The organism is Aromatoleum petrolei, assembly GCF_017894385.1.
GTDB classification, from domain to species: Bacteria; Pseudomonadota; Gammaproteobacteria; order Burkholderiales; family Rhodocyclaceae; genus Aromatoleum; species Aromatoleum petrolei.
The window spans coordinates 2,103,463-2,161,133 of sequence record NZ_CP059560.1 but is presented as its reverse complement, the minus strand read 5'-3'; the positions used below and the strand labels follow the sequence as shown (position 1 = coordinate 2,161,133).

Below are 57,671 nucleotides of genomic sequence, written 5' to 3'. Positions count from 1 at the left end.
CCAAGCTGCTCTACGCCTACGCCGAATGCACGGTGCCGAAGGTCACGATCATTACGCGCAAGGCCTACGGCGGTGCGTATGACGTCATGAGCTCGAAGCACCTGCGCGGCGACGTGAACTTCGCGTGGCCGTCGGCCGAGATCGCGGTGATGGGCCCGAAGGGCGCGGTGGAGATCATCTTCCGCAGCGAGAAGGACGACCCGGCGAAGCTCGCCCAGCGCGAAGCCGAGTACAAGGCCCGCTTCGCCAACCCGTTCGTGGCCGGCGCGCGCGGCTTCATCGACGACGTGATCATGCCGCACGAGACGCGCAAGCGCGTGTGCCGCTCGCTGTCGATGCTGAAGAACAAGGAACTCGAGAATCCGTGGCGCAAGCACGGCAACATCCCTCTGTAATCGCCGCGAGAGGTTCATAAAGACATGTTCAAGAAGATCCTGATTGCAAACCGCGGTGACCAGCCGCGAAGCGGCGCAGCGACGAAGTCACATTGCCTTGCACGCGAAGCGTGCGCAGGCGGTTTCACCGCGGAGACCATGAATGTTTAAAAAAATACTGATCGCAAACCGCGGTGAAATCGCCTGCCGCGTGATCAAGACCGCCCGCAAGATGGGCATCGCCACCGTTGCCGTGCATTCGGAAGCCGACAAGGACGCGCTCTTCGTCGAGCTCGCCGACGAGGCCGTGTGCATTGGGCCGGCGCCGTCGAAAGAGTCCTACCTGGTCATGGACAAGATCATCGCCGCCTGCAAGCAGACCGGCGCCGAGGCGGTCCATCCGGGCTACGGCTTCCTGTCGGAGAACGCCGAGTTCTCGCGCCGCCTGGAAGAGGAAGGCATCAAGTTCATCGGGCCGAAGCACTACTCGGTCGCGAAGATGGGCGACAAGATCGAGTCGAAGAAGCTCGCGATCGAAGCCGGTGTGAATACCATCCCCGGCTACAACGACGCGATCGCCGGCCCGGCCGAGGCGGTCGAGATCGCCAAGAAGATCGGTTACCCGGTGATGATCAAGGCCTCCGCCGGTGGCGGCGGCAAGGGCCTGCGCGTTGCGTTCAACGACCAGGAAGCCTTCGAAGGCTTCTCGTCCTGCGTGAATGAAGCCAAGGCCTCGTTCGGCGACGACCGCGTGTTCATCGAGAAGTACGTGCTCGAGCCGCGCCACATCGAGATCCAGGTGCTGGGCGACTCGCACGGCAACTACGTGTATCTGAACGAGCGCGACTGCTCGATCCAGCGCCGTCACCAGAAGGTCATCGAGGAGGCGCCGAGCCCCTTCGTCGACGCCGACATGCGCAAGGCGATGGGCGAGCAGGCCGTGGCGCTGGCGCGCGCGGTGAATTACGAATCGGCCGGCACGGTCGAGTTCGTCGTCAGCGGTGCGACCAAGGAGTTCTACTTCCTGGAGATGAACACCCGCCTGCAGGTCGAGCACCCGGTCACCGAACTGATCACCGGCCTCGATTTGGTCGAGCAGATGATCCGCGTCGCCAACGGCGAGAAGCTGCCGATCACGCAGGCCGACGTGAAGATCAACGGCTGGTCGATGGAATGCCGCATCAACGCGGAAGACCCGTTCCGCGGCTTCCTGCCTTCCACCGGCCGCCTCGTGAAGTTCCAGGCGCCGAAGGAGGTCGAGGGCCAGGTGCGCGTCGACACCGGCGTGTATGAAGGCGGCGAGATCTCGATGTTCTACGACTCGATGATCGCGAAGCTGATCGTCCATGGCGCGAACCGCGAGCAGGCGATCGAGCGCATGCGCGACGCGCTCAACGCCTTCGTGATCCGCGGCATCAGCTCGAACATCCCGTTCCAGGCGGCGCTCCTGCAGCATCCGCGCTTCTGCTCGGGCAACTTCAACACCGGCTTCATCGCCGAGGAGTACCCGCAGGGCTTCGACGCGTCGATGGTGCCGCACGACGATCCCGCGCTGCTCGCGGCGGTCGCGACTTTTGCCCGCTTGCGCTACATCGGTCGTGCCGTGCAGATCGATGGCCAGCTCGCCGGTCACGGTCGCAAGGTGGGCCAGGACTGGGTCGTCGTGATGGGCGGCAAGCAGTACCACATGGCGGTCGAGGCGTCCGCCGAAGGCTTCGACATCACGCATGCCGACAAGACCTATCGCATCGCGTCGGACTGGACTTTCGGTGATCTGCTGTTCCAGGGCACGGTGAACGGTTCCCCGATCTGCCTGCAGATCGAGCGTCGCGGCCTGCGCTACCGCATCTCGCACTTCGGCCTGCAGGTCGAGCCGATCGTGATGACGGAACGCGCTGCCGAGCTGCTGGCGATGATGCCGGAGAAGCTGCCGCCGGACATGTCGAAGTTCCTGCTGTCGCCGATGCCGGGCCTGCTGCGCGACATCTGCGTCGCCGAAGGCCAGGAAGTGAAGGCGGGCGAGAAGCTCGCGATCATCGAGGCGATGAAGATGGAGAACGTGCTCAAGGCCGAGCAGGACGGCAAGGTGAAGAAGCTCGTCGCGAAGCCGGGTGCGAGCCTGTCCGTCGACGAAGTCATCATCGAGTTCGAGTGATCGGGACGGCCGCCGCCGCATCTGCGGCGGCGCCTGTCGCAATACCGGAAGGGCCTGCGCGAGCAGGCCTTTCCCTTTTATGCGGGCGTCGGTGCGCGATCGACCGAAGGCGGTCGGGCTGCGGGAATGCCGGGACGAGCCCGCGATCGCGGCGATAGCCCCTGCCGGCATTCCTTGTGTATGCTTTCGGAATGAATTGGCGCATGGATTGCCCGTCCGGATGATGAAGCTCGGAGCCCACGGCCGGAGGTGTGCGCTCGCGCTGATGCTGGTACTGGCAGGCGGATGTGCGATGCAGCCGCCGGCGGGCCATCCGTCCGCAGAGAACCCGCACCCGCGGAGCAAGGGGCCGCGACACAACGGCCACGCGGCGGCGTGGCCGCTGGCGGAGCTCGGCGCCGCCGAGGGGCGGCGGGTCGGCGTGCAGGTGCAGGGCGCCGTGCGCTGGTTCGACGGGGAGGCCCTGCGCGCAGCCTGGACGGCGGCGCGACGCATGGGGGCGACCACGCCGGGTGCACGTCCGCAGTTCCTGCTGGTCGACGACCCCAGCGCCAACGCCTTCGCAATGCGCTCGGGCAAGGACGGCGTGATCGGTATCCACTCCGGCATGGTCGAGCTGCTCGGCGCGGACGAGGCCGCATGGGCGGCGCTGATCGGACACGAGTTGGCGCACCTGAACCTGCGCCATTCCGAGCAACGCCTGTCGCGCCGCAACGAAACCGGCGGCCTGGTGGCGATCGCGAGCGTGCTCCTCACGGTGGTGGCCTTCCCTCTGACGCCGATCTTCGCGGAACTCGCCACCAGCTTGGCCGAGAACGGTTACAGCCGCGACGATGAGCGCGCCGCGGACGAGGCGGGCATCGCCTACATGCTGCGCGCGGGCTACGACCCCGCGGGGGCGGTGCGCTTCTTCGAGAAGCTCTCCATCAGCGGACAGCCGGAGCGATTCGCCTTCCTCGCTACTCATCCGGACAGCGCCGAACGCATCTCGGCGGCACGCGCCCTTGCGGAGCGCGAGCCCGATTGAAATCATCCGCACGCCTGCAGCCCCGGGGCATGCCCGCTGGCGCGCTATGATTGCGCCTTATTCCTTGAACTGCGGAGGTTGCATGAAGCGGTTTCTTGCCCTGATTGCGCTGGCGTCGCTCCTCGGCGCGTGTGCCGTCTACACGCCGGCCGGTTCGGTTGTGGTCGACCCGGGCGGCCCCGGCGGCTCGGGCGGCGGTTTCTGTCCGCCGGGACAGGCGAAGAAGGGGAACTGCTGATCCTGGTCGGACACCCTTCAAGCGGAGGATTCCGGCTCTGATCCGGCGTCCTCCGACCTGCTCGTTTACACACGGCGCCTTGCCATCGCCGCTCGTACCGTAAAGGACATGCGCGGGCAGCGCACTCCGTCCGGCAATCGCCGGTCGCCCCTTGAGGATTTCTTGATGCACCCGCAATCACCGAAAGTCGCTGCTAACGCAAATCCGCATTACGAGAAGCTCGGCGGCGAGCCCGCCGTACGCCGGCTGGTTGAGCGCTTCTACGAACTCATGGACGAACTACCGGAGGCGGTGGCGATTCGGGCGATGCACCCTCAGGATCTCGGCCATTCGAAGGAAAAGCTCTTCATGTTCCTGTCGGGCTGGCTGGGCGGCCCTCCCCTGTATGCAGAACGCCACGGCCCGCCGCGACTGGGCCGCGCCCATGCCCGCTTCGGCGTTGATAGCGCCGCGCGCGACGCGTGGATGCTCTGCATGACGCGAGCGCTGGAGGAGCAGGTCGCCGACGTGGAACTGCGTGCTCAACTCGTCGCAGCGTTCGCAAAGGTGGCCGAGTCGATCGTCCGCCACTGAAGGGCACGGACAGCGGCGCCCTGGCCCGTTTCCGCTGTTTTCCAATTTCGACGTGATCATGAGACCCGATTCCCGATTTCCCGACTCCGCGCCCGTGCGCGACCGCTTCCTGCGGCGCCTGCTCCTGGTGACCCTCGCTGCGGCGGCGCTGATGGTGTTTTGGTGGCTGCAGCCGGTCATCGAGGACTGGTTCAGCCCCAAGCAGGCGGCCGAGCGCACGGTGACGCCGCGTGGCGACCTGGCCGCAGACGAGAAGTCCACCATCGAATTGTTCGAGCATGCGCGCGATTCGGTGGTCTTCATCAGCACGGCCCAACTGGTGCGCGATGCGTGGACGCGCAATGTCATGCAGGTGCCGCGTGGCACCGGCTCGGGCTTCATCTGGGATGACGCCGGTCACGTCGTGACGAATTTCCACGTGATCCGGGGCGCCTCGCAGGCGACCGTGAAGCTCGCCGACGGGCGCGATTACCAGGCCGCACTGATCGGGGCGAGTCCCGCGCACGACATCGCGGTGCTGCGGATCGGGGTGGGTTTCAAGCGCCCGCCGCCGGTGCCGATCGGCACGAGCGGCGACCTCAAGGTGGGGCAGAAGGTGTTCGCGATCGGCAATCCCTTCGGGCTGGACTGGACGCTCACCACCGGCATCGTCTCGGCGCTCGATCGCTCCCTGCCCGGCGAGGACGGCGAGACGACGATCGAGCACCTGATCCAGACCGACGCGGCAATCAATCCCGGCAATTCGGGCGGCCCCTTGCTCGACTCCAACGGGCGGCTGATCGGCATCAACACGGCGATCTACAGCCCCTCGGGCGCCTCGGCCGGGATCGGCTTCGCGGTTCCGGTCGATACCGTGATGCGCGTCGTGCCGCAACTCATCAAGCACGGCCTGTATGTCCGCCCGGTGCTGGGCATTCAGATCGACGAGGACGTGAACGCGCGCCTGCTGGAAGAACTCGAGGTCGAGGGCATCGTGGTGCTGCGTGTGATGCCCGGCTCGGCTGCGGACAAGGCCGGCCTGCGAGGGATCCGGCAGGAGCGCGACGGCCGTTTCTATCCGGGCGACATCATCGTGTCGCTGGACGGGCAGGAGGTCGACTCGGTCGCGAAGCTCACGGCCCGCCTCGACGACCACCGCGTGGGCGACACCGTTAAGCTCGGCGTGTTGCGCGAGGGCAAGGAGCTGAACCTGTCGGTGACGCTGCAGCCGGGCAACTGAGGCGCGGGCGCCCGGCCGCTCACCCCTCGTTACGCGCCGCAAGCGGAGGGCGGGGCACGCTGGTCCATAATATGATTTTTACGGGTCATTGAAGGACGGGGAAGGCGCATGCTGTTTCGCAACGGCCGCGAGAGCGACAACATCGAGGATCGACGCGACGATGGGGGCGGCGGGGGCTTCGGCGGTGGCCGCAGCATCGGCGTCGGCACGATCGTGATCGCGCTGGTGGCGATGTACTTCGGCATCGACCCGCGTGTGGTGCTGGACACCGCAAGTGTCACGCAGCCGCGGCCGGCCGAGGCAGTGCGCCGTTCGGCGCCGCGCTCGCCGGCGGAGGACGAGCTGGCGCGCTTCGCATCGATGGTGCTGGCGGATACCGAGGACACCTGGGGGACGATCTTCAAGGCGGCCGGCGGGCGCTATAACGAGCCGCGCATGGTGCTCTACACCGGCGCGACGCGCAGCGCCTGCGGCGTCGGGCAGGCGGCGATGGGCCCCTTCTACTGTCCCGCGGACCAGAAGGTCTATCGCGATCTGTCCTTTTTCAACGAGCTGAAGAACCGTTTCCGCGCGCCCGGCGACTTTGCCCAGGCCTATGTGATCGCGCATGAGATCGGCCACCATGTGCAGAACCTGCTCGGGATCTCGGACAAGGTGCAACAGGCACGCCAGCGTGTGTCGGAGCGCCAGGGCAACCAGTTGTCGGTGCGCCTGGAACTGCAGGCCGACTGCCTGGCGGGCGTGTGGGCCCACCACGCCGACCGCAGCCGTCAGGTGCTGGAAGCCGGCGACGTCGAGGAGGCGCTCGGCGCCGCGACCGCGATCGGCGACGACCGCCTGCAGCAGTCGCAGGGGCGCGTGATGCCCGACAGCTTCACGCACGGCAGTTCCGCACAGCGCGTGCGCTGGTTCCGCATCGGGCTGGAGAGGGGCTCGCTGAAGTCCTGCGATACCTTCAATACTGCGAAGCTTTAGTCAGGATTTCGCCGGGGCATGCCATGTGGGAGCGGCTTCAGCCCGCGAGCTTCGCAAAGGCCTCGACGACTTCAGCCGGGGCCTGGACCAGTTCGACCAGCACGCCTTCGCCGCCGATCGGGAACTCGTCGTTGCCCTTCGGGTGCAGGAAAGTGATGTCGTAGCCCGCGGCGCCTCGGCGGATGCCGCCCGGGGCGAAGCGCACGCCGTTCGCGGAGAGCCATTCCACCGCCGTCGGCAGATCGTCCACCCACAGGCCGACGTGGTTGAGCGGCGTCGCATGCACGGCCGGCTTCTTTTCCGGGTCCAGCGGTTGCATCAGGTCCACTTCGACCTTGAACGGGCCATTGCCCATCGCGCAGATGTCCTCGTCGACGTTCTCGCGCTCGCTCACGAAGTTGCCGGTCACTTCCAGTCCGAGCATGTCGACCCACAGGGTCTTGAGCTTGTCCTTGCTCGGGCCGCCGATGGCGATCTGCTGGATACCGAGGATCTTGAACGGGCGCTGCGTCATGGAAGTATCTCCGTGGGGCGTTTGGATTAAGAATTCATAATTATGGCTATTTCACGCCTGAGCGTCGAGAGGGTTGTGGTGTCCCCGGCGATGCGAATGGCCGGTACAATCGGGCCGGCGACGCACCCGCGTCCATTCCCTTGCACGTCTCTGGCAACACGATCAGGCTGAGATAGATCGGTGTTCTCCACCGAACACACCCCTCGTTCCCGAACCGCCGCGCCGCGCCATCTGGCGTGGCTGCTTTGGCTCGCGCTGCTGCTGCCCGTCGGGCAGCTGGCAGCGATGTGCCATGCGGTAACGCATGTGTCGGAGGAAACGAGTCGTCAGGCCGGGCGCGAGAAGGGCCTGCCCGACAAGGCCTGCGATCTGTGCCTGATTGCGGCCGCCCTCGGCGGGGGCGGCCTGCGTGGAGCGCCTCCGCCTCCGCCGGACCTGACGGCGCGCCACGAAGTGCCGCAGGCCGCGCTCGACGGCACATGGCTGCCGTTGTACGCGCGGGCCTACCTCAGCCGCGCGCCTCCCTTCCTCGTTCCGCACTGATTGTTGCCTCTTGCGCCTGCCCGCCGTCGATTGCGGGCGGGTGCGTCTCGACGTCCTTGCCGGAGCAGGAAACTCATGCACAAGCTATTGCCGGCGAGCCTCGCGCTCGCCTTGGCCACGCCTCATTGCGCGCTGGCCGAATCCCCGTCCGATCTCGCCACGCTGCGTCAGGAGATCGCCACCATGCGTGCCGCCTACGAGGCACGCCTTGAGGCGCTGGAAACGCGCCTGAAGGCCGCGGAAGCCGCCGCGGCAAACTCCGCCACCGTTCCGGGGGCCACTGCGGCATCGGCCGCTGCCGTGGTCGCGAGCGCGCCACCGCCGCCGGCCCCGGTGGCGTCGGGTGGCGGCGCCAACGCCTTCAATCCGGCCATATCGTTGATTCTCTCGGGTCTGTATACGAGTACGTCGCGAGACCCCGAGCACTTCGCGATCTCCGGCTTCCAGCTGCCAACCGACGCGGAAGTGGGGCCGGGAACGCGCGGTCTGAGCCTGGCCGAAACCGAACTCGGGATCTCGGCCAACATCGACCCCTGGTGGCGCGGCAGTACTGCAATCGCCCTTCATCCGGACAACGAAGTCTCGGTCGAGGAGGCCTATGTCCAGACGACCTCGCTCGGCCACGGAGCGTCGCTGAAGGCAGGCCGCTTCTTTTCCGGCATCGGTTATCTCAATCCGCAGCATGCGCACACCTGGGATTTCGTCGACAACCCGCTCGCCTACCAGGCCCTGCTCGGCACGCAATACGGCGACGACGGCGTGCAGCTGACCTGGTTGGCGCCGATCGACCAGTACCTCGAACTGGGGGCCGAACTCGGACGCGGGCGCAGCTTCCCCGGTACGGATACCTCGCGCAACGGCGCGGGCATGGTCGCGCTTACGGCGCATACCGGCGGCGACATCGGCGCGAGTCACAGCTGGCGCGCCGGACTGTCCGTGCTGCGTGCGAAGGCCAAGGACCAGGAGCTCGACGCGATGAATACCGCCGGAAACAGCGTGACCAACGCGTTCAGCGGCAGGACGCGCGTGTGGGTGGCCGACGCCGTGTGGAAATGGGCGCCGAACGGAAATGCGACGCGCACCAGCTTCAAGTTGCAAGGGGAATACCTGCGCAGCACGCGCGACGGCGACCTCGTCTACGACGTCGATAACGTTGCCAGTGCGGCCGACTACCGCGCGGTGCAGTCGGGCTGGTACCTGCAGGGGATTTACCAGTTCATGCCGGGCTGGCGGGTCGGCCTGCGCACCGAGCAGCTCGATCCCGGTTCGTCCCGCTTCGGTGCGAACGCGGCGGCGCTGGACCTTGGCAACTACCGGCCGCGCAAGAACACGCTGATGTTCGACTACAACCCGAGCGAGTTCTCGCGCGTGCGCCTGCAGTTCGCGCGTGACCGCTCGCGCGAGGGCGTCACCGACAACCAGTTCTTCATCCAGTACCAGATGAGCCTGGGCGCGCACGGCGCGCATGGCTACTGACATGTCCTTCGATGACGGGGAATACACCATGATGATCCGAAATGCCCTCATCGCCCTGCTTGCGGCGCCGCTCGCGCTGCTGGCGGGCCCCGCCGACGCGGCGCTGCGCGTCTTCGCCTGCGAGCCCGAGTGGGGCGCGCTCGTGCAGGAGCTCGGCGGCAACCTGGTCGAGGTGTCGGTTGCCACCGGCGCACTGCAGGACCCGCACCAGATCCAGGCCAAACCGAGCCTGATCGCGCGTGCCCGCAATGCCGACCTCGTCGTGTGCACGGGCGCCGAGCTCGAGATCGGCTGGCTGCCGATACTGCTGCAGCAGTCCGGAAACGCGAAGGTGCAGCCCGGCCAGCCGGGCAACTTCGCCGCGGCCGACTACGTGCGCAAGCTCGACGTGCCGGGCCAACTCGACCGTTCGCAGGGCGACGTGCATGCCGCCGGCAATCCGCACGTCCAGACCGATCCGCGCAACATCGCCCAGGTCGCGACCGCGCTCGGCACGCGCCTGCAGCAGGTCGATCCGGCGCATGCGGCCGAGTACGCCCGGCGGCAGGCCGACTTCGCACAACGCTGGCAGCAGGCGATCGCGCGCTGGAGCGCGCAGGCCGCGCCGCTGAAGGGCGCGCCGGTGGTGTCGCAGCACAAGGCCTTCACCTATCTCTACGACTGGCTCGGCCTGAAGGAAGTCGCCGTGCTCGAGCCCAAGCCCGGCGTGGAGCCCACCGCATCGCATCTGCAGGGGGTGTTGTCCGCGCTGAAGGGCACGCCGGTACGCATGGTGATCCATGCGGCATACCAGGATCCGCGCGCGTCGGAGTGGCTCAACACCAATGCGGGGGTCCCCGCGGTGAAGCTGCCCTTCACCGTCGGCGGCAGCGAGGGTGCCAAGGATCTTTTCGGTCTGTTCGACGATACCGTGGCCCGTCTGCTCGCCGCCGGGGGCAAGCGATGAACTGGAGCGCGCTCGACTGGGGCATCCTCGGGCCCGCGCTCGTCGCAGGACTGCTGGTGCTCGCGACGCACGTGCCGCTGGGCACGCAGGTGCTCGACCGCGGCATCGTGTTCATCGATCTCGCGATTGCGCAGATCGCCGGACTCGGCGTGATTGCGGCCGACGCGCTGGGCATGCCCGAGGGGGGCGTCGCGGTGCAGCTCGCGGCCGTCGGTGCGGCGCTCCTCGGCGCGCTGTTGCTCACCTGGACCGAACGGCGGGCGCCACGTCAGCAGGAGGCGCTGATCGGCGTGATGTTCATCCTCGCCGCCTGCGCCGGCATCCTGCTGCTCGCGGGCAACCCGCACGGCGGCGAACACCTGAAGGATCTCCTGGTCGGGCAGATCCTGTGGGTCAGCACGACGCAGCTGCTGTGGCTGGCGGCCGTGTCGGCGCTGCTGCTCGCGGCGATGTGGTTGGGGCTGGTCCGCCGGCTCGGCCGTTTCGGTTTCTACGCCGCGTTCGCGCTCGCGGTGACGGCGTCCGTGCAGCTTGTCGGCGTGTATCTCGTGTTTTCGAGCCTCATCATCCCGGCGCTCGGCACGCGCGCGCACTATGGGGCCCGGCGCTATGGCGTCGCCTATGCGCTCGGCGCGACCGGCTATGCAGTCGGGCTGGCGCTGTCGGCAGTGTTCGATCTGCCATCGGGCGCGGTGATCGTGTGGACGCTGGCGGCCTGCGCGCTGGTGGGGGCGGCTGCGGCACGGCCGGCCGCGCTGCCGGCCGAGGTCCGCTGAACGGCGCCGGAGGAGGGCTGCCCGTGCGCGATGGCGGGCGCCCTTCACGTCACCCCGGTGCGCCTACTCCCAGCCGACCTGGGCCGCGAACAGGTAGCCCGCGCCATACACGGTCTTGATCATCCTGGGATTGTGCGGGTCGTCGCCGAGCTTGCGGCGCAGGCGCGAGATGCGCACGTCGATGCTGCGGTCGAAGGGGTCGACGTCGCGCTCGCCCAGCAGCTGCTCGCGGCTAAGGATCTTGTTCGGGCGGCGCACCAGCGTCAGGAGCAGCGCGGCCTCGGCCGAGGACAGGGCCGTCTCGCAACCGTCCGCGTGCACCAGGGAATGGCATCCGGTGTCGAAGCGCCAGTCGCCGAAGCGCGCGACGGTGCGTTCGGCGGGCGCCTCGCCGCCGGCCTCGGGGGCGGCCGAGCGCGTGTAGCGGCGCAGGATGGAGCGCACGCGGGCGACCAGTTCGCGCGGTTCGAAAGGCTTGACGATGTAGTCGTCGGCGCCGAGTTCGAGGCCCAGCACGCGGTCGGTGAGGTCGTTGCGGCCGGTGAGGATCAGCACGGCGCAGGGGCTGCCGTCCTGCAGTTCGCGCACGACCTGCATGCCGTCCATGTCGGGCAGGCCGAGGTCGACGATCACCAGGTCGGGGGAGGTTTGCTGCGCGCGGGCCAGCAGCTCGCGTCCGCTGCGCAGGTGTTCGCTGCGGAAGCCGTAGCCGGCCAGCGCGTTGCAGATGATGCGCGCGATGTCGGGTTCGTCCTCCAGCACGAGGATCAGTGGCGACGAGGTTTCTTGTCCGGTCATCGGTCGGCGGCTTCCTCTCTCTGGATGGCAGTTGTCCCGCTGTGTTCGAGCAGTTCGTCGAGTGCGGCAGCGAGCGCGGCCTGGTCGAAGGGTTTGCGCAGCACGGGCACGTCGAGTTCGGCGGTGCCGGCGAGCGCGTTGTCGCTCGCGTAACCGGTAATCATGAGGATGGGCATGTCGGGACGCAAGGTGCGCGTGCGAGCGACGAGTTCGCGCCCGCCGATGCCGCCCGGCATGATGGTGTCGGTGACGAGGACGGCGATGTCGGACACCGCCTCGAGGAGCAGCCACGCTTCGACGCCGTCGCCCGCTTCGATCACCGTGTGGCCCAGCGCGGTGAGCTGCAAGCGGATGATGCGCCGCACTTCAGGTTCGTCCTCGACCAGCAGGACAGGGCCCGACACGCTGAGGGCCGCCCTCACGGTCGGGGCCGAGGCGCTCGCGTCGGCGCTGGCGGGGGCTTCCGCGCGCGGCAGCACGAAGGTCACCGTCGTGCCCTTGGCGGGAGTGCTGCGGATGCGGATGTTGCCGCCGGACTGGCGCACGAAGCCGTACACCATCGCCAGGCCCAGCCCGCTGCCGCGCCCGAAGGGTTTGGTGGTGAAGAAGGGTTCGAAGAGGCGAGGCAGCAGTTCCGGGTCGATGCCGCTGCCGGTGTCGGCGATGTCGATCTGCACGTAGTCGCCTGCCGGCAGCTCCGCGAGTGCCGCCAGCTCTTCGTCGAGGTGGCGTTCGCTGATCGCGATCGTCAGGTCGCCGCCGTCGGGCATCGCGTCGCGCGCGTTGAGCGCGAGGTTCAGCAGCGCGTTCTCGAGTTGGTGGGCGTCGACGAAGGCGAACAGCGGCGCGCCCGGCAGGCTCGTGTGCAGTCGTACGTTCTCGGTCAGCGAACGAGCGAGCAGCTGCGCCATGTCCTGCACCAGGGCGCCAACCTCGACGGCGCGAGGCTCCAGCGCCTGGCCGCGCGAGAAGGTCAGCAGGCGCTTGATGAGCTCCGCGCCCCGTCGCGCGGCGTGCAGCGCGGGGTCGAGGTGCTCGCTCAGGCGGGCGCCGGGCGCCTGCGCCTGCAGCGCCGACAGATTTCCGATGATGATGGTCAGCAGGTTGTTGAAGTCGTGCGCGAGGCCGCCGGTGAGTTGTCCCACGGCCTCCATCTTCTGCGCCTGGATGAGCGCGGCCTGGCTCGCCTTCTGCTCGGTGATGTCGGTCGACAGCACGAAATAGCCCTGCACCTCGCCCTGTGCGGACATCTCCGGCACGATCACGCTGCGCGCATGCACCGTGCGGCCATTGGCGAGCCTGCGCGCGTATTCGTAGCTCACGCGCTCGCCGCGGTCCACGACTGCGAGACGTTGCCGGACGATGGGATAGAGCTCGGGTCCGAATAAGCTCTCGATCGAGCGCCCGACGATCTCTTCCTTGCCCAGACCGAACCACTCCGCATAGCCGCGGTTCGCGAACCGGTACACTTCGTCGCGGCCGACGTAGGCGATCAGTGCGGGGATCGAGTCGATGATGGTCTTGAGTTTCTCCTCGCTGTGGCGTAGAGCGCCGGCGATCTCGTCGATCTCGGCGTTGGCGCGCGCGAGGCAGGCGTTGGCGTCTTCCAGTTCCTGCGTGCGCGCCTTGACGCGGGCCTCGAGCTCGAGATTCTGCTGGTGGATGACCTCCTCGGCGCGGCGCTGCTCAGTGATGTCGGTCCACAGCGAGACGAAGCCCAGGTTCGGGATCGGCACGCCGCGGATCGCGAGGATCTTGCCGTTGGGGCGCTTGCGTTCGGCGTAGTGTGGGAGGAAGGCGCGGGCCGCTGCCATGCGTTCCGACACCAGTTTTTCCAGTTCGCCGTCGCCGTACTCGCCACGTTCGGCGTTGAAGCGCACGAATTCCTCGAAGGGCGTGCCGACGCGCACCATGCTCTCGGGGAAGTCGAGCAGGCGCAGCATCGCCTTGTTCCAGGTGACGAGCTTCGGGGTTGCGTCGAACACCGCAATGGCCTGATCGAGCAGGTCGAGGCCGGCGAGCAGCAGGTCGTAGCGCCGCAGTTCGTGCCCGGACATGCGCGGCGGCAGTTTGGGCGGCTCGGATGGGGGGGCGTTGCGTAGCATCGGGTGGTCGGCTCCGGCAGAGTCTGCACCATTCTAGAGCAGCTTGTTCTCGCGGGACCGGGGCGCAGGGCGGAAAGCGCGGTGCTCATCCGTCCTGCGAGGTCCGGCGGCCGCCCGGCTGATGGTGCAGTTGCCGGCGGAAGCGTTCCGGCGACACCCCCGTCCACGCGACGCAGGCCCGGTAGAAGGCGGAAGTGTCGGCATACCCCAGTTCGGCTGCGATCGTCGCGACCGGTTGCTGCGTCTTCGTCAGCCGCGACAGCGCGATGTCCCGCCGCAGCGCGTCCTTGATCGAGCGGAAGGTCGCCCCTTCGTCCTCCAGCCTGCGGTGCAGCGTGCGCGGCGAAATATGCATGCGCGCGGCGATGTCTTCCAGCGCGAGGCTCGCCGGCAGCGCGTCGCGCAGCAGGTCGCGCACGCGCAGCACCATGTCGCGGTCGCGCCGGTACAGCATCGTGATCTTGCCCGGTGCGCCGTCGAGGAAGGCCTTGAGCGCCGCCTCGTCGCGCCGCACGGGCAGGTCCAGCAGGTTGTCGCGCAGGCGCGCGACCAGCGTGCCGGCGTCGAAGAAGGAGTGCTCCGTGTACACCAGCGCGTAGTCGTCGGCGTGCGCGGGGCGCGGATAGGGGAAATGCACCGAGTCGAGCGCGAGCCCGCGGCCGACGAGCCAGCAGGCCACCGCGTGGATCAGGCGCAGCAGCCATTCGAAGGCGAACACGCGTGCAGGATCGCCACGCCAGTCGGCGAGGCGGCGCGTCTCGGAGATGCGCAGCTCGGCGCGCTCGTCGTCCGGGTCCTCAGCGCGGCGCACACTCACGGCCAGATCGGGCAGCACGATGCGCAGGAAGCGCGCCGCGCGGTCCAGCGCCTCGCCCAGCGTCGCGGCGCCGAGCATGCCGCGGCACAGGAATTCGAAGCTGCCGCTGCGCATCGGCTGTGCGAACAGGGCGAAGCCCTCGTCGTCGAGCGCGCGCGTGATGTCGTTGTAGAGCCGGGCGTAACGGTCGATCGGCACCCGTGTGGCGGGGTCTGCAAGCTCGATGCCGGCCGCGACCAGAAAGGGCGTCGGGTCGCGGCCGCGGCCCTGCATGCCCGCGAGCATCCCGCTCACGAAACCCATGGCGACCGTCGCGCGCTTCGGGCGCAGCGGCACGGCATCGGCAGCGGAGGGCGGCAGGCCTGCGGGCATGCGGGGGTGTCCTGATGGGTGGCGAGAGATTGGCGGATTTTGCACGATTGTCGTCGGTACGCACAATGGCAAATGCCTCGTCCGCCTTCTACCATTAAGCGCACAAACATGACCCAGCGCCGCCCGGGCGCCAACCAGAGGGAAGAAGGCATGACCAATCTCAGCGAAGCGAAGAAGCTCGTCGCCTACAAGCCGCAGCACAAGGTGCGTTTCGTCACCGCCGCCGCGCTGTTCGACGGCCACGACGCGTCGATCAACATCATGCGGCGGATTCTGCAATCGACCGGCTCCGAGGTCATCCACCTGGGCCACAACCGCTCGGTCGGCGAGATCGTCAACGCGGCGCTGCAGGAAGACGTGCAGGGCATCGCGATCACCAGCTACCAGGGCGGCCACGTCGAGTTCTTCAAATACATGATCGACCTGCTGAAGGCCAATAGCGGCGAGAACATCAAGGTGTTCGGCGGCGGCGGCGGCGTGATCGTGCCGTCCGAGATCAAGGAACTCCACGACTACGGCGTCACGCGCATCTACTCGCCCGAGGACGGCGCGATCATGGGCCTGCAGGGCATGATCAACGACCTCGTCGCGAATTCCGACTTCGACCTCACCGCAGCCGCCCCCGGCGCCGCTGACGCGGTCGTCAAGGCCCTTACGAACGGCGACCGCAAGGCGGCGCTGCGCAGCCTGTCGCGCATCATCACGGCGCTGGAAAATGGCGCCTATGGCGACGACGTCAAGAAGGCGCTCGTCGAAGCCGCCGCCAAGGTCAAGACCCCTACGCTGGGCATCACCGGTACCGGCGGTGCCGGCAAGAGCTCGCTCACCGACGAGCTGGTGCGTCGCTTCCGCCTCGACCAGAACGACAAGCTGCGCGTCGGCATCGTGTCGATCGACCCGTCGCGCAAGCGCACCGGCGGCGCGCTGCTCGGCGACCGCATCCGCATGAACGCGATCGAGCACGAGAACATCTACATGCGCTCGCTGGCGACGCGCGACACCGGCTCCGAGATCTCCGCGGCACTCCCTGAAGTGATCGCCGCCGCGAAGCTTGCCGGCTTCGACCTGATCATCGTCGAGACCTCCGGCATCGGCCAGGGCAACGCCGCGATCGTGCCCTTCGTCGATCTGTCGCTGTACGTGATGACGCCCGAATTCGGCGCCGCGAGCCAGCTCGAGAAGATCGACATGCTCGACTTCGCAGACTTCGTCGCGATCAACAAGTTCGACCGCAAGGGCGCCGAGGACGCGCTGCGCGACGTGCGCAAGCAGTACCAGCGCAACCGCGAGCTCTTCAGCACCCCGACCGACGACATGCCGGTGTTCGGCACGATGGCCGCCCGCTTCAACGACGACGGCATCACCGCGCTGTACCAGGCGATCTTCCCGCGCCTCGTGGAGAAGGGCCTCAAGGCCAAGCCGGGCGCGCTGCCCAAGGTCACGACCAAGGCGTCGAGCCGCGGCCGTGCGATCGTGCCGGCCGAGCGTGTGCGCTACCTCGCCGAGATCGCCGACACGGTTCGCGATTACCACCAGCACGTGCAGCAGCAGGCCCGCGTCGCGCGCGAGCGCCAATCGCTGAAGATCGCCAAGGCGCTGTTCGAGCAATGCGGCAAGGATGCCGGTTCGTTCGCCGAGATGATCGACTGGAAGGACGGCGAACTCACGCCGGCCGCCAAGAAGCTGCTCGACATGTGGCCGCGCACGAAGGAGCTGTACGCCGCAGACGAATACGTCGTGAAGATCCGCGACAAGGAAATCCGCACCAAGCTGACCTCGGATTCGCTGTCGGGCACCAAGATCCGCAAGGTCGCCCTGCCGAATTTCGATGACGACGGCGAGTCGCTGAAATTCCTGATGAAGGAAAACGTCCCCGGCTCCTTCCCCTACACGGCCGGCGTGTTCGCATTCAAGCGCGAAGGCGAGGACCCGACGCGGATGTTCGCAGGTGAAGGTGACGCCTTCCGCACCAACCGCCGCTTCAAGAAGGTCTCCGAGGGCATGCCCGCGCACCGCCTGTCGACCGCCTTCGACTCGGTAACCCTGTACGGCTGCGACCCCGACCTGCGTCCGGACATCTACGGCAAGATCGGCAACTCCGGCGTGTCGATCGCGACGCTCGACGACATGAAGGTGCTGTACGACGGCTTCGACCTGTGCGCGCCGACGACTTCGGTGTCGATGACCATCAACGGACCGGCGCCGATCATCCTCGCGTGCTTCTTCAACACCGCGATCGACCAGCAGGTCGCCAAGTTCAAGGCCGACAACGGCCGCGAGCCGACCGAGACCGAGTACCAGAAGATCAAGGAATGGACGCTGTCCTCGGTGCGCGGCACCGTGCAGGCCGACATCCTGAAGGAAGACCAGGGCCAGAACACCTGCATCTTCTCGACCGAGTTCGCGCTGAAGATGATGGGCGACATCCAGGAATACTTTGTCCATCACAAGGTGCAGAACTTCTACTCGGTGTCGATCTCCGGCTACCACATCGCCGAAGCCGGTGCGAACCCGATCTCGCAGCTCGCCTTCACGCTGTCGAACGGCTTCACCTACGTCGAGTCCTATCTGGCGCGCGGCATGCACATCGACGACTTCGCGCCCAACCTGTCCTTCTTCTTCTCCAACGGCATGGACCCGGAGTACTCGGTGATCGGCCGCGTCGCCCGCCGCATCTGGGCGGTGGCGATGAAGAACAAGTACGGGGCGAACGAGCGCAGCCAGAAGCTGAAGTACCACGTGCAGACCTCGGGCCGCTCGCTGCACGCGCAGGAGATGGACTTCAACGACATCCGCACCACGCTGCAGGCGCTGATCGCGATCTACGACAACTGCAACTCGCTGCACACCAACGCCTACGACGAGGCGATCACCACGCCGACCGAGGAATCGGTGCGCCGCGCGATGGCGATCCAGCTCATCATCAACCGCGAATGGGGTCTGGCGAAGAACGAGAACCCGAACCAGGGCGCTTTCATCATCGACGAACTGACCGATCTCGTCGAAGAGGCGGTGCTGAAGGAATTCGAGGCGATCGCCTCGCGCGGCGGCGTGCTCGGCGCGATGGAAACCGGCTACCAGCGCGGCAAGATCCAGGAGGAGTCGCTCTACTACGAGCACAAGAAGCACGACGGCTCTTACCCGATTATCGGCGTGAACACCTTCCTCAACCCGAAGGGCCAGGCGCAGCAGGAGATCGAACTTGCGCGCTCGACCGAGGAGGAGAAGCAGAGCCAGTTGAAGCGCCTGGCCGACTTCCATGCCCGCAACAAGGCCGACGCGTCGAAGTGGCAGGCCAAGCTGCGCCAGACCGTGATCGAAAACGGCAACGTGTTCGAGGTGCTGGTGGATGCGGTGCGCTACTGCTCGCTCGGCCAGATCACCGGCGCGCTGTACGAGGTCGGCGGCCAGTATCGTCGCAGCATGTAAGTCGCAGAAAACCTGCGCAATCGATCGGAAAACGGCGCTTCGGCGCCGTTTTTCTTGCGTGTAACGCCCTACGCGCAGCGATTTGCGCACCAGAATGGGGCGAAAATTAAGAAAAGTTAACAAAGCTGCAGAAAATCGTTGATTTGGCGCCTCAAAGTGGTGCATAAAGGCGGGCGATCCACTATCGGCGTAATAAACGCACCATTTCGGGGAATTCGATGAAATACCAATCGCTCGAGCAGTTTCTTGAACACGTCGCTGTGCGCAATCTCGGCCAGCCCGAATTCCTGCAGGCCGTGACCGAGGTCATCGAAAGCCTTTGGCCGTTCATCTCCAGCCACCCCAAATACGCCGAGCAGGGCCTGCTCGATCGCCTGGTCGAGCCCGAGCGCGTGATCATGTTCCGCGTCTCGTGGGTGGACGACCACGGCGACGTGCAGGTCAACCGCGGCTACCGCATCCAGCACAGTTCGGCGATCGGCCCTTACAAGGGCGGTCTGCGCTTCCACCCCTCGGTGAATCTCTCCATCCTCAAGTTCCTCGCCTTCGAACAGACCTTCAAGAACGCGCTGACGACGCTGCCGATGGGTGGCGGCAAGGGCGGTTCGGACTTCGATCCCAAGGGCAAGAGCCCTGCCGAGGTGATGCGTTTCTGCCAGGCTTTCGTCACTGAGCTGTTCCGCCACGTGGGCTCGGACACCGACGTGCCGGCAGGCGACATCGGCGTGGGTGGGCGCGAAGTGGGCTTCATGGCCGGCATGATGAAGAAGCTGTCGAACCGCGCCGACTGCGTGTTCACGGGCAAGGGCCTCGCCTTCGGCGGCTCGCTGATCCGCCCCGAGGCGACCGGCTACGGGACCGTGTATTTCGCCGAAGATATGCTCAAGCGCAAGGGCATGTCCTTCGACGGCCTGCGCGTCAGCGTGTCCGGCTCGGGCAATGTCGCGCAGTACGCGGTCGAGAAGGCAATGGCGCTCGGCGCGAAGGTCGTGACGGTGTCCGATTCGAGCGGCACGGTGGTCGACGAGGACGGTTTCACGACCGAGAAGCTCGCCGAGCTGATGGAAGTGAAGAATCACCTCTACGGTCGCGTCAGCGATTACGCCCAGCGCGTGAAGGCCAACTTCCAGCCCGACGTCTCGCCGTGGCACGTGCCCGTTGATGTCGCATTGCCGTGTGCGACGCAAAACGAGCTCGACGGCGAGGACGCGCGCAAGCTGGTGAAGAGTGGCGTCAAGTGCGTCGCCGAAGGCGCCAACATGCCGTCGACGGCCGAAGCGGTGCGCGTGTTCGAGGATGCCGGGGTGCTGTATGCGCCGGGCAAGGCGAGCAACGCCGGCGGCGTCGCGACTTCGGGCCTGGAGATGAGCCAGAACGCGATGCGTCTGTCCTGGCCGCGCGAAGAGGTCGACGCCCGCCTGTTGGGCATCATGCGCAGCATCCACGAAGCATGCGTGCAGCACGGCACTCGACCGGATGGCTCGGTCAGCTATGTGGACGGTGCGAACATCGCCGGCTTCGTGAAGGTCGCCGACGCGATGCTGGCGCAGGGCGTGATCTGACACCCATGCAAGGGCAACCGCGTCGCGCTCAGTGCAGCGCCACGTGGTTGCCCGGCGCCGGATGGCTCCAAGGCGACTGCGCCTCCCATTCGTCGAACTGCGCAGTCGGAATCGGCCGGCCGACGAAATGGCCTTGCGCCGTGTCGCAGCCCAGCTCCTGCAACCGGTTCCACAGCCCCTCGCTCTCGACCCCCTCGGCGACGACACCCAGCCCGAGGTTGTGACCCAGCTCGACCGTCGAATGCACGATCACGGCCGAGCCCTGGTTCTCCAGCATGCTGGTCACGAAGGAGTGGTCGATCTTCAGTGAATCGACCGGCAGCTTCTGCAGATAACTCAGGCTCGAGTAGCCGATGCCGAAGTCGTCGATGAAGAGGTCGACGCCGAGATCCTTGAGGTGATCCAGTGTCTCCAGGGCGCCGGCCGGGTCTTCCATGAGCGCGCTCTCCGTAAGTTCGAACTGCACCAGTTCGGGCGGCAGCGCCCAGGTCGCGAACAGTCCGCTGATTCGGTCGATCAGACGCGGGTCGCGCAGGTCCTGGGCCGACAGATTCACCGACAGCGGCCGTGCGATCCCCCTCTCGTGCCATGCGTAGGACTGGCGGAAGGCCGCCTCGAGCACCCAGCGCGTGAGCGGCATGATCAGGCCGGCGTGTTCGGCCAGTGCGATGAATTCGCCGGTGGCGATCATGCCGTGCTGCGGGTGCTGCCAGCGCACCAGCGCCTCGGCGCCGCAGACTTCACCGCTGCGGATCGATACCTTGGGCTGGCAGTACAGCAGCAGTTCGTTATGGTCGATCGCACTGCGCAACTCGCTCATCAGCTCCAGCCGACGAGTGCTCTCGCGGTCTTCGGTGCCCTTGTACAAGGTGTACTTGCATGCCGTCCGGCGCGCCTGAACCGCGGCAATCTTCGCCCGTCGCAGCAGCGCCTCGGGGGTGTTGCCGTGACCGGGGAAGAGCGAAATGCCGATGTAGGCATGCGGGTCCATCGCCAGTCCGGCGAAGTCCACCGGATCGCACGCCTCGCGCATCGTGTGGTGGGCCACGCGCATCGCCGCTTCGGCGCTCGAGCGCGGCATGATGATCGCGAATTCGTCCTCGCCGACGCGCGCAACCGACTTGTCGGGTCCCGCTAGGTGGCGCAGCCGCGCGGCCATTTCGACGATCAGGTGGTCGCCTTCCTGATAGCCGAGCGTGTCGCTGATCTCCTGGAAACGTCCGACCTTCAGCAGCAGCACAGCCATCGACTGGTTTTCCAGCTGCGCCTGCGTGATCTCCGCGGCCAGCGTCTCGCCCACCGAACTGCGGTTGGGCAGGTCGGTGAGCGCATCGAAAAACGCCATGTGGCGGATCGTTTCCTCGGCCTCGCGGTGGCGCTCGCGCATGCGCAGGTTCGCGATGCCGAAGGCGAGGTCGTCGGCCATCTCGGCGAGGAGCCGGGTCTCGCATTCGTCGAAGGCGTCCGCTTCGGCGGCGAAGATCGTCAGGTTGCCGATCGTCCTGTCCTGGATGATCAGCGGGAAAGCGGCGATCGATGCGTAGCCGCGCCTGAGCGTTTCTTCGAGGGGGACGGGGAGCTGGGTGCTGGCCAGCGTGGTGGTGTCCTGCACTACCACCGGTTTCCCGCTGCGGATCGCCTGGGATGTCGGGCCGCGCGAGCTCTCGGATTCACCTTCCGCCCAGGTGAAGCGGCCGAGCTCGAGGAAACCCTCCTCGAAACCCATGTGCGCCATCGGACGTATGGTTTTCGCCTCGTCGTGTTCGGCGTAGCCGACCCACGCCATGCGATAGCCGCCGAGTTCGACGATCACCCGGCACATGTCGTGCAGCAGCGTTGCCTCGTCCTGCGCCCGCAACAGCGTGCGGTTGCCCGCGCTCAGTGTGCGCAGCGCGCGTTCGGCGTAGCTCATGACGCTCTCCTTTGCGCGTGCACCGCCACGGCGTCTGTCGGCCCGAGCGCCGTGCCGACGGCGCGCGCTCGCACCGGCGACAATTCATCCTAGTGCCGGGCGCGCGGCGACGCAACGCTGCGCCGCCACTTCCGTCACGCTCAGGACGCGGTCGAGCGTGCCTTCAATGCGCCGATCACCACGGGCAGCAGCGACAGCACGATGATGCCGACGATCACCAGCGTGAGGTTCTGCTTGATCCACGGCATGTTGCCGAACCAGTAGCCGGCGAGCGTGAGCGACACGACCCAGGCCAGCGCGCCGACGAGGTTGAACAGCGTGAAGCGCGCGTAGCTCATGCTGCCGATGCCGGCGACGAAGGGCGCGAAGGTGCGGAACAGCGGCAGGAAGCGCGAGATCACTAGCGTCTTGCCGCCGTGCTTCTCGTAGAACAGATGCGTCTTCATCAGCGCCGCCTTGTTGAACAGGCGCGAGTTCTCCCAATGGAAGACCCTCGGGCCGAAGTAGCGGCCGATCGAGTAATTCACGGTGTTGCCGAGAATCGCGGCGGCCGTCAGCGTGAGGATCAGCAGCGAGATGTCCATGTTGCCCAGCGCGGCCAGCGCGCCGGCGATGAACAGCAGCGAATCGCCCGGCAGGAAGGGGGTGACGACGAAGCCGGTCTCGCTGAAGATCACCGCGAACAGGATCGCGTAGATCCAGACGCCGTAGGCGCTGACGAGCGCTTCGAGGTGCTTGTCGAGGTGCAGGACGATGTCGAGCAGCGGAGCGAAAAATTCCATGGACGGATGCGCAGGTGGGAAAGGCCGGAATTCTACCCGACGCCCGGGCCGGCGACCGGAACAGCGGCCGGCGATGTGGCAGGCGGACAGCGGAACTGCCCATTCTGGCAGGCGATTGTTGCGGAAATCGTCACGATGAATTGTTTGTTTCAAACTTGCCGAGCACGTCACCGCCTTCTATAGTCCGCCCGCACCGGTGGGCCGGGACCGACGATCGCGTCGGAATGGCGCCGGCCTTAGCTCGGGAATTCCGCATGTCCGGCCTGTTGCGCAAATTCTGGATCGAGCCGCCCGTGCGCGCGGTGATGTTGCTGACCGCGCTGATGCTGGCGGTCCTCGCCGGCGGCACCGCCTTCCTGCTCTACGACATGCGCCAGCGCGAGATCGAGTATGCGCGCAGCGAGATCTCGACCCTGAGCCGCATCCTCGCGGAGCAGACGGCGCGCACGCTCGACGGCGTCGCGATGGCGCTGCGCGGCGCCCAGGACAGGCTGTCCGACAGTATCGGGCTGCAGCTCGAACTCGACAGCTTCCCCGTCCAGGCGCTCCTCAAGGCCCGCGCCGAGGGCTTGCCTCAGTTTTCGTCGATGTTCGTCGTCAATGCCAGCGGCGTCGTCATGAACTCGACCCTGCTCGGCACCCGTCCGGGCTTCAACGAAGCGGACCGCGACTACTTCGCGACTCTCGTGCGCAGGGACGAAGGGCTCTTCGTCAGCCAGATGTACCGCCGCCGCTTCGACGGTGAGTGGACCTTCTACCTCAGCGCACGCCTCGTCGATGCCGGCGGGAATTTCCGCGGCGTTGTCGCTTCGGCGGTCGTCGCGAATTATTTCGAATCCTTCTACCGCCGGCTCGACCTGCGCTTCGGCAAGCAGATCCAGCTGATCAACGCGCGTGGCAACCTGGTCGCCAGCTTCCCCAGCGACATGGACAAGGTCGACCAGCCGGTCCAGGGGCTGCCGCGGCTCACCGCAAAGGCCGCCGATCCGACCGGCACGATCCACGTCACCGAGACCCTGGCCGGCGAGAACCGCTTCGTCGCCTACCATCCCGTGCCGCGCTATCCCTTCCTGATCGGCGTCGCCGTCGATCAGGACTCGGCGCTGGTGTCCTGGCCGATGACGGCGCGGCCCATCGTCGCGGGCGCCGGCATCGTCGCCCTGCTGTTGCTGGCCGCCTCCTGCGGTGTCGTATGGAGCATGCGCCGGCGGGCGCTGATGGCGAGTGCGCTGCAGGACAGCGAGGAGCGCCTGCGCGAGATGGTCGAATCGGTGATGGATGCGATCGTCACCATCGACGAGGACCTGTCCGTGGTGCTGTACAACCGCGCGGCCGAGCACATGTTTGGGGTTCCCGCCGACGAGGCGCTCGGCAAGCCCTTCGACCGCCTGCTCGCCGCGGAGTCCCGCGGCGCCTACCACGCCATCGTCGGACGGCGGCGCAATTCGGGCGAAACGCGCAACGCACGTCGCGGCCGTGCCGAACTCACTGCGCGCCATGCCGACGGGCGCGAGTTCCCCGCAGACACCACCTTCTCCTCGACCGAGATCCAGGGGCGACGATTCCTCACCGTGGTTCTGCGCGACCTGACCGAGCGCAAACGGATCGAAACGCACCTGCGCGAAACCAATCGCCAGTTGCAGGAGCTCTCCACCGCGCTGCAGCGCGTGCGCGAGGACGAGCGTGCCGGCATCGCACGCGAGATGCACGACGAGCTCGGGCAGCGGCTCACCGCGATCAAGCTCGAGCTGTCCTGGCTCGGCGGCCGCCTGCCCGGCGAGCGCGCCGACCTGCAGGACAAGGTGGGCGTCATCAAGGAGCAGCTCAACCAGACGATCGCCTCGGTGCGGCGCATCACCTACGAGCTGCGCCCCCTGATCCTCGACGACCTCGGCCTGCGCGCGGCGATCTCCTGGCTCACGGGCGATTTCTCCAAACGCACCGGCATCGAGCTGGTGCTGGACCTGGACGACGACGAGCCCGAGCGGGGCAGCGCCGAGGCGACGACGCTGTTCCGCGTGCTGCAAGAATCGCTCACCAATGTCACGAAGTACGCGCAGGCGAGTACCGTATGGGTGGCGTTCCACCGCGACGGCGATGACTGGCGCCTGACCGTGCGCGACGACGGCGTTGGTTTCGTGCTCGATGCGGCGAGCCAGGCGGGGTTCGGCCTGCTCGGCATGCGCGAGCGCATCCGCCTGGTGCAGGGAACCTTTGCGATCCATTCCACGCCCGGCGACGGCACGACGATCGACGTCACCGTGCCGACCGGGCAATGAGGGAAGCAAGATGGAAAAACTGAGGGTATTGCTCGCCGACGACCACGCGATCATCCGCGACGGCCTGAAGCAGATCCTCGCCGACACCGAAGACCTGGCGGTGTGCGGCGAGGCCGCCAACGGCAATGAGGCCTTGCTGCTCGTGCGCGAACAGGACTGGGACGTGGTCGTGCTCGACATCTCCATGCCGGGGCGCAGCGGCCTCGACCTCATCCGCCTGATCCACGACGAGAAGCCCAAGCTCCCCATCCTGATCCTGAGCATGCACCACGAGGAGCAGTACGCGGTGCGCGCGCTGCATGCCGGCGCGTCCGGCTACCTGACCAAGGAAAGCGACGCCGACCTGCTCGTGCACGCAATCCGCCGCGTCGCGCGCGGCGGCGTGTATGTGAGCGACACCGTCGCCGAGCTGATGGCGCGCGGCCTCATGCCCGCAGCGAACGAACTGCCGCACACCGCCCTGTCGGATCGCGAATACCAGATCTTCCATCGCCTGGTGCTCGGGCAGGGCCTCACCGACATCGCCAACGAGCTGTCGCTCAGCGTGAAGACGATCAGCACGCACAAGACGCGCATCCTGCAGAAGATGGCGATGACGAACACCTCCGAGCTGATCCGCTACGCCGTCGCGCACCACCTGGTGAAGTCCACCGACGTGTAAGCCCGCGCCGCCGCTGCGCGGCGTCTCGGGCTCATCCCGCCTTCCGCCCCATCCCACATCCCGTCCCGTCCGCCGCGCCGTGAAGGCCGCGGCGCACCCGCGCGCGTCCTGCGCGGGCCGGCCTGTCACGCGTTCGCGTACTGCCCGTGCGTTAGGAATTTTCCTACACGCAATTTAAACCCTGTCCGATATGTGGGATTGCGCGAATTCGTGAAAATTCCCTCACGTCGGGCCGCGCCCATGTTGCGGTCCATAGGACGAAATTCCAGCTTCGACAGGAGAGCCCAAATGCAATTCCGTCTCAACCGCGTGTCGCTGCTCATTGCCGCCACCGCCGCGATCTTCGCTTCTTCCTCCGCATTTGCCGTCGACGCCGACGCCGCCAAGTCGCTCGCGAAAGACAACGACTGCTTCAAGTGCCACGCCGTCAACAAGACCAAGAAGGGTCCCTCGTACCAGAAGATTGCCGCCAAGTACAAGGGCAAGGAAGTCGAGGGCTTCGAAAAGATGAAGAAGAACATCACCACCGGCCCGAAGGTGAAGCTCGAGGACGGCACCGAGGAAGAGCACAAGATCATCAACACCAAGAACGAGGCCGAGATCAAGAACCTCATGGAATGGATTCTTTCGCAGTAAGCCGCATGGCCTGAATCGCACCGTCCGGGCGGGCGGTGCGGCAATGACGTTCGGAACCAAGGGGATAACATGAAAAAAATGCGAAGCGTGCTTGCAGCGCTGGCCGTCATCGGCAGCGTCTGCTCCGGGGCGGTATTCGCCGCGGATGCGCCGAAAGAGGCGCCCAAGGACATCGTTCTGAAGGGAGATGCCAAATGCACGTCCTGTCACGACGAGGCGGACGCCCCGGGCGTGCTGCACATCGGCAAGACGAAGCACGGCACGCGCGCCGACGACCGCACCCCGACCTGTAGCGACTGCCACGGCGAAAGCGAAAAGCACGTGAATTACAAGGGTAGCGACAAGCCGCCCAAGCCCGATCGCACCTTCGACAAGACGTCCGCGACGCCCGTGGCCGAGCGCAACGCCGCCTGCCTGTCCTGTCACCAGACCGATCCCAAGCGCCACCTGTGGACCGGCAGCACGCACGAGCGCCGCGACGTCGCCTGCAGTTCCTGTCACGACACGCACGCCGCCGACGACAAGGTCCGCGACAAGCGCACCCAGGCCGACGTGTGCTTCGCCTGCCACAAGGAGCAGCGCGCACAGGTCAACCGTCCGTCGCACCACCCGATCCCCGAAGGCAAGATGTCCTGCTCGGACTGCCACAACCCGCACGGCACCACCGGGCCGAAGCTGCTCGTGAAGGACAGCACCAACGCGACCTGCTACACCTGCCACGCCGAAAAACGCGGCCCCTTCGTGCATAACCATGCACCGGTCACCGAGGACTGCGCCAACTGCCACAACCCGCATGGCACCGTCGCCGACGCGATGCTCAAGACCCGTCCGCCCTTCCTGTGCCAGCAGTGCCATGACCCCGCCAACCACCTCGGCACGATTCCGGGTGTTGCGGCGAATACCGATCTCAGCCGCAACGTGAATGGCACCGCGATCGTTTCGCCGGCAAGCCAGAACAACGGTCTCAATTCGGTCGGTGTGACCCAGGGGCGTGCCTGCCTGAATTGCCACACCGAAATCCATGGCAGCAACAGTCCGTCGGCCAGCTCGAAGGCTGCCCGCTTCTGGCGTTAAGAGTCAGGGAGAACGAAATGGACAACAATCGCATCTTCAAGCGGACCGTGCTGGCGCTGGCCGTGTCGATGGCCTTCCCCGTGTCGTCCGCCCTCGCGCAGGAAGACGAGGTCGCGGAACTGATCAGCCCGAACGTCGCCGAAGCAAGCATCAAGCTGCAACACCTCGACGAGGTCAATCCGCTGTACCGCCAGTACTACGGCATTAATGACGAGGGTGTGCATGGCGGCGCCGACCTCAAGGTCATCCGCCGCTCCGACGAGGGACGCTGGCTGCGCATCGAGGGCCGCGACCTGGGCCTGCGCACGCAGGAGTTCGGCGCGTCGATAGAGCAGCAGGGCGACTGGAAGCTGGGCATCGACTACAACCAGATCCCGCGCTACGCACCGTTCGAGGTGTCCACCCGCGTGACCGGAATCGGCCACGACTCGCTCAACCTCGGCACCCGCTTCGACGACAAGGACCTCAAGACCGAGCGCACCGCCACGTCCCTGACCGCCACCAAGTTCATCAGCAAGAACCTGCAGGCGAACGTCACGTTCAAGAACGAGGCCAAGAAGGGCGAGCGCCTGTTCGGCTCCAACGGCAACGTCGGCGGCTACCTCGGGCAGTTGTTCGCGCCCGAGCCGATCGACTCGAACCACAAGCAGATCGAGGCCTCGCTGGACTACGCGACCGAGAAGTTCTACGTCTCAGGCAGCTACTACGCCAGCTTCTACGAAAACAAGGCCGGCAAGGGGCTGTTCGTCAATTACGGCACCACCGGCGGTGCGGGCAACCCGGTCGCTGTGCAGGGCACGCCGACCCAGATGAGCCCGCTGTCGCTCGCACCCGACAACCAGATGCACCAGATCGCGCTCGCTGGCGGCTACAACTTCAGCCGCGACACGCGCGCGAACCTGAAGGTGAGCAAGAGCTTCGCGACCCAGGACGACAGCTTCCTGCCGTCCTCGGTCGTGCCCTACCTGCCGGGCATGACCCGCAGCGACCTCGGCGGCAAGGTCGACACGACCAACGTGTTCGGCTCGCTCACCTCGCGCATCACGGACAAGCTCAACCTGCTTGCGTCGTGGGCGTACGAGGACCGGGATGACCGGACTCCGCAACTCGATTATGCGAATTACAACGGGAGGATCCTGCAGAACAACCCGGAGTCGCAGTCGACGCATCGCGGCAAGCTCGAGGCGAGCTACCGTCTGCCGAGGGGCTACAACCTGACCGCCGGTTACGACTATGACTTCAGGAAGTACGAGGGCATGGACGAGTTGTACCGCGACGAGATGACGGAGCACACCTATCGTATCGACCTGCGCAAGTCGCTCAGCGACACCCTGAACGGCAGCGTGACCCTCGCCCGCAGCGAGCGCGACGGTTCGAGCTGGGGCACCACGCCGGTCCTCGTCAAGACCGCCACGACGGCCGTGGGCGAGCACTGGACGGCGCCGGCGCAGTTCTCCGACCGCGAGCGCGACAAGCTCAAGCTCATGCTCGACTGGATGCCGGTCGAGCCGCTGTCGGTGCAGTTCGCCTACGAGTACGCGATGGACGACTACAAGACGCGCATCTTCGATATCGGTCTGAACGAGGGCCGTTCGGAGCTGTTCTCGCTCGATGCGTCATACCGCTTCAGTGATCGCTGGAAGGCGAACATGTGGTATTCGCACTCCACCAACGAAATCGAGCAGAAATCGCTGAACAGCACCTACGGGTCGAAGTGCGACGGCACCACGCTCGCCTACACCTGCGTGCCGTGGGGTGCCGACCTCAAGCTGAGCTCGAATGCCGTCGGCGCCGGATTCGACGGGCAGATCAGTTCGAAATTCTCGGTGGGCGGGCAATATCTATACAGCCGCGACGTGAGCAAGTACGACATCTCCTACGCGGCTGCCGGTGCGCTGTCGTCGATCCGCCAGGGTGCGGGGATCCTCCCGGATACCGAGTACACGCTGAACACCCTGCGGCTATTCGCCCGGTATGCCCTCACCAAGGCAACGGGTATTCGTTTAGACTATGTCTGGGATCGTCGCGAGATGGATGACTATACATGGTCGAGCTGGAGCTACTCGGATGGCACAAAGGTCTTCGTGGATCCGAACCAGATCACGCGCGTGATCGCGGTGACCGTCTCGCATGCGTTCTGATTGACGGCAGCAACAGCCGGGCCGGAAGCGGCCCGGCTTTCGTCCGGGAATGGCAAGTTTTCCGGCAGGGGCCCACGAGCACATATGACGCTTGCGCGTCTGGCGATTGGCGTGCGACGTGTCGGCCCCTTCTTTGTTTGTGGCGCGCAGCTTGCGCCGGAAAAAGGGGAGCATCAAAGTGAAAATACGCAACATTCGGGGCCTGCTGGCGGCGGTCGCGTCTGCCGCGTTGCTGTGGCCCTTGTCGGGCCATGCGGCCGGCGGCAATGCGCCGGCCGCGCTTGATAACGCGACTTGCCTGAACTGCCACGCCGCGGGCAAGCCGGAGATCAAGGTCGAGGATGCGGAGGGCGAGGATGCGGAGGGCGAGGAGGTCGCCCTTCCCGCGATCGATCCGGCCAAGGTCGCGAAGGGGGTGCACGCCAAGATCGACTGTGTGGCCTGCCACACCGATATCGTCGACGCGAAGGAGAAGCACGAGAAGGCGCCCAACGCGGTCAAGCCCGACTGTGCCGCCTGTCACGAGAAGCTGTGGGACGAGGCGAAGAAGAACAACCAGGCCGCGGGCAAGGAGCGCCTGGGCATCGTGGTCGAGAACATCGCCGCGTACAAGGAGTCCTTCCACGCCCGTCCTGATGCGGACAATCCTGATCGTCCCAAGGCCTACTGCAACCAGTGCCACGCGACGCACGATTTCGCCGTGCCCGTTGCCGGCACGCCCGAGCGCGAAAAGTGGCGCATGACTATCCCCGAGACCTGCGGCGCCGCCTGTCACGAGGACCAGCTCGACGACTTCACCTCGTCGGTGCATGGCAAGCTCATCGAGAAGGGCGACACGAAGGGCGCAGTGTGCATCGACTGCCACACGACGCACGAGATCCGCAACTCGTCGTCGGAGGCGTTCAAGCTCAAGAACGTGCTCGCCTGCGGCGACTGCCACACGGAAGAGCTGCACAGCTACCGTGACACCTACCACGGGCAGGTGAACCGTCTCGGCTTCGTCTACACCGCCAAGTGCGCGGACTGCCACGGCAGTCACGGCATCAAGGCGGGCGACGATCCGAAGTCGCGCGTGCATCCGGACAACCGCCTGAAGACCTGCCAGAAGTGTCACGACGACAAGAAGCCGGGCATGGTGAAGGCGACGGCGGGCTTCGTGACCTTCGGGCCGCACGCCAACACGCACGACTTCGAGAAGTATCCGAAGATGTGGATCGCCGGCAAGTTCATGACGGCCCTGCTGATCGGCGTGTTCGCCTTCTTCTGGCTGCACAGCGGCCTGTGGTACTACCGTGAATGGCAGGAGCGCAAGGAGCGCAAGACCGTGCCGCACGTGCGCACCGGCGAGCTGGGTGTGAACGAGGGCAAGCACTTCGTGCGCTTCGCCTGGGGCTGGCGTGTTGCGCACCTGTGCTTTGCGCTGGTGACGATGACCCTGGTGCTGACCGGCACGACGGTGATGTTTGCCGACAGCTCGTGGGCGCCGAAGATTGCTGCGCTGCTCGGCGGGCCGAAGGTGATGGGCATCATCCACCGCGTCGCCGCCTCGCTCTTCGTCGGCATCTTCATGATCCACTTCGTGTACGTGATGTCGCGCCTGCTCCGGAACCGCAAGTTCCGCTGGTTCGGCCCGGATTCGCTGATCCCGAACTGGAAGGACCTCGCCGACTGCTGGGGCATGTTCAAGTGGTTCTTCGGCAAGGGGCCCAAGCCGAATTTCGACCGCTGGACCTACTTCGAGAAGTTCGACTACTGGGCGGTGTTCTGGGGTGTGAACATCATCGGCTGGAGCGGCCTGATGCTGGCCTTCCCGCACGTGACGGCGAGCCTCCTGCCGGGCTGGGTGTTCAACGTCGGCACGCTGGTGCATGGCGAGGAAGCCTTCCTTGCGGCGGTGTTCCTCTTCACGGTGCACTTCTTCAACAACCACTTCCGCCCCGACAAGCTGCCGCCGCCGGATGTGGTGATGTTCACCGGCACGCAGTCGCTGGAAGAGTTCAGCCGAGAGCACCCGGCGCACTACCAGCGTCTGGTGGAGTCCGGTGAGCTGGAGAAGTACCTGGTCGACGCGCCGTCGCGCCAGATGCACGTCGGTTCGGTGATCCTCGGCCTGACCTTGATCACCGTCGGCCTGGTGCTGCTGGTGCTGGTGGTGACCGGCTTCTTCAGCTGATCGCTGCCTGAAGGCGTAACGAAGAAGGGGAGGGCGACCTCCCCTTTTTTTCGTCCACGGGCGGCCGCGCAGCAGGTGCGGGTTGCCGTGGCTCGCACCTGGCGGACCCGTCACCGCCCGTTGTTACGATTCACTACATTTCACAAACAGTTGCGCAAACATGGCTTGCGAGACTGCACGCACACAAAAGCGCGAGCGGCCGCCACCGAGCGGCTGCCGACGCTGCGGCGCACACGATCGCGCCGGACCCCGGACCCGATAACGACAAACACGGCCGGGTGGAGACGCAGGATAAAAACCAAAGGAGGAGATGGTATGTCCGACAGGAACGGGCACGCCGCGCAACCGGCCGCCCTGGACACCTTTCCGCGGCTGCTGATGCAGCATGCGGCCGTGCGACCCAACCGGCCTGCGATGCGCGAGAAGGAGTTCGGCATCTGGCAGACCTACAGCTGGGCCGAAGTCGCGCGCAACGTGCGCGCGATCGCCTGCGGGCTCGCGGAATTGGGCTTCAAGCGCGGCGACCGCCTCGCCGTCATCGGTGACAACCGCCCGCGCCTGTACTGGTCGGTAACCGCCTGCCAGTGCCTCGGTGGCATTCCCGTGATGCTCTATCAGGACGCCGTGGCGCCGGAAATGTCCTACGTGTTGCAGGACGCCGAGATCCGCTTCGCCGTGGTCGAGGACCAGGAGCAGGTGGACAAGATGCTCGAGATCCACCCCGAGGTGCCGTTTCTCGAGCACGTGATCTACGACGATCCGCGCGGCCTTCGCCATTACAGCCAGCCGATGCTGCTGGGCCTCGACGAGCTGCAGGAGATGGGCGCCATCCACGACCGCAACCACACCGATTTCCTCGACGGGGAGATCGACAAGGGGGCGGCGGACGACATCTCGGTGATGCTGTATACCTCCGGCACGACCGGCAAGCCCAAGGGCGTGTGCCAGACGCATTCCGCCTTCATCGCCGCGGCGACCGGCGCGATGAGCTTCGACAAGCTCACCGAGCAGGAAGACATCCTGTCCTACCTGCCGATGGCCTGGGTCGGCGACCACCTGTTCTCCTTCGCGCAGGCGATGGTCGCGGGCTTCACGATCAACTGCCCGGAATCCGGCGACACGGTGATGACGGACCTGCGCGAGATCGGGCCGACCTACTACTTCGCGCCGCCGCGCGTGTTCGAAAATCTGCTCACGCAGGTGATGATCCGCATGGAGGACGCCAGCGCGCTCAAACGCAAGCTCTTTGCGTACTTCATGGATGTCGCGCGTCGCTGCGGTGCCGACATCCTCGACGGCAAGCCGGTGTCCGCGGGTGACCGCCTGCAGTACTGGCTCGGCGACCTGCTGATCTACGGCCCGCTGAAGAACGTGCTCGGCATGAGCCGCATCCGCGTCGCCTACACGGCGGGTGCGGCGATCGGCCCGGACCTCTTCCGCTTCTACCGTTCGATCGGCGTGAACCTCAAGCAGCTCTATGGCCAGACCGAGACCTGCGCCTACGTGTGTCTGCAACCGGATGGCCAGATCAAGCTGGACTCGGTCGGAAAGCCCGCGCCCTTCGTCGATGTGAAGCTCGCCGACAACGGCGAGATCCTCGTCAAGGGACCGATGCTGCTGAAGGCCTACTACAAGCGCCCGGATGCGACGGCCGAGTCGATCAACGCCGAGGGCTACTTCCTGACGGGCGACGCCGGCTATTTCGACGAGGATGGCCACCTGAAGATCATCGATCGTGCCAAGGACGTCGGCAAGCTCAAGGACGGCTCGATGTTCGCGCCCAACTACATCGAGAACAAGCTCAAGTTCTTCCAGCACGTGAAGGAGGCGGTCACCTTCGGCAACGGCCGCAACTGCGTCACCGCCTTCATCAACATCGACCTCGAGGCCGTCGGCAACTGGGCCGAGCGGCGCGGTCTGCCGTATTCCGGCTACACCGATCTCGCGTCGCAGCCGGCGGTGTATGAGCTGATCCGCGACTGCGTCGAGAAGGTGAATGCCGACCTCGCCGTCGATCCGCAGATGAGCGGCTCGCAGGTCAAGCGCTTCCTGATCCTGCACAAGGAACTGGACGCCGACGACGGCGAGCTCACCCGCACGCGCAAGGTGCGGCGCAACTTCATCGCCGAACGCTATGAGGTGCTGATCGACGCGCTGTTCGAGGGCAAGACGACGCAGCACATCGAGACCGTCGTGAAGTACGAGGACGGGCGCGAGGGGCGCATCAGCGCGGACCTGCGCATCGAGGAAGTGAAGACCTTCGCGCCCCAGGCGGCGAAGCAGGCGGCGTGAGGGGAGGAAGATGATGATGAACGACATGCCGCAGGCGGTGCAGGCGCAGGAACCGGCACAGGGCAACGGGCGCCGCATCGGCGAAGTGGTCCTCGACCTGCAGAACATCTCGCTGTCCTTTGGCGGGGTGAAGGCGCTGACCGACATCAGCTTCAACGTGCGCGAGCACGAGATCCGCTCGATCATCGGCCCGAACGGCGCCGGCAAGAGCTCGATGCTCAACGTGATCAACGGCGTCTATCACCCGCAGGAAGGCCGCATCCTGTTCCGCGGCGAAGAGCGGCGCAGGATGGAGCCGCACATGGCGGCCGCCCAGGGCATCGCGCGCACCTTCCAGAACATCGCGCTGTTCAAGGGCATGAGCGTGCTCGACAACATCATGACGGGGCGCAACCTGAAGATGAAGTCGGGCCTGCTCGCGAACGCGCTGTACTGGGGCCGCGCGCGGAAGGAGGAGATCGAGCATCGCGTGAAGGTCGAGGAGATCATCGACTTCCTCGAGATCCAGGACATCCGCAAGACCCCGGTCGGCGCGCTGCCCTACGGCCTGCAGAAGCGTGTCGAGCTCGGCCGCGCACTCGCCGCCGAGCCCAGTCTGCTGCTCCTCGACGAGCCGATGGCGGGCATGAACGTCGAGGAAAAGCAGGACATGTGCCGCTTCATCCTCGACGTGAATGACCAGTTCGGCACGACCATCGTGCTGATCGAGCACGACATGGGCGTGGTCATGGACATCTCCGACCGTGTCGTGGTGCTCGACTACGGGAAGAAGATCGGCGACGGCGTGCCCGACGAGGTGCGCGCCAACGAGGACGTCATCCGTGCCTACCTCGGCACGTCGCACTGAGCGGGAGCTTCGCAATGGGATTCTTTCTTGAAACCTTGTTCGGCGGTTTGATGGCCGGCATGTTGTATTCGCTGATCGCGCTCGGCTTCGTGCTGATCTACAAGGCCTCGGGCGTGTTCAACTTCGCGCAGGGCGCGATGGTGCTGTTCGCGGCATTGGCGATGGCGCGCTTCGCCGAGTGGATTCCGAAGTGGCTCGGGTTCGACAACCTGATCGTCGCGAACCTGCTCGCGTTTTGCGTCGCGATGGCGCTGATGGTGGTGCTGGCGTGGGTGATCGAGCGCCTGTGCCTGTCCAGGCTGGTGAACCAGGAAGGCATCACGCTGCTGATGGCCACTCTGGGCATCAGCTACTTCCTCGACGGCCTCGGCCAGACGCTGTTCGGCAACGACATCTACAGCATCAACGTCGGCATGCCCAAGGAGCCGGCGATGATCCTCGAAGGCATGTTCGAGGGGGGCCTGCTGATCAGCAAGGAGGACCTCGTCGCCGCGCTGATCGCCGCCGGCCTGGTGCTCGCGCTGGCGCTGTTCTTCCAGAAGACGACGACCGGCCGCGCGCTGCGTGCGGTGGCGGACGACCACCAGGCGGCCCAGTCGATCGGCATCCCGCTGAACCGCATCTGGGTCATCGTGTGGTCGGTGGCGGGCTTCGCGGCGCTGGTCGCCGGCATCATCTGGGGCTCCAAGCTCGGGGTGCAGTTCTCGCTCTCCCTGGTCGCGCTGAAGGCGCTGCCGGTAGTGATCCTGGGCGGCCTGACCTCGGTGCCGGGCGCGATCCTGGGCGGCCTGATCATCGGCGTCGGCGAGAAGCTGTCGGAGATCTACCTCGGCTCCTTCTTCGGCGGCGGCATCGAGATCTGGTTCGCGTACGTCCTGGCGCTGGGCTTCCTGCTGGTGCGTCCGCAGGGCCTGTTCGGCGAAAAAATCATCGACCGCGTCTGACGCGGCACCCACACCGGGAGAGTTTCCTCATGCTGTACAGAGAAAACGGCCAGTTCAAGACGAGCTACGCGGCCGACCAGCAGATCTTCCCGATCGCTCAGGACCGCATCGCGATCGGCCTGCTGCTCCTCGTCGCCTTCGTCGTGATGCCGATGGCGGGCTCGGAATACCTGTTCCGCGCCGTGCTGATCCCCTTCCTGATCCTCGCCCTCGCGGCGCTGGGCCTCAACATCCTGGTCGGCTACTGCGGCCAGATTTCGCTCGGCACCGGCGCGTTCATGGCGGTTGGGGCCTACGCGGCCTACAACTTCATGGTGCGCATCGACGGCATGCCGCTGATCGCGGCGATGCTGCTCGGCGGCCTCACGGCGACCGTCGTCGGCGTGCTGTTCGGTGTTCCCTCGCTGCGCATCAAGGGCTTGTACCTGGCGGTGGCGACGCTCGCGGCACAGTTCTTCACCGACTGGGCCTTCCTGCGCATCAGCTGGTTCACCAACAACTCGACCTCGGGTTCGGTGAGCGTCGCCGGGCTGAATGTGTTCGGCGTGCCGATCGAGTCGCCGGTGGCGAAATACCTGTTCTGCCTCACCGTCGTGTGCGTGTTCGCACTGGCGGCGAAGAACCTCACGCGCACGGCCACCGGCCGTCAGTGGATGGCGATCCGCGACATGGACGTCGCCGCCGCGGTGATCGGCATCCGCCCCGTGTATGCGAAGCTGACCGCCTTTGCGGTGAGCTCCTTCATCGTCGGTGTCGCCGGCGTGTTGTGGGCCTTCGTGCATCTGGGGGCGTGGGAGCCGGCTGCGTTCAGCATCGACCGCTCCTTCCAGCTGCTCTTCATGGTCATCATCGGCGGGCTGGGTTCGATCATGGGCGCCTTCTTCGGCGCGGCCTTCATCGTCGTCCTGCCCATCATCCTCGACCAGGTGCCGCACTGGTTCGACATCCCGCTGTCGACGGCGACGACTTCGCACCTGGTGCACATGATCTTCGGCGCGCTGATCGTGTTCTTCCTGATCGTCGAGCCGCACGGGCTGGCGAAGCTTTGGAGTATCGGCAAGCAGAAGCTGCGCCTTTGGCCCTTCCCGCATTGATGCGCTTGGGGCCGGGTTCAAGATAGTAGTAGTTCGGCAAGAGAAGAACGGCAGGCACGCCGCAAGTGCCATCCAAAATGGAGGAGGAGACACAATGAAAAGCAAGGCGATCGCGCTCGTCGCAGCACTGGCGGCATTCGGTACCGGCACCCTGTCCGCCCCGGCGGCGGCACAGCAGGCCAACGAGCAGTTCTTCCCGCTGCTCGTTTATCGCACCGGCGCCTACGCGCCGAACGGCACGCCCTGGGCGAACGGCAAGCAGGACTACGTCAAGTACGTCAATGCCACCGGCGGCATCAACGGCGTCAAGATCGCCTGGGAGGAATGCGAAACCGGTTACGCGACCGACAAGGGCGTGGAATGTTACGAGCGCCTGAAGAGCAAGAAGTCTACGGTGATCGATCCGCAGGCGACCGGCATCACCTTTGCGCTCACCGACAAGGCGCCGGTCGACAAGATTCCCCTCATCACGCTCGGCTACGGCCTGGCCGCGTCGCAGGACGGCGGCGTGTTCAAGTGGAACTTCCCGCTGATGGGCAGCTACTGGACCGCGGCCGATGCGCTGATCCAGCACCTGGGCAAGAAGGAAGGCGGGCTCGACAAGCTCAAGGGCAAGAAGATCGCGCTCGTGTATCACGACTCGCCTTTCGGCAAGGAGCCCATCCCGCTGCTGCAGAAGCGGGCACAGATGCACGGTTTCGAGCTCGTGCTGCTGCCCGTCACGGCGCCCGGCGTCGAGCAGAAGGCGACCTGGCTGCAGGTGCGCCAGCAGCGCCCGGACTACACGCTGCTGTGGGGCTGGGGCGTGATGAACTCGACCGCGCTGAAGGAAGCCGTCGCGACCGGTTACCCCCGCGAGAAACTCTTCGGCGTGTGGTGGTCGGGTGCCGAGCCGGACGTCAAGGACGTCGGCGCGAACGCCAAGGGCTACAGCGCGCTTGCGCTCAACCCGCACGGCACGGATTCTCCGCTGATCAAGGACATCCTCAAGAAGGTGCATGACGGTGGCCAGGGCAGCGGTCCGCGCGACGAAGTTGGTTCGGTGCTCTACATGCGCGGCCTGATCATCCAGATGCTCGCCGTCGAGGCCGTGCGCACCGCGCAGGAGAAGTTCGGCAAGGGCAAGGTCATGACCGGCGAGCAGGTGCGTTGGGGCCTGGAGAACCTCAACGTCGACGAGAAGCGCATCGCCGAGCTGGGCCTGCCCGGCCTGATCCGCCCGATCAAGACGACCTGCACCGACCACATGGGCTCGACCGCGGTCCGCGTGCATAGCTGGGACGGGACGACCTGGAAGATGCAGCCCGACTGGTACGAGGCCGACAAGAGCGTCATCGACCCGCTCGTGAAGGAGGCCGCGGACAAGTACGCCGCCGACAAGCAGCTCAAGCGGCGCGACGCGAGCGACTGCAACGCCTGATCGTCGCTGGTGCGTGTGGCGGTCCGGTTCGTGCCGGCTGCCGCACGCGGAATTTCCGCGCAACCGGCCATGCCTGGGCATGGCCGGAGCGAACACGACTTACCGGATGAACCGATGGATACGTCGAACCTTCTCCTCAATGTGAATGGCATCGAGGTGATCTACAACCACGTCGCGCTGGTGCTCAAGGGCGTGTCGCTGCAGGTCCCCGAAGGCCGCATCGTCGCGATTCTCGGCGGCAACGGCGCGGGCAAGACGACGACGCTGCGCGCGGTGTCAAACCTGCTCAAGGGTGAGCGCGGCGAAGTCACCAAGGGCACGATCGAGCTCAAGGGCGAGCGCGTGGAGAGCCTGTCGCCGTCCGAGCTGGTGCGCCGGGGCGTCGTGCAGGTGATGGAAGGGCGCCACTGCTTCGCCCACCTGACGATCGAGGAAAACCTGCTCGCGGGTTCCTACACGCGCAAGGACAAGGGCGAGATCGCTGCCAATCTCGACAAGGTCTATACCTACTTCCCGCGTCTGAAGACGCGGCGCACCAGCCAGGCCGCCTACACCTCGGGCGGCGAGCAGCAGATGTGCGCGATCGGCCGCGCGCTGATGTCGAACCCGCGCATGGTCCTGCTCGACGAGCCCTCGATGGGGCTCGCGCCGCAGATCGTCGAGGAGGTGTTCGAGATCGTGAAGGACCTCAACGTGAAGGAAAAGGTGAGCTTCCTGCTCGCCGAACAGAACACCATGGTCGCGTTGCGCTATTCGGATTTCGGCTACATCGTCGAGAACGGCCGCATCGTGATGGAAGGCGAGGCGAAGAGCCTGGCCGATAACGAGGACGTCAAGGAGTTCTACCTCGGCATCTCGGGCGAGGGCCGCAAGAGCTTCCGCGACGTGAAGCATTATCGCCGCAGGAAGCGCTGGCTGTCCTGACGACGGGCGATCGCGGCGCGGCGCGGCGCGCGCCCCGGCAGGGGGCTGTCCCCTGTGCCGCATCAAACAACAACCTGATCGCCCGGTTGGCCCTGTATTGCACCTAGGATCAAGCGATGACCTACTACGACGCCAGAGAAACCCGAGACCCCGCCGAGCGCGAGCGGGGCCTGATGGCCCGCCTGCCGGCCCAGATCGCCCATGCGCAGGCGAACGCGCCGGCCTTCGCGGGCCTGCTGGAAGGCGTCGATCCGGCCACGATCACGAGCCGCGAGGCACTCGCCCGCCTGCCGGTTACGCGCAAGTCGGAGCTCCTCGAGCACCAGAAGGCCGCGCGCCCCTTCGGCGGTTTCGCCGCGACGCGCTGGGGTGCGGATTGCCGCCGCGTCTTCGCCTCGCCGGGGCCGCTCTATGAACCGGAGAGCGCACGGCCCGACTACTACCGCCTCGCGCGCGCCTTCCACGCCGCCGGCTTCCGCGCCGGCGATCTCGTCCACAACACCTTCTCCTACCACTTCACTCCGGCTGGCTCGATGATGGAGACCGCCGCGCACGCGCTGGGCTGCACCGTCTTCCCCGCCGGTGTGGGCCAGACCGAGCAGCAGGTCGCCGCCCTCGCCGACCTGAAGCCCAACGTCTACGTCGGTACGCCGTCCTTCCTGCGCATCATCCTCGACAAGGCCGAGGAGATGGGCATCGCGCACAGCTTCACCAAGGCTTTCGTCTCCGGCGAAGCCTTTCCGACCGCCTTGCGCGATGCGTTTGCGACATGCGGCATCGCCGCCTACCAGGCCTACGCGACCGCCGACATCGGGCTCATCGCCTACGAGACCCCCGCTCGCGAGGGCATGGTGCTCGACGAGGACGTCATCCTCGAGATCGTGCGTCCTGGCACCGGCGACCCCGTGGCGCCTGGCGAGGTCGGGGAGGTCGTCGTGACGACCTTCAATCCCGACTATCCGCTGATCCGCTTCGGTACCGGCGACCTCTCGGCGGTGATGCCCGGCGCTTCGCCCTGCGGCCGCACCAACGTGCGCATCAGGGGCTGGATGGGGCGTGCGGACCAGACGACCAAGGTCAAGGGCATGTTCGTGCATCCCGGCCAGATCGCGGCGGTCGCGAAACGCCATCCCGAGATCGTGCGTGCGCGCCTCGTCGTTGACAACCCGGACCTGAACGACCGCATGACCCTGCACTGCGAGACCGCGCAGCCCGGCGAGGCCCTCTCCGGCGCAATCGCAGCGAGCATCCGCGAACTCACCAAACTGCGCGGGGAAGTGAGCTTCTGCGCGCCCGGCAGCCTCGCCAACGACGGGAAGGTCATCGACGACGTGCGCAAGTACGACTGAGGGCGTTCGCGCGCAGCGTTCCGCGGCGTCCCGCCCCGCGGGCGGTAGAATTGCGGCTTCCAGCAAACCGATACCGACAGCATGAGACACAAGCCCCTCGCGAACCTGCGCGTCCTCGACCTCACGCGCCTCCTTCCCGGTCCCCTGGCGACCCAGCACCTTGCCGACTACGGCGCCGAGGTCATCAAGGTCGAGGACACCGGTGCCGGCGACTACGCGCGCACGATGGGCGCGATGAACGGTGACACCAGCTTCTTCTATCAGGTGTGCAACCGCGGCAAGAAGAGCGTGCGCCTCGATCTCAAGCATGCCGAAGGCCGCGAGCTGTTCCTGCGCCTCGTCGATACCGCGGACGTCGTCGTCGAAGGTTTCCGCCCGGGCGTGATGGACAAGCTGGGCCTCGGCTACGACGCGCTCACCGAACGCAATCCGAGGATCGTCGTGTGCAGCATCTCCGGCTACGGCCAGACCGGCCCCTACGCGCTGCGCGCCGGCCACGACATCAACTACATCGGCTACGCCGGCGTGCTCGACCAGATCGGCACCGCGGGCGGCGCGCCGGCGCTCTCCAACCTGCAGATCGGCGACCTCCTCGGCGGCACGATGTCCGCGCTGTTCGGTCTGCTCGTCGCGGTGCTCGACGCACGCGCGAGCGGGCAAGGACGGCATGTCGACGTAGCGATGACCGATGCGGCGCTGGCGCACGCGATCTTCCCGCTCGCCGAAGTGCTCGCGCATGGCGGCGTGAAACCGCGCGGCGAGGACCTCCTGACCGGAGGCGTGCCGTGCTATGGCGTATATGAGACCGCCGACGGGCGCCACATGGCGGTCGGTTCGCTGGAGGAGAAGTTCTGGCATCTCGTGTGCGACACGCTCGGCCGGCCGGACCTCAAGGCCGCGCATCTCGCGATGGGCGAAGAGGGCGCCCGCGCCCGTGGCGAGGTCGCGGCGATCTTCCGCAGCCGCACCCAGGCCGAATGGACGGCGCTCTTCGACAGTGTGGACTGCTGCGTGACGCCCATCCTGCGCCTCGAGGAAAGCCTCGACAACCCGCAGCTGCGCGCGCGGGGCATGGTCACCGAAGTCGACGGCGTGCGCCAGTTCGGCCCGCCCGTGCGCCTGTCCGGCTTCGAGCCCGGGCCGTTTGCGCCCGCGCCGCCGGCCGGCGCGGACAGCGATGCGGTGCTGGAATCGCTCGGGCTCAACGCCGCGGAAATCGCGCGCCTGCGCGCTGCCGGCGTCATCTGAGCATTTTCGGCAAGGAGTGGAAGCCGCAGTCGCGAGGGTGTCCGGGGCAGGTTAAGCTTCGCCGATGCAAAGCCTGCTCCTGCTCCTCCCCGACTTCTCGCTGATCCTTCTCGGCGCGGTCCTGCGCCGCCACCTCGTCGAGGTTGAGGGCTTCTGGACCGGTGTCGAGAAGCTGGTCTACTTCGTGCTGTTCCCCGCGCTGCTGTTCAACGCGCTCGCGAGTGCCGAAATCGACCCGGGCCGTGCGCTGCCGCTCTTCCTCGCAGGGCTTGGCACGATGGTCGCCGGTTTCGTCCTCGGCTGGCTCGGGCGCGGCCTGATGGGGCTCGACGCGATGGGGTTCGCGTCGCGCCTGCAGTGCGCCTATCGCTTCAACACCTACATCGGCATCGCGATTGCCGGCAAGCTGCACGGTGCCGCGGGCATCGCTCTGATGGGCGGCCTGTGCGGCGCGATGGTGCCTTTCGCGAACGTGATGGCGGTCGGCATGCTCGCCCGCCACGGCCAGGGCAGCCTGCTGCGCGAACTGTCGCGCAACCCGCTGGTCCTCGCGACGCTCGCCGGCCTGCTGTTCAACCTCGCCGGCATCGACCTGCCCGCTCCGCTGACGTCCTTCCTCAAGCGCCTCGGCGATGCCGCGGTGGCGCTGGGCCTGCTCGCGGTCGGTGCCGCATTGCGCTGGGCGATGGTGGGCGGGCGCTGGACCGGCTCCGCGTGGATCATCGCGGTCAAATTGCTGTTCCTGCCTGCGCTGGCCTGGCAGATCGGACGTGTGCTGGGGGTGGAAGGCGTCGCCTTCGATATGCTGGTGCTGTTCGCGGCGCTGCCGAGCGCGAGTTCCGCCTATATTCTTGCGATGCGCATGGGGGGCGACGGTGCCGGCGTCGCGTGGCTGATCTCGGCGACGACGCTCCTCGCCGTTCCCTCGCTGACCCTGTGGCTGCACCTCCTGTGACGGGCGGCGCAGTTTCCGAGGGCGGCGCTGGCACGCCGGCCCCCGGGGCGCCTTATTTCTTCTCTGCCGCGGACTTGCGCGCACCGTGTCCCGAAACGCCGCCGGCTGCGGCCGAGGCGGGGTTCGCCGCGCCTGCCGGCGTGCCACCGGCCGAGGCCCCAGTCATCGCCGCCCACGGCCACATCGCAGCAGAAGCGAAGGGGTTGGGCTGCGCTTCACCCGGCCCCTGAGCGCCCGACTCGCGTGTCTGCTGGCTCATCGCCTGCACCGCGGCAATCGCCGCACGCTGCACTTCCAGGCCCTGGGTGGTCATCTGCAGCATGCTCAGGTTCATCTTGAGCCAGTTCTCCACCGCCTTCAGGTCGGCGATGCGCTTGTCCAACTCGCCCACATCCAGCGTCGGCGTGATCATGCCGGGCAGGGAGAAACCCATGTTGTTCCACATGCCGCGCACGAATTCGAGCGGATCCTTCGCCGAGTTGTCATTCGCCATGCCTCTCTCCCCTCAGATGAATACGTTTTCATATTACTCCTCCCGCTTCTCGACGGGACGAGCGCTGATCGGACTCCTGCGAACCTAGTCGTTGCGTCCGGGCAAGCGATTGAGCAGCGCCCGCAAGCGTGCGGGACGCACCGGCTTGTGCAGCAGCGGCAGGCCTTCCTCCTGCGCCTGACGCAACGTGTCGGGCCCCGTATCGCCCGTCACCAGCACCGCCGGGATGTCTGCGGCCGTCCACGCGCGCAGGCTGCGGATCACGTCGATGCCGTTGAAACCCCCATCGAGTCGGAAGTCGCTGATGATCAGTTCCGGGACGGTCCCGTCGCGGTTCAACTGGTCGACCAGCGATTCCGCGTCGCCCGCCGCCGCAACCTTGCAGCCCCAGGATGTGAGCAGGCTCTGCATGCTGCCGCGCGCCAGCGGGTCGTCATCCACCAGCGCCACGTGCAGCCCGCCCAGGTCGCCGGGCATGCGCTCGCTCTCGGCCCCGGCGGTGGAGGCTTCGGGCTTGGCGAGAGGGACTTCCACCGCGAACACCGAGCCCCGGCCAGGGCTGGAACGCAGCGTCAGGTGATGGTGGAGCAATTCGGTCAGACGTCGCACGATGGGCAGGCCGAGACCCAGGCCCTTGTCGCGGGAGCGTTCGGGGTTATGCAATTGTACGAACTCCTGGAAGATCGTCTCCTGGAATTCTGCGGGGATGCCGACGCCGTTGTCGCGCACCTCGATGCGCAGCCGGTCGCCGCGTCGACGACAGGCCACCAGCACGCGCCCCTTGCGCGTATAGCGCACGGCGTTGCTGACGAGATTGCTGAGGATACGCTCGAACAGCACGGGGTCGCTGCTGATCCACGCGTCGGTGGGCCGCGCCTTCAGCTCCAGGTCGCGGGCGTCCGCGCCGGGACGCTCGTCGGCAGCGATGCGGTCGAGCAGGGGTTGCAGGGGGAAGGCGCGCACGTTCGGTTTCACCACATCCGCGTCGAGGCGCGAGATGTCGAGGAGGCTGTCTAGCAGATTCTCCATTGCCGCGGCCGACGCGGCGATGCGCTCGACGAGCCGCTGCACGTCGGGCGCATGGTCGTGCTGTGCCAGCTCCGCGATGAAGAGCCCCAGTGCGTGCATCGGTTGGCGCAAGTCGTGGCTGGCCGCCGCGAGGAAGCGCGATTTCGACAGGGTCGCGCGTTCCGCCTGGTCCTTGCTCTCGCGCAGCTCGGCCGTCGCCTCGGCGATCTGGCGGCTCATGTCGTCGTGTGCGCTCGCGAGCTGGGCCGCCATCTGGTTCACCCCATCGGTGAGCGTGCGCAGCGTGCCGCCGCCCACGGGCGGGACGCGAGCGGAGAACTGCCCCCTGCCGATGCGCTCCACTGTCACCGCGACCTGGCGGATCGGGCCAGTCACGCCCCGGCTCATGTAGTTGGCCAGCATCATGCTGCCCAGGAGCACCAGCACGATCACGATGCTCCCCGTCAGCAGCAGTTCGCGCTGGCGGTCGTCCAGGCGGCTGCGCGACATGTCGACGATCACCGCCCCCAGCATCGGTGGCGGTGCAGCCACCGGTCCGGCGCCGGGCGTCTGTCCGGAGAGATCGTCGTCAAGGTCGAGCGTGCTCGGAACAACCGGTTCGATGATGCGCAGCGTCTGCGGCGTGTCGAACAGGCGTCGCGAAGGCGCCAACTGGGAGAGTATCGGCAGCGAGTTGTCCAGATAGCCGCTGCGTGCCAGCGCCTCGCCGCCGCGATCGACGATCAGTACGCCCGTCACGTCGTCCTCGGCGAGCATCGCCGAAGCCAGTCGATGAAGGGTCTCGCGGTTGCCCGAGAACAATGCGTACTCGCTCGCGGCCGCAAGCTGGCGTGCAAATGCCTGCCCCCGAGCATGGTAGGCCTCCTCGTGGTCCGCGACCCGCGAACGCGTGTAGAAGGCAGTCAGCACGATGGCAAGCACCAGCATCGGCAGCACCGCCACCAGCATCACCCGCGCCCGCACGCCCCAGGTATCGATCACGGCTTCACCTCCGGGCGGCCTTCGCGCTGTCGCAGTCGCTCGGCGATGCGTTCCGGCGAGTCCAGTTCGATCGCCAGCGAACGTGCGACATTGGGGTTCGTCGCGATCTCGAACTCGCGCGGTGCCTGTGGCGGCGGCAAGCCTCCGCCGGCGAGGACGTGGCGCACCGCGTCGGCCGCCTGGCGGGCGATCTGCGCGGGCGTCGAATACAGCGCCAGCAGCGCTCCCGCGCGGACATAGGCGGGCGAAAAGCCCACCAGTGGTGCGCGATGGCGATAGCTCGTCAGGAGCACGTTCTGGATCGTGTAGCTGTTGAACAGCGTGCTGTCGGGCAAGGCCACCAGGACGGCAGGTTCATCGAGCAGGCGCTCGAGCGCCGGATAGATCTCGTCGGCAGACGAAACCTTCTCGATATTCGCCCGCAGTTGCTGTTCCCGGGCGACCGAAGCCAGTCGGCGAGCGAGTTCGTCCGAGGCGGGGCTCGAAAGCAGGGCTACTGCAGGTTTATGCGGAAGGGCAATATTCAGCAGCGCGATCTGCCGGTGCACGGGTTGGTCGAGAAAGATCGCCGAATATCGACCGGCGTGGGGGCCGTACTGGATGAGGTCGAATGCGTCGCGCGGAATCAGTGTGTGCAGCACCGGCGTCGAGGGGTTGCGGATTCCCACCGCCTTTGCCGCCTGCGTGCCGATGGTGACGACGATGCGCGCATCGGCCAGCGTCGCGCGCTCGAGATCGCGCACCCCGAAAACCGCCACCTCGCCGTCGGGAAGATCCTGCGCCAATGCATTGCGCAGCGCAACGAGGGTCTCCTCGTGCGCGCCGCTGCGTTCGGCCGTGACCACCACCACCCGCGAGCCGGCGAACGCGCGACCGCAACAGACCGCAAGGATCGCAAGCGCCAGCGCCACGGCGCGCAGAAGGCGATGGCCGAGCCGCAACATCGGCGCTTCAGCGGGCGCGTCCGGCGAACATGGCATCGCTCGCCATTGCGCGAAGACGACGGATTCCGCCCGCGAGCGCGGATGTCGCGACAGGCGTCCGCCGAACTCTGGCCGGATGCGGAACTCGTATGCTCATCGGATGATGATAGTTGCCATGCGCGCGCCACGACAATCAGTGATGTCCGCGCGGCGGGAGCAAAAATGGGTTGCCAGGATATAACAGGGCAATTTTCCCCGATTTCTTGCCGGCGAGGGGGGAAAATGCTCCTATCTTTTTTGGCTGCCGCTGCATGCTATCCTCACGCTTTTACAATTGCAGCATAGCGGAGCGCATTGTGACCCGGATTCTCATTGTCGAAGACCATGCCCTTGTTCGTGAAGCCATGGCGCAGACCCTCGCGCGCCTTGAGCCTGGCGTCGAGTGTGTGGAGGCCAAGGGATCCGAGGACGCGCTCGCCAAGCTCGAAGCCAGCGCCGACTGGGATCTGGCCGTGATCGACCTGATGCTGCCGGACCTCAATGGCTTCTCGCTGTTGGGCGTGCTCGCGAAGCGCTTCCCCGATGTGCCCACGATCGTCGTGTCCGCACTCGACGACCCGGCGTCGATCCGGCGGGCAATGAAGGGCGGAGCGTCCGGTTTCGTGTCCAAGGCCGATTCCGGCGACACGCTGCGCGCGGCGGTGCGTTGCGTTCTGGATGGCGGGGTTTATGCGCCCGACATTGCCACTGACGCCGCCTCCAAGCGCTCGGGGGCGCCCGTCAGCGAACGCTTCGGTCTGACCGCCGGACAGACCCGCGTGCTCGAACTCCTTGCCCAGGGAAAGACCAATCGCGAGATCGCCGACCTGCTCGGCCTGTCCGAGGGCACCGTCAAGGTGCACATGTCGGCGATCTTCCGCGCGCTCAACGTCAGCAGCCGCCACGGCTCGCGGCTCTGACGCGCCGCTGGCCCGCTCCGGCAGCGTCGCCGCCGCTCAATGGGGGCGCCGGTTCGCCTGCAGGCGCATCGGCATGTCGGCCGCCGACAGTCGGCCGCTCAACTGTGGCTCGTCCACGTCGTCCGCTGCCGTTTCCGCATGTTCCATGTCCATGAGTTCGAGCACCTGTCGTGCCAGCGCGCGGCACGCGTTCGCCACTGCGGTCGGCAGGTGTTCCGGAATCTGCTTCTGCAGCAGCAGCTTGGTGCCCGATAGCGCCAGCACCGGATTCAGGATGCGGTGGCGGTACGCCCCCATTAGCTGCGCGACGCTGCGGTCGACCGCCTCGCGCTGCCATGCGTTGGTCGGCCATTGCGTCGGCACTGCATAGGCGCGCGGGAACATCTCCAGGTCGCGCACGACCGTGCGAATGTCCTCATGGGACTCGCGGAAGGGCAGCAAGACGATGTCCGACATCGCGTACAGCTTGCGGTCCATCTCCGTGCGGTTGCCGCCGCCGTCGATCACGCCCAGCCAGCCGTCGAGCGAGCGCAGCTTCTCGACGACCTTCGTGAGCGCCTCGCGCGTACGCGCGTCAGCAGTGATGTAGCGCCGCCCCGCCGGACTGAGCGGTTCGCGCGACGTATCGGTCAGCACGCATGCGGCGCGATGGCCCAACAGGCCCAGGCCCTGCGACAGCATGTGCGACAAGGTGGTCTTGCCCGTACCGCCCTTGTTACCGATCACACAGATGATTTCAGCCATGCCGGTGTTCCTCACTCGCGGCCCCCACGCCGCACGATTGCATTATCGGTTCGGGAGCTTGCGCGCAAGGGGCGAAAAAGCGCCCGGATACGCCCGCTATTTCGACGCCCGCCCGTCCGTCACGCGATACACGTACAGCCGCGTCGCCCTTCGGTCGCCGACCGCCACGACCTCGTCCGGTTTACGGCCGGGAATCGGAAAACTGTTGCTTACGACGAGCGCGCCGGGCGCGAGTTCCTGCGCCGCCTTGCTCCACACGCGCGCCATGGGAACCGGCGAGAGGAACGCATAGACGACGTCATAGGAGGCCCACGACTCCGCGAAGAAATCCCCGCGCCGGACCGAGATCCGCCCCGCCGCACGGGCAAGCAGGCGGCTCAGCAGCCACGGTGCGGGCGCGGCTTCCACGCCGTCGAAGTGGCTGTCGGGGCGCAGGCGTGCCAGCCCGCGCAGCAGCGAACCCGTCCCGCTGCCCAGATCCAGCACGCGCACCGACCGTCCGACCGGCAACAGCGCCGCCAGTGCGCCGATCGTTGCGTGGTTCGAGAGGTAGAGCGGCACCTGCGTGCGGAAGCTCGTCCAATACACGACGAGCAGCAGCGCGAACGCCGCCAGATACCACGCCGGCGCGATGTCCGCCCGCCCGGCTATGATCAGCAGCGGCGCGAACGCAGCATGGATGAACAGCCACCAGCGCGCGCTGCGCATCGCCGCCGCCGCGACCGTGGCGCACAGCGCCTGGGTGCCGGCAAGCGCCCAGATGCCGGGCGGCAGCCATCCGGCGCGAGCCAGAACGATGGCGCAGGCCCAGCCGGCAAGCTGGGCGAACAGGGCTTTGAGCGCGGGCGGCATGGGGGCGGGGGATGGAGCGGGCGCCCCATCATACCGCGCCCCGCCGTGGTCCCGAGCCTTCAGGCCGCCTCGGATGCGGTCGCCTGGCGCGCATCGACAGGTTCGCGCCACGCGGCCAGCAGTTCGGTCCGCCTTGCCGCGGCCAGTTCCATGTTGCGCGCCTTCACGTGTCCGTATCCGCGAATCTCCTCGGGCAGCCGCGCGATCTCGACCGCCGCGGGCAGGCGCAGGAAGGACAGCGTTTCCAGCAGTTCGAGCACATCGCGCTCGTACTGCGCGATCAAGGCCCGCTCGGCCCGCCGCTCGGCGCTGTAGCCGAAGACGTCCCACGCCGTGCCGCGCAGGCGTCGCAGCCGCGCCAGCCAGCGGAAGGCCTTCAGCATGCCCGGGCCGTAGGCCTTCTTGCGCAGCCTGCCGGTGTTCGGGTCCGGCCGCGCGAGCAGCGGCGGGGCGAGATGGAAGCGCACCTCGTAGTCCCCCTCGAAGGTCGCCTCGACGCGCTCCCAGAAGGCGGGGTCGGTGTAGAGGCGGGCGACCTCGTATTCGTCCTTGTACGCCATCAGCTTGAAGAGGCCGCGTGCCACCGCCTCCGTCAGGCGCAGCGTCGCGTGCTCGCCGGTCACACGCACCTCGGCGGTCCGCACGCGTTCGACGAGGGTGCGGTAGCGCGCCGCGTAAGCCGCATCCTGATACCTCGTGAGCATCTCTTCATGCACGGTGATCAGCCCGTCGAGCGTCTTGGTCCGCATCGGCACAACCTGCGCCGGCTCCAGCACCCGTGCAACCGCGTCCGGTTCGACTGCGGCGCGGCGCCCCAACGCGAAGGCTTTCGTGTTCATCGCGACGGCGACCCCGTTGAGTTCGATCGCCTGCAGCAGCGCTGCGCGCGTGACGGGTACCAGTCCCTTTTGCCATGCGTAGCCGAGCAGTAAGGCATTCGTCGCGATCGCGTCGCCCATCAGCGCCGTGGCGATCCGTTGCGCATCGATGAAGTCGGCAGCCGGCTGCGCGGGACTGTCGCCGACCGCCTCGCGGATCGCGCGCTCCATGCGTTCGATCGGGAAGCTCCAGTCGGGGTTGCGGGCGAACTCCGAGGTCGGAGTCTCCGCGGTGTTGATGATCGCGCGCGTGCGCCCGGCTGCCATCTTCGCCAGCGCCTCGACGCTCGCCGTTACGACGAGATCGCCCCCGATCACAGCCTGAGCCTCTCCCGCCGCGATACGCACCGCGTGCAGGTCCTCCGGCCGGTCCGCAACGCGGATGTGGCTGAACACCGATCCGCCCTTCTGCGCGAGGCCGGTCATGTCCAGCACCGTCACCCCCTTGCCGTCGATGTGCGCCCCCATGCCGATCAGCGCGCCGATCGTCACCACCCCCGTCCCGCCCACGCCGGTCACGAGGATGCCGAAGGGGCTGGCCGTTCCCGGCAGCACCGGTTCGGGCAGCGCGCCGATCCATGTGTCGTCCGTCGCCTGCGCGCTGCCCTTGCGCAAACGCCCGCCCTCGATCGTGATGAAGCTCGGGCAGAAGCCCTTGAGGCACGAAAAGTCCTTGTTGCATGCCGACTGGTCGATCTGGCGCTTGCGCCCCAGGGGTGTCTCGACGGGCACCACCGCCATGCAGTTCGACTGCACGCCGCAATCGCCGCAGCCCTCGCAAACCGCCTCGTTGATGAACACGCGCCGTGCCGGATCCGGGTAGGTGCCACGTTTGCGCCGGCGCCGCTTCTCCGCCGCGCAGGTCTGGTCGTAGATCAGCGCCGTGACCCCCGGCGAGGCGCGCAGCTCGCGCTGCACGGCGTCCAGTTCGTCGCGATGGCGCATCGGCACGTGCGGAAGGTCCGACGGCCCGTAATGACGCTCGGTGCCGTCCGTCACGACGACGATGTTGCTCACGCCCTCGGCCTGCAACTGGCGCACGATCTTCGGCACCGTCAGTCCGCCGTCCAGCGGCTGTCCGCCGGTCATCGCCACCGCGTCGTTGAACAGGATCTTGTAGGTGATGTTCACGCCCGCGGCGACTGCCTGGCGGATCGCCAGCAGGCCGGAGTGGAAATACGTGCCGTCGCCGAGATTCGCGAACACGTGCGGCTCGTTCGTGAACGGCGCCTGCCCGACCCAAGGCACCCCTTCGCCGCCCATCTGCGTGAAGGTCCCGGTGCGCCGCTCCGGCATCCACGTCGCCATGTAATGGCAGCCGATCCCGGCCACCGCGCGGCTGCCCTCGGGTACGTGCGTCGACGTGTTGTGCGGACAGCCCGGGCAGAAGGTCGGCACGCGGTCGATCGCGAAGAAGCGCTCCGACAATGCCTTCTCCTTCTCCTGCAGGAAGGTGAGCCGCGCCTCAATGCGTGCCGACGTGAAGAAGCGCCCGACACGCGCTGCGATCACCCGCGCGATCATCGCCGGCGTCAGCTCCCCGGCGGCGGGCAGCAGCCATTCGCCGTGATCGACGACCCCGCCTGCCTGCGGGATCATCGCCCATTCCCCCTTCTCGTCGAACTTTCCGACCACGCGCGGGCGCACGTCTTCGCGCCAGTTGTACAGCTCCTCCTTCAGCTGGTACTCCAGCAGCTGGCGCTTCTCCTCGATGACGAGGATCTCGTCCAGCCCCTCCGCGAAGCGCCGCACCCCCTCCGCCTCCAGGGGCCACACCATGCCCACCTTGTACAGGCGGATGCCGATCTCGGCCGCCAGCGCCTCGTCGATGCCCAGGTCGTCGAACGCCTGGCGCACGTCCAGATAGGACTTGCCGCAGGTGATGATGCCCAGTCGCGGCGCCGGCGAGTCGATCACGATGCGGTTGAGCCCGTTGGCGCGGCAGTACGCCAGCGCCGCGTACAGCTTGTAGTGCAGCAGGCGCTTTTCCTGCACCAGCGGCGGATCCGGCCAGCGGATGTTGAGCCCGTCGGGCGGCAGCGCGAAATCGGTCGGGATCACGACCTCCACGCGCTGCGGATCGACATCCACCGACGCCGAGGTCTCCACCGTGTCGGCGAGCGCCTTGAAGGCCACCCAGCAGCCCGAATAGCGCGACAGCGCGTAGCCATGCACGCCGAAATCGACATACTCCTGCACGCCGGCGGGCGCCAGCACCGGCATCATCACCGCCTTGAAGAAATGGTCGGTCTGGTGCGGCAGCGTCGAGGATTTCGCCGCGTGGTCGTCGCCGGCCACCACCAGCACGCCGCCATGCGGCGAGGTCCCGGCCGCATTCGCGTGGCGGAACACGTCGCCACTGCGGTCGACGCCCGGTCCCTTGCCGTACCACAACGCGAACACGCCGTCGTACTTCGCCTGCGGCGACAGGTTCACCTGCTGCGTGCCCCACACTGCGGTGGCCGCGAGATCCTCGTTCACGCCCGGCTGGAAGACGATGTCGTGGCTCGAAAGGTGCACCTTCGCCTTCCACAGCGTCTGGTCCAGTCCGCCCAGCGGCGAGCCGCGGTAGCCGGAAACGAAGCCCGCGGTATTCAGCCCGGCGGCGCGGTCGCGTTCCTTCTGGATCATCAGCAGGCGCACCAGCGCCTGATAACCCGTCAGATACACGCGCCCCGACGCCTGCGTGTACTTGTCCTCGAGGCTGACGTTCCTCGCCGTCGATGCGTCGCTGCGGGGATCGGCTACGGCCATGGCGACTCCTTGCGCAAGAACTGCGTTTCCGGAACACCGCGCGGACAGGTTGCCGCGACCCGGTCGAGACTAGCCTCTCGCGCCAGGCATGGCAATGGGGTGTTCAGCCCGCAGGGACGACCTTGCCCGGATTCATCAGGTTGTGCGGATCGAGCGCGAGCTTCAGCGCCCGCATCGCACCGACCGCGGTGTCGCCGTGCTCGGCGATGAGAAAATCCTGCTTGCCGAAACCGATGCCGTGCTCGCCCGTGCAGGTCCCGTCCATCGCCAGCGCGCGTTCGACGATCTTGCGGTTCAGCGCTTCGGCGCGCGCAATCTCGTCCGGGTTCTCCGGATCGACCAGGATGACCGTGTGAAAGTTGCCATCGCCGACATGCCCGACGATGGGCGCGATCAAGCCGCTCGCCGCGATGTCCTCGCGTGCGCCGGCGATGCACTCCGCAAGCCGCGAAATCGGCACGCATGCGTCGGTGGTGACGCCCCGGCAGCCGGGGCGCAGATTGATCGACGCGAAGTACACGTCGTGGCGCGCGGCCCACAACCGGCTCCGATCCTCGGGGCGCGTCGCCCACTCGAAATTCTGGCCGCCGTTCTCGCGCGCGATCTCCTGCACCGTCTGCGCCTGCTCCTCCACGCCCGCCGCCGAGCCGTGGAACTCGAAGAACAGCATCGGCGCCTCGCGCAGGCTCGTCTTGCTGTAACGGTTGACCGCCTGCACGGTGAGCGTGTCCAGCAACTCGATGCGCGCCACCGGTACCCCGAGCTGGATCGTCTGGATCACCGTACGCACCGCGTCGTCAACCTCTGGGAAAGCGCACACCGCCGCCGACACCGCCTCCGGCAGCGGATGCAGGCGCACGGTCAGCTCCGTGATCAGTCCCAGCGTACCCTCCGAGCCGACCATCAGCGCGGTCAGGTCGTAGCCCGCCGACGACTTGCGCGCGCGACCACCGGTGCGGATCACTCGCCCGTCCGCGAGCACCACCTCCAGCGCCAGCACGTTGTCGCGCATCGTCCCGTAACGCACCGCATTCGTCCCCGAGGCCCGCGTCGAGGCCATCCCCCCGAGGCTCGCATCGGCGCCCGGGTCGACCGGGAAGAACAGCCCGGTGCCGTGCAGTGCCGCATTGAGCTGCTTGCGCGTGATGCCAGGCTGCACCACCGCATCCATGTCGTCGCCATGCACCGCCATAACCCGGTTCATCTGCGAGAAATCGACGCTGAGCCCGCCGTGCAGCGCAAGCACGTGCCCCTCCAGCGAACTGCCCACCCCAAAGGGCACGACCGGCACGCGATGTGCGTCGCACGCCCGCACGATCTCCGCCACCTCCTCGGTCGTGTGCGGCCACACCACGGCGTCCGGCAGCATGTCGGGGAAGTGCGACTCGTCGTGCCCGTGATGCGCACGCACGGCCTCCGCCGTTGAAAAGCGCTCGCCGAAACGGGCGCGCAGCGCCTCGACGAAGCTGCCGGGAAGAGGCGTGTGCGAACCGGGGGAAGGATGCGTCATTGCATCGACTCCATCGAGAGAAAGTGCGCCATCTTCCCCCATTTCATATCCGCCGGCACGACGCGCCGCCGCATCTGCGCCGTGCCCGCACGCCGAAACTTTGCCCTACTGCAAAAAATGTTCAAATGGTGTTTGACACGCGCGGAATGATCCCCTATAGTGCGCGTCTTCCGCTTGGAGGGGTTCCCGAGCGGTCAAAGGGATCAGACTGTAAATCTGACGGCACTGCCTTCGAAGGTTCGAATCCTTCCCCCTCCACCAAGTTTTTCGATCGGCTCGAAGTTCGTGTCGGTCCGGGTGTAAAGCGTTTCGTCTGCGTTGTATGCGGGTGTAGCTCAATGGTAGAGCAGAAGCCTTCCAAGCTTATGACGAGGGTTCGATTCCCTTCACCCGCTCCAGGCTTGGCGCGCTAAGGTTTTTACGGAGCCCATGTAGCTCAGTGGTAGAGCACTCCCTTGGTAAGGGAGAGGCCACGTGTTCAATCCACGTCATGGGCACCACGGTTTTTCGTGTTGTTGTGGTCGATCTGTTCGGTCCGGTTTTCTGAATCTGTCAAAGAGGTACTGGCATGGCTAAGGGTAAGTTTGAGCGGACGAAACCGCACGTAAACGTTGGGACGATCGGCCACGTTGACCATGGCAAGACGACCCTGACCGCAGCGATCACGACGATCCTGTCGTCGAAGTTCGGTGGCGAGGCGAAGGCCTACGACCAGATCGACGCGGCGCCGGAAGAGAAGGCGCGCGGCATCACGATCAACACCGCGCACGTCGAGTACGAAACCGCCACGCGTCACTACGCGCACGTTGACTGCCCGGGTCATGCCGACTACGTGAAGAACATGATTACCGGTGCTGCGCAGATGGACGGCGCGATCCTGGTCGTGTCGGCCGCTGACGGCCCGATGCCGCAGACGCGCGAGCACATCCTGCTTGCCCGTCAGGTCGGCGTTCCGTACATCATCGTGTTCATGAACAAGTGCGACATGGTCGACGACGAGGAGCTGCTTGAGCTCGTCGAGATGGAAGTTCGCGAACTGCTGTCGAAGTACGACTTCCCGGGTGACGACATCCCCATCGTCAAGGGCTCCGCGCTCAAGGCGATCGAAGGCGACAAGGGCGACCTGGGCGAAGGTGCCATCATGAAGCTGGCCGAAGCGCTGGACAGCTACATCCCGACCCCGGAGCGCGCGATCGACAAGCCCTTCCTGCTGCCGATCGAAGACGTGTTCTCGATCTCGGGTCGCGGCACCGTCGTGACCGGTCGTGTCGAGCGCGGCATCGTCAAGGTTGGTGAGGAAGTCGAAATCGTCGGTATCAAGCCCACGGTCAAGACCATCTGCACCGGCGTCGAAATGTTCCGCAAGCTGCTCGACCAGGGTCAGGCGGGCGACAACGTCGGCGTGCTGCTGCGTGGGACCAAGCGTGAAGACGTGGAGCGTGGTCAGGTCCTGTGCAAGCCGGGCTCGATCAAGCCGCACACCCACTTCACGGGCGAAGTGTATGTGCTGTCGAAGGAAGAGGGTGGTCGTCACACCCCGTTCTTTAACAACTACCGTCCGCAGTTCTACTTCCGTACGACCGACGTGACCGGTTCGATCGCGCTGCCGGAAGGCACCGAGATGGTCATGCCTGGCGACAACGTGTCCATCACGGTCAAGCTGCTGGCCCCGATCGCCATGGAAGAAGGTTTGCGCTTCGCGATCCGCGAAGGCGGCCGTACCGTTGGCGCCGGTGTCGTCGCCAAGATCATCGAGTAATTGCGGCTGAAAACCGAAGCAATTGCCTGATCGAAGGCGCCTCGCGGATCGGGGCGCCTTGTAGTCTCTGCTGCAGGGGTATAGCTCAATTGGCAGAGCGTCGGTCTCCAAAACCGAAGGTTGGGGGTTCGATTCCCTCTGCCCCTGCCACTCAATTCCGGGTTTTCAATATCTAGATGGCCGATAAGTTCAAGTTCGCGCTGGCTCTCGCCCTGCTTGCAGCCGGCGTGGTCGGCTTCTACCTGCTTTCCGAGCAGGCAATGGTCTTGCGCGTGCTGTCGGTGCTCGCGGGTGTTGCCGCGGGCGCTGCGGTTGCGTGGCAATCTGAGCAGGGGCGCCGTTTCGTCGAGTTTGCCCGCGAGGCGACCGTCGAGGCCAAGAAGGTCGTGTGGCCTTCGCGCAAGGAAACGGTGCAGACGACCGGAATGGTGTTCGCCTTCGCCGTGGTGATGGCGGTTTTTCTGTGGCTGACTGACAAGAGCCTCGAGTGGGTGCTCTACGACCTCATCCTGGGCTGGAAGTGATCATGACGAAGCGCTGGTACGTGGTGCATGCCTATTCGGGCTTCGAGAAGTCTGTGCAACGCGCGCTCGTCGAGCGTATCGCGCGCGCGGGGATGCAGGATTCCTTTGGGCAGATCCTTGTGCCCGTCGAAGAAGTCATCGAGATGAAGAGCGGCCAGAAGAGCATTTCCGAGCGGAAATTCTTCCCCGGCTACGTGCTCGTCGAGATGGACATGAACGACGAGAGCTGGCACTTGGTCAAGTCGACGCCCAAGGTCACCGGTTTCGTCGGCGGCACCGCGAACAAACCCACGCCGATTTCCGAGAAGGAAGTCGAGAAGATCATGCAGCAGATGCAGGAGGGCGTCGACAAGCCGCGCCCCAAGGTGCTGTGGGAGATGGGCGAGGTCGTTCGCGTCAAGGAAGGCCCGTTCACCGACTTCCATGGTTCCGTGGAAGATGTCAATTACGACAAGAGCAAGCTGCGCGTGATGGTCACGATCTTCGGTCGGGCGACGCCGGTCGAGCTAGATTTCAGTCAGGTCGAGAAGACCTGATGCAGGTGGGCCGGAAGGCCCGACATGCCCGCTTCTTGCGGGCGCAAGCGAGGAGCGCCGGCGAATGCCGGCGCGTTTGCACTCATAACAGGAGCTAGCCGCGATGGCAAAGAAGATCATCGGCTATATCAAGCTGCAAGTGCCAGCTGGTAAGGCCAACCCCAGTCCCCCGATCGGCCCGGCGCTTGGTCAGCGCGGTCTGAACATCATGGAATTCTGCAAGGCGTTCAACGCCAGGACCCAGGGCATGGAGCCCGGTCTGCCGATTCCGGTGGTGATCACCGCTTTCGCCGACAAGAGCTTCACCTTCATCATGAAGACCCCGCCCGCGACGGTCCTCATCAAGAAGGCAGCCGGCATCAAGTCGGGTTCGGCCAAGCCGCACACCGACAAGGTCGGTTCGATCACGCGTGCGCAGGTCGAGGAAATCGCCAAGGCGAAGATGCCCGACCTGACTGCTGCGAACATGGACGCCGCCGTGCGTACCATCGCCGGCTCCGCGCGCAGTATGGGCATCACGGTGGAGGGCCTCTGATCATGGCGAAACTTTCGAAACGAGTTCAGGCGCTGCGCGCCAAGGTCGACCGCAATCGCATCTACCCCGTCGCTGAGGCTCTCTCGCTGGTGAAGGAATGCGCGACCGCGAAGTTCGACGAATCGGTCGATATCTCTGTCAATCTCGGCGTCGATGCGCGCAAGTCGGACCAGGTCGTGCGCGGCTCAGTCGTGCTGCCCGCCGGCACCGGCAAGTCCGTGCGTGTGGCCGTGTTTGCCCAGGGCGACAAGGCTGAAGCCGCCCGCGCTGCAGGCGCCGATGTCGTCGGCTTCGACGACCTGGCCGAGCAGGTTAAGGCTGGCAACATCGACTTCGACCTTTGCATCGCCACGCCGGACGCCATGCGCGTCGTCGGTCAGCTGGGTCAGATCCTCGGCCCGCGCGGCCTGATGCCGAATCCGAAGGTCGGAACCGTGACCATGGACGTCACCACTGCGGTCAAGAACGCCAAGGCTGGTCAGGTCCAATACCGTACCGACAAGGCTGGCATCGTGCATGCGACGATTGGTCGCGCGTCGTTCTCGGTCGAGGCGCTGCAGCAGA

The 57,671-nt window shown here is 66.3% G+C and carries 47 protein-coding genes and 4 tRNA genes (2 of these 51 only partly in view); 38 read left to right on the top strand and 13 right to left on the bottom strand.

All coding sequences use genetic code 11. From position 1 onward, the window contains the following. From ToN1_RS09885 to ypfJ, 7 genes are all read left to right on the top strand, one after another. A protein-coding gene (locus tag ToN1_RS09885) for an acyl-CoA carboxylase subunit beta (protein WP_169207424.1) crosses the window boundary here: on the top strand, positions 1-395 show its end. Its footprint begins 1,138 nt before the window's first position; only the last 395 of its 1,533 coding nucleotides appear in the window; its start codon lies beyond the left edge, outside the window; it ends in the stop codon at positions 393-395. 142 nt (positions 396-537) lie between these two features. Continuing rightward, positions 538-2,529 carry an acetyl-CoA carboxylase biotin carboxylase subunit gene (gene accC / locus ToN1_RS09880; protein ID WP_169207423.1) on the top strand — a complete coding sequence of 664 codons (1,992 nt, stop codon included), beginning with the start codon at positions 538-540 and terminating at the stop codon, positions 2,527-2,529. 220 nt (positions 2,530-2,749) lie between these two features. Continuing rightward, positions 2,750-3,556, top strand: a complete 807-nt coding sequence (locus ToN1_RS09875; protein ID WP_169207422.1) for a M48 family metalloprotease — start codon at positions 2,750-2,752, stop codon at positions 3,554-3,556. Positions 3,557-3,638: 82 nt separating this feature from the next. Beyond that, entirely contained in the window at positions 3,639-3,794 is a 156-nt protein-coding gene (locus tag ToN1_RS09870; RefSeq protein WP_169207421.1) for a hypothetical protein, read from the top strand. A 165-nt stretch (positions 3,795-3,959) separates the two neighbouring features. Beyond that, on the top strand, positions 3,960-4,367 hold the full coding sequence (locus tag ToN1_RS09865; protein ID WP_169207420.1) for a group II truncated hemoglobin: 408 nt from the start codon (positions 3,960-3,962) through the stop codon (positions 4,365-4,367). Positions 4,368-4,425: 58 nt separating this feature from the next. Further along, a complete protein-coding gene (locus ToN1_RS09860) occupies positions 4,426-5,586 on the top strand; it encodes a S1C family serine protease (protein ID WP_169207419.1) in 1,161 nt (386 codons plus the stop codon). 108 nt (positions 5,587-5,694) lie between these two features. Beyond that, positions 5,695-6,561 carry a KPN_02809 family neutral zinc metallopeptidase gene (gene ypfJ, locus ToN1_RS09855; protein ID WP_169207418.1) on the top strand — a complete coding sequence of 289 codons (867 nt, stop codon included), beginning with the start codon at positions 5,695-5,697 and terminating at the stop codon, positions 6,559-6,561. 37 nt (positions 6,562-6,598) lie between these two features. Here the strand turns inward: ypfJ and ToN1_RS09850 are convergent, their stop codons facing one another. Further along, entirely contained in the window at positions 6,599-7,075 is a 477-nt protein-coding gene (locus ToN1_RS09850; protein WP_169207417.1) for a VOC family protein, read from the bottom strand. A 180-nt stretch (positions 7,076-7,255) separates the two neighbouring features. On the opposite strand from ToN1_RS09850, the gene ToN1_RS09845 reads away from it, so the two are divergent. From ToN1_RS09845 to ToN1_RS09830, 4 genes are all read left to right on the top strand, one after another. Continuing rightward, complete coding sequence (locus ToN1_RS09845) at positions 7,256-7,618, top strand: hypothetical protein (protein WP_169207416.1); 363 nt, start codon at positions 7,256-7,258, stop codon at positions 7,616-7,618. A 75-nt stretch (positions 7,619-7,693) separates the two neighbouring features. Continuing rightward, entirely contained in the window at positions 7,694-9,094 is a 1,401-nt protein-coding gene (locus ToN1_RS09840; protein ID WP_169207415.1) for a hypothetical protein, read from the top strand. 28 nt (positions 9,095-9,122) lie between these two features. Beyond that, complete coding sequence (locus tag ToN1_RS09835; protein ID WP_210148081.1) at positions 9,123-10,040, top strand: metal ABC transporter substrate-binding protein; 918 nt, start codon at positions 9,123-9,125, stop codon at positions 10,038-10,040. Continuing rightward, positions 10,037-10,816: a metal ABC transporter permease gene (locus ToN1_RS09830; RefSeq protein WP_169207414.1), complete on the top strand. Its 780-nt coding sequence runs from the start codon at positions 10,037-10,039 to the stop codon at positions 10,814-10,816. The genes ToN1_RS09835 and ToN1_RS09830 overlap by 4 nt, the downstream gene beginning before the upstream one ends. A gap of 63 nt (positions 10,817-10,879) precedes the next feature. Here ToN1_RS09830 and ToN1_RS09825 read toward each other — a convergent pair whose 3' ends face one another. From ToN1_RS09825 to ToN1_RS09815, 3 genes are all read right to left on the bottom strand, one after another. After that, positions 10,880-11,614: a response regulator transcription factor gene (locus ToN1_RS09825; protein ID WP_169207413.1), complete on the bottom strand. Its 735-nt coding sequence runs from the start codon at positions 11,612-11,614 to the stop codon at positions 10,880-10,882. Further along, entirely contained in the window at positions 11,611-13,719 is a 2,109-nt protein-coding gene (locus ToN1_RS09820; RefSeq protein ID WP_425305830.1) for a PAS-domain containing protein, read from the bottom strand. The genes ToN1_RS09825 and ToN1_RS09820 overlap by 4 nt, the downstream gene beginning before the upstream one ends. A gap of 85 nt (positions 13,720-13,804) precedes the next feature. Next, positions 13,805-14,908 (bottom strand): AraC family transcriptional regulator, encoded by a 1,104-nt coding sequence (locus tag ToN1_RS09815; protein WP_169207411.1) that lies wholly within the window; start codon positions 14,906-14,908, stop codon positions 13,805-13,807. Positions 14,909-15,058: 150 nt separating this feature from the next. Here ToN1_RS09815 and icmF point away from each other — a divergent pair, with 150 nt between their 5' ends. Together icmF and gdhA are read left to right on the top strand one after the other, a co-directional pair. Continuing rightward, a complete protein-coding gene (icmF, locus tag ToN1_RS09810; RefSeq protein WP_169207410.1) occupies positions 15,059-18,337 on the top strand; it encodes a fused isobutyryl-CoA mutase/GTPase IcmF in 3,279 nt (1,092 codons plus the stop codon). A 218-nt stretch (positions 18,338-18,555) separates the two neighbouring features. After that, positions 18,556-19,899, top strand: a complete 1,344-nt coding sequence (gene gdhA, locus ToN1_RS09805) for an NADP-specific glutamate dehydrogenase (RefSeq protein ID WP_169207409.1) — start codon at positions 18,556-18,558, stop codon at positions 19,897-19,899. A 28-nt stretch (positions 19,900-19,927) separates the two neighbouring features. Here gdhA and ToN1_RS09800 read toward each other — a convergent pair whose 3' ends face one another. Next, positions 19,928-21,811 (bottom strand): putative bifunctional diguanylate cyclase/phosphodiesterase, encoded by a 1,884-nt coding sequence (locus ToN1_RS09800; RefSeq protein ID WP_169207408.1) that lies wholly within the window; start codon positions 21,809-21,811, stop codon positions 19,928-19,930. Positions 21,812-21,951: 140 nt separating this feature from the next. Beyond that, positions 21,952-22,593 carry a DedA family protein gene (locus tag ToN1_RS09795; RefSeq protein ID WP_169207407.1) on the bottom strand — a complete coding sequence of 214 codons (642 nt, stop codon included), beginning with the start codon at positions 22,591-22,593 and terminating at the stop codon, positions 21,952-21,954. A 254-nt stretch (positions 22,594-22,847) separates the two neighbouring features. On the opposite strand from ToN1_RS09795, the gene ToN1_RS09790 reads away from it, so the two are divergent. The 15 genes from ToN1_RS09790 (at position 22,848) to ToN1_RS09720 (ending at position 42,630) form a co-directional block, all read left to right on the top strand. After that, complete coding sequence (locus ToN1_RS09790) at positions 22,848-24,872, top strand: PAS domain S-box protein (RefSeq protein ID WP_169207406.1); 2,025 nt, start codon at positions 22,848-22,850, stop codon at positions 24,870-24,872. A 10-nt stretch (positions 24,873-24,882) separates the two neighbouring features. After that, complete coding sequence (locus ToN1_RS09785; protein WP_169207405.1) at positions 24,883-25,533, top strand: response regulator; 651 nt, start codon at positions 24,883-24,885, stop codon at positions 25,531-25,533. Between the two features lie 288 nt (positions 25,534-25,821). Further along, positions 25,822-26,169 (top strand): c-type cytochrome, encoded by a 348-nt coding sequence (locus ToN1_RS09780; protein ID WP_169207404.1) that lies wholly within the window; start codon positions 25,822-25,824, stop codon positions 26,167-26,169. A gap of 78 nt (positions 26,170-26,247) precedes the next feature. Beyond that, a complete protein-coding gene (locus ToN1_RS09775; protein ID WP_169207433.1) occupies positions 26,248-27,243 on the top strand; it encodes a DmsE family decaheme c-type cytochrome in 996 nt (331 codons plus the stop codon). Positions 27,244-27,260: 17 nt separating this feature from the next. Next, positions 27,261-29,384, top strand: coding sequence for an MtrB/PioB family decaheme-associated outer membrane protein (locus ToN1_RS09770; RefSeq protein ID WP_169207403.1), 2,124 nt, complete (start codon positions 27,261-27,263; stop codon positions 29,382-29,384). A 178-nt stretch (positions 29,385-29,562) separates the two neighbouring features. Next, on the top strand, positions 29,563-31,557 hold the full coding sequence (locus ToN1_RS09765) for a cytochrome C (protein ID WP_169207402.1): 1,995 nt from the start codon (positions 29,563-29,565) through the stop codon (positions 31,555-31,557). 315 nt (positions 31,558-31,872) lie between these two features. After that, positions 31,873-33,849: an AMP-dependent synthetase/ligase gene (locus tag ToN1_RS09760; RefSeq protein ID WP_169207401.1), complete on the top strand. Its 1,977-nt coding sequence runs from the start codon at positions 31,873-31,875 to the stop codon at positions 33,847-33,849. Between the two features lie 10 nt (positions 33,850-33,859). After that, entirely contained in the window at positions 33,860-34,696 is an 837-nt protein-coding gene (locus tag ToN1_RS09755; protein ID WP_169207400.1) for an ABC transporter ATP-binding protein, read from the top strand. Between the two features lie 14 nt (positions 34,697-34,710). After that, positions 34,711-35,640, top strand: coding sequence for a branched-chain amino acid ABC transporter permease (locus ToN1_RS09750; RefSeq protein ID WP_169207399.1), 930 nt, complete (start codon positions 34,711-34,713; stop codon positions 35,638-35,640). Positions 35,641-35,669: 29 nt separating this feature from the next. Beyond that, positions 35,670-36,734 carry a branched-chain amino acid ABC transporter permease gene (locus ToN1_RS09745; protein ID WP_169207398.1) on the top strand — a complete coding sequence of 355 codons (1,065 nt, stop codon included), beginning with the start codon at positions 35,670-35,672 and terminating at the stop codon, positions 36,732-36,734. A gap of 94 nt (positions 36,735-36,828) precedes the next feature. Then, positions 36,829-38,154, top strand: a complete 1,326-nt coding sequence (locus ToN1_RS09740) for an ABC transporter substrate-binding protein (protein WP_169207397.1) — start codon at positions 36,829-36,831, stop codon at positions 38,152-38,154. Between the two features lie 114 nt (positions 38,155-38,268). Beyond that, a complete protein-coding gene (locus ToN1_RS09735) occupies positions 38,269-39,078 on the top strand; it encodes an ABC transporter ATP-binding protein (RefSeq protein WP_169207396.1) in 810 nt (269 codons plus the stop codon). A gap of 116 nt (positions 39,079-39,194) precedes the next feature. Continuing rightward, positions 39,195-40,427, top strand: a complete 1,233-nt coding sequence (locus tag ToN1_RS09730) for a phenylacetate--CoA ligase family protein (RefSeq protein ID WP_169207395.1) — start codon at positions 39,195-39,197, stop codon at positions 40,425-40,427. 81 nt (positions 40,428-40,508) lie between these two features. Beyond that, entirely contained in the window at positions 40,509-41,675 is a 1,167-nt protein-coding gene (locus tag ToN1_RS09725) for a CaiB/BaiF CoA transferase family protein (RefSeq protein WP_169207394.1), read from the top strand. A 64-nt stretch (positions 41,676-41,739) separates the two neighbouring features. Next, a complete protein-coding gene (locus tag ToN1_RS09720) occupies positions 41,740-42,630 on the top strand; it encodes an AEC family transporter (protein WP_169207393.1) in 891 nt (296 codons plus the stop codon). A 52-nt stretch (positions 42,631-42,682) separates the two neighbouring features. Here the strand turns inward: ToN1_RS09720 and ToN1_RS09715 are convergent, their stop codons facing one another. The 3 genes from ToN1_RS09715 to ToN1_RS09705 all read right to left on the bottom strand — a co-directional run bounded on the left by ToN1_RS09715 (position 42,683) and on the right by ToN1_RS09705 (position 46,113). Further along, positions 42,683-43,123 carry a PhaM family polyhydroxyalkanoate granule multifunctional regulatory protein gene (locus tag ToN1_RS09715; RefSeq protein ID WP_169207392.1) on the bottom strand — a complete coding sequence of 147 codons (441 nt, stop codon included), beginning with the start codon at positions 43,121-43,123 and terminating at the stop codon, positions 42,683-42,685. A gap of 84 nt (positions 43,124-43,207) precedes the next feature. Beyond that, entirely contained in the window at positions 43,208-45,133 is a 1,926-nt protein-coding gene (locus ToN1_RS09710) for an ATP-binding response regulator (protein WP_342344168.1), read from the bottom strand. After that, complete coding sequence (locus ToN1_RS09705; RefSeq protein ID WP_244861012.1) at positions 45,130-46,113, bottom strand: ABC transporter substrate-binding protein; 984 nt, start codon at positions 46,111-46,113, stop codon at positions 45,130-45,132. The genes ToN1_RS09710 and ToN1_RS09705 overlap by 4 nt, the downstream gene beginning before the upstream one ends. A 299-nt stretch (positions 46,114-46,412) precedes the next feature. On the opposite strand from ToN1_RS09705, the gene ToN1_RS09700 reads away from it, so the two are divergent. Further along, positions 46,413-47,015, top strand: coding sequence for a response regulator transcription factor (locus ToN1_RS09700; protein WP_210148080.1), 603 nt, complete (start codon positions 46,413-46,415; stop codon positions 47,013-47,015). Positions 47,016-47,051: 36 nt separating this feature from the next. Here the strand turns inward: ToN1_RS09700 and ToN1_RS09695 are convergent, their stop codons facing one another. From ToN1_RS09695 to ToN1_RS09680, 4 genes are all read right to left on the bottom strand, one after another. Beyond that, complete coding sequence (locus ToN1_RS09695) at positions 47,052-47,759, bottom strand: hypothetical protein (RefSeq protein WP_169207390.1); 708 nt, start codon at positions 47,757-47,759, stop codon at positions 47,052-47,054. Between the two features lie 96 nt (positions 47,760-47,855). After that, positions 47,856-48,611: a class I SAM-dependent methyltransferase gene (locus tag ToN1_RS09690; protein WP_210148079.1), complete on the bottom strand. Its 756-nt coding sequence runs from the start codon at positions 48,609-48,611 to the stop codon at positions 47,856-47,858. A 59-nt stretch (positions 48,612-48,670) separates the two neighbouring features. Next, a complete protein-coding gene (locus ToN1_RS09685; protein WP_169206236.1) occupies positions 48,671-52,243 on the bottom strand; it encodes an indolepyruvate ferredoxin oxidoreductase family protein in 3,573 nt (1,190 codons plus the stop codon). Between the two features lie 103 nt (positions 52,244-52,346). Then, the gene (locus ToN1_RS09680) at positions 52,347-53,753 is read right to left on the bottom strand and encodes an FAD-binding oxidoreductase (protein ID WP_169206235.1); all 1,407 of its coding nucleotides are present in this window, start codon (positions 53,751-53,753) and stop codon (positions 52,347-52,349) included. A 176-nt stretch (positions 53,754-53,929) separates the two neighbouring features. Between ToN1_RS09680 and ToN1_RS09675 the strand changes: the two genes are divergently transcribed. The 9 genes from ToN1_RS09675 to rplA form a co-directional block, all read left to right on the top strand. Then, positions 53,930-54,014: transfer RNA gene (locus tag ToN1_RS09675), tRNA-Tyr, on the top strand. Between the two features lie 63 nt (positions 54,015-54,077). Beyond that, positions 54,078-54,151: transfer RNA gene (locus ToN1_RS09670), tRNA-Gly, on the top strand. A 27-nt stretch (positions 54,152-54,178) separates the two neighbouring features. Then, a tRNA-Thr gene (locus tag ToN1_RS09665) sits at positions 54,179-54,253 on the top strand. 68 nt (positions 54,254-54,321) lie between these two features. Further along, positions 54,322-55,512, top strand: a complete 1,191-nt coding sequence (gene tuf, locus ToN1_RS09660) for an elongation factor Tu (protein ID WP_169127224.1) — start codon at positions 54,322-54,324, stop codon at positions 55,510-55,512. 74 nt (positions 55,513-55,586) lie between these two features. Then, a tRNA-Trp gene (locus ToN1_RS09655) sits at positions 55,587-55,662 on the top strand. Positions 55,663-55,688: 26 nt separating this feature from the next. Continuing rightward, entirely contained in the window at positions 55,689-56,036 is a 348-nt protein-coding gene (gene secE, locus ToN1_RS09650; RefSeq protein ID WP_169206234.1) for a preprotein translocase subunit SecE, read from the top strand. A gap of 2 nt (positions 56,037-56,038) precedes the next feature. Continuing rightward, entirely contained in the window at positions 56,039-56,572 is a 534-nt protein-coding gene (gene nusG / locus ToN1_RS09645; protein WP_018987810.1) for a transcription termination/antitermination protein NusG, read from the top strand. Between the two features lie 103 nt (positions 56,573-56,675). After that, positions 56,676-57,107, top strand: a complete 432-nt coding sequence (gene rplK, locus ToN1_RS09640) for a 50S ribosomal protein L11 (protein WP_169206233.1) — start codon at positions 56,676-56,678, stop codon at positions 57,105-57,107. A gap of 2 nt (positions 57,108-57,109) precedes the next feature. After that, positions 57,110-57,671 carry the 5' portion of a 50S ribosomal protein L1 gene (rplA, locus tag ToN1_RS09635; RefSeq protein ID WP_169206232.1) on the top strand. Its footprint extends 137 nt past the window's final position, so only the first 562 of its 699 coding nucleotides appear in the window; it begins with the start codon at positions 57,110-57,112; the stop codon falls past the right edge of the window.

Bases quoted from the DNA above. Each gene is read 5' to 3' on its own strand.
- ToN1_RS09770 (WP_169207403.1), top strand. From the start codon at position 27,261: ATGGACAACAATCGCATCTTCAAGCGGACCGTGCTGGCGCTGGCCGTG.
- ypfJ (WP_169207418.1), top strand. From the start codon at position 5,695: ATGCTGTTTCGCAACGGCCGCGAGAGCGACAACATCGAGGATCGACGC.
- icmF (WP_169207410.1), top strand. From the start codon at position 15,059: ATGACCAATCTCAGCGAAGCGAAGAAGCTCGTCGCCTACAAGCCGCAG.
- ToN1_RS09705 (WP_244861012.1), bottom strand. From the start codon at position 46,113: ATGCCATGTTCGCCGGACGCGCCCGCTGAAGCGCCGATGTTGCGGCTC.
- ToN1_RS09820 (WP_425305830.1), bottom strand. From the start codon at position 13,719: ATGCTACGCAACGCCCCCCCATCCGAGCCGCCCAAACTGCCGCCGCGC.
- ToN1_RS09755 (WP_169207400.1), top strand. From the start codon at position 33,860: ATGATGATGAACGACATGCCGCAGGCGGTGCAGGCGCAGGAACCGGCA.
- ToN1_RS09685 (WP_169206236.1), bottom strand. From the start codon at position 52,243: ATGGCCGTAGCCGATCCCCGCAGCGACGCATCGACGGCGAGGAACGTC.
- tuf (WP_169127224.1), top strand. From the start codon at position 54,322: ATGGCTAAGGGTAAGTTTGAGCGGACGAAACCGCACGTAAACGTTGGG.
- accC (WP_169207423.1), top strand. From the start codon at position 538: ATGTTTAAAAAAATACTGATCGCAAACCGCGGTGAAATCGCCTGCCGC.
- ToN1_RS09775 (WP_169207433.1), top strand. From the start codon at position 26,248: ATGCGAAGCGTGCTTGCAGCGCTGGCCGTCATCGGCAGCGTCTGCTCC.
- ToN1_RS09835 (WP_210148081.1), top strand. From the start codon at position 9,123: ATGATGATCCGAAATGCCCTCATCGCCCTGCTTGCGGCGCCGCTCGCG.
- secE (WP_169206234.1), top strand. From the start codon at position 55,689: ATGGCCGATAAGTTCAAGTTCGCGCTGGCTCTCGCCCTGCTTGCAGCC.
- ToN1_RS09725 (WP_169207394.1), top strand. From the start codon at position 40,509: ATGAGACACAAGCCCCTCGCGAACCTGCGCGTCCTCGACCTCACGCGC.
- ToN1_RS09840 (WP_169207415.1), top strand. From the start codon at position 7,694: ATGCACAAGCTATTGCCGGCGAGCCTCGCGCTCGCCTTGGCCACGCCT.
- gdhA (WP_169207409.1), top strand. From the start codon at position 18,556: ATGAAATACCAATCGCTCGAGCAGTTTCTTGAACACGTCGCTGTGCGC.
- ToN1_RS09695 (WP_169207390.1), bottom strand. From the start codon at position 47,759: ATGGCTGAAATCATCTGTGTGATCGGTAACAAGGGCGGTACGGGCAAG.
- ToN1_RS09760 (WP_169207401.1), top strand. From the start codon at position 31,873: ATGTCCGACAGGAACGGGCACGCCGCGCAACCGGCCGCCCTGGACACC.
- ToN1_RS09815 (WP_169207411.1), bottom strand. From the start codon at position 14,908: ATGCCCGCAGGCCTGCCGCCCTCCGCTGCCGATGCCGTGCCGCTGCGC.
- ToN1_RS09790 (WP_169207406.1), top strand. From the start codon at position 22,848: ATGTCCGGCCTGTTGCGCAAATTCTGGATCGAGCCGCCCGTGCGCGCG.
- ToN1_RS09715 (WP_169207392.1), bottom strand. From the start codon at position 43,123: ATGGCGAATGACAACTCGGCGAAGGATCCGCTCGAATTCGTGCGCGGC.
- ToN1_RS09735 (WP_169207396.1), top strand. From the start codon at position 38,269: ATGGATACGTCGAACCTTCTCCTCAATGTGAATGGCATCGAGGTGATC.
- ToN1_RS09680 (WP_169206235.1), bottom strand. From the start codon at position 53,753: ATGACGCATCCTTCCCCCGGTTCGCACACGCCTCTTCCCGGCAGCTTC.
- ToN1_RS09875 (WP_169207422.1), top strand. From the start codon at position 2,750: ATGATGAAGCTCGGAGCCCACGGCCGGAGGTGTGCGCTCGCGCTGATG.
- ToN1_RS09860 (WP_169207419.1), top strand. From the start codon at position 4,426: ATGAGACCCGATTCCCGATTTCCCGACTCCGCGCCCGTGCGCGACCGC.
- rplK (WP_169206233.1), top strand. From the start codon at position 56,676: ATGGCAAAGAAGATCATCGGCTATATCAAGCTGCAAGTGCCAGCTGGT.
- ToN1_RS09800 (WP_169207408.1), bottom strand. From the start codon at position 21,811: ATGAGCTACGCCGAACGCGCGCTGCGCACACTGAGCGCGGGCAACCGC.
- ToN1_RS09850 (WP_169207417.1), bottom strand. From the start codon at position 7,075: ATGACGCAGCGCCCGTTCAAGATCCTCGGTATCCAGCAGATCGCCATC.
- ToN1_RS09795 (WP_169207407.1), bottom strand. From the start codon at position 22,593: ATGGAATTTTTCGCTCCGCTGCTCGACATCGTCCTGCACCTCGACAAG.
- ToN1_RS09830 (WP_169207414.1), top strand. From the start codon at position 10,037: ATGAACTGGAGCGCGCTCGACTGGGGCATCCTCGGGCCCGCGCTCGTC.
- ToN1_RS09870 (WP_169207421.1), top strand. From the start codon at position 3,639: ATGAAGCGGTTTCTTGCCCTGATTGCGCTGGCGTCGCTCCTCGGCGCG.
- ToN1_RS09750 (WP_169207399.1), top strand. From the start codon at position 34,711: ATGGGATTCTTTCTTGAAACCTTGTTCGGCGGTTTGATGGCCGGCATG.
- ToN1_RS09690 (WP_210148079.1), bottom strand. From the start codon at position 48,611: ATGCCGCCCGCGCTCAAAGCCCTGTTCGCCCAGCTTGCCGGCTGGGCC.
- ToN1_RS09785 (WP_169207405.1), top strand. From the start codon at position 24,883: ATGGAAAAACTGAGGGTATTGCTCGCCGACGACCACGCGATCATCCGC.
- ToN1_RS09720 (WP_169207393.1), top strand. From the start codon at position 41,740: ATGCAAAGCCTGCTCCTGCTCCTCCCCGACTTCTCGCTGATCCTTCTC.
- ToN1_RS09740 (WP_169207397.1), top strand. From the start codon at position 36,829: ATGAAAAGCAAGGCGATCGCGCTCGTCGCAGCACTGGCGGCATTCGGT.
- ToN1_RS09825 (WP_169207413.1), bottom strand. From the start codon at position 11,614: ATGACCGGACAAGAAACCTCGTCGCCACTGATCCTCGTGCTGGAGGAC.
- ToN1_RS09780 (WP_169207404.1), top strand. From the start codon at position 25,822: ATGCAATTCCGTCTCAACCGCGTGTCGCTGCTCATTGCCGCCACCGCC.
- ToN1_RS09730 (WP_169207395.1), top strand. From the start codon at position 39,195: ATGACCTACTACGACGCCAGAGAAACCCGAGACCCCGCCGAGCGCGAG.
- ToN1_RS09745 (WP_169207398.1), top strand. From the start codon at position 35,670: ATGCTGTACAGAGAAAACGGCCAGTTCAAGACGAGCTACGCGGCCGAC.
- ToN1_RS09865 (WP_169207420.1), top strand. From the start codon at position 3,960: ATGCACCCGCAATCACCGAAAGTCGCTGCTAACGCAAATCCGCATTAC.
- nusG (WP_018987810.1), top strand. From the start codon at position 56,039: ATGACGAAGCGCTGGTACGTGGTGCATGCCTATTCGGGCTTCGAGAAG.